General features: G+C 66.9%; 53 protein-coding genes and 6 pseudogenes (2 of these 59 only partly in view). 31 read left to right on the top strand and 28 right to left on the bottom strand.

All coding sequences use genetic code 11. The features are described from left to right. Positions 1-17: the 3' end of a hypothetical protein gene (locus ACIBO2_RS00740; protein ID WP_397294648.1), read on the top strand. The gene continues 565 nt to the left of window position 1, outside the view; only the last 17 of its 582 coding nucleotides appear in the window; the start codon falls outside the window, past its left edge; its stop codon occupies positions 15-17. Then, positions 17-946 (top strand): hypothetical protein, encoded by a 930-nt coding sequence (locus ACIBO2_RS00745; RefSeq protein ID WP_358548521.1) that lies wholly within the window; start codon positions 17-19, stop codon positions 944-946. The genes ACIBO2_RS00740 and ACIBO2_RS00745 overlap by 1 nt, the downstream gene beginning before the upstream one ends. Positions 947-954: 8 nt before the next feature. Here ACIBO2_RS00745 and ACIBO2_RS00750 read toward each other — a convergent pair whose 3' ends face one another. After that, positions 955-1386 carry a MarR family transcriptional regulator gene (locus tag ACIBO2_RS00750; protein ID WP_358548519.1) on the bottom strand — a complete coding sequence of 144 codons (432 nt, stop codon included), beginning with the start codon at positions 1384-1386 and terminating at the stop codon, positions 955-957. 90 nt (positions 1387-1476) lie between these two features. On the opposite strand from ACIBO2_RS00750, the gene ACIBO2_RS00755 reads away from it, so the two are divergent. Continuing rightward, complete coding sequence (locus ACIBO2_RS00755) at positions 1477-2679, top strand: MFS transporter (RefSeq protein WP_397294650.1); 1203 nt, start codon at positions 1477-1479, stop codon at positions 2677-2679. A gap of 13 nt (positions 2680-2692) precedes the next feature. Here ACIBO2_RS00755 and ACIBO2_RS00760 read toward each other — a convergent pair whose 3' ends face one another. The 6 genes from ACIBO2_RS00760 to ACIBO2_RS00785 form a co-directional block, all read right to left on the bottom strand. Next, a complete protein-coding gene (locus tag ACIBO2_RS00760) occupies positions 2693-2890 on the bottom strand; it encodes a hypothetical protein (RefSeq protein ID WP_357948808.1) in 198 nt (65 codons plus the stop codon). 44 nt (positions 2891-2934) lie between these two features. Further along, complete coding sequence (locus ACIBO2_RS00765) at positions 2935-3435, bottom strand: methylated-DNA--[protein]-cysteine S-methyltransferase (protein WP_358548515.1); 501 nt, start codon at positions 3433-3435, stop codon at positions 2935-2937. Continuing rightward, on the bottom strand, positions 3432-4886 hold the full coding sequence (locus ACIBO2_RS00770) for an AlkA N-terminal domain-containing protein (RefSeq protein WP_397294652.1): 1455 nt from the start codon (positions 4884-4886) through the stop codon (positions 3432-3434). The genes ACIBO2_RS00765 and ACIBO2_RS00770 overlap by 4 nt, the downstream gene beginning before the upstream one ends. Before the next feature lie 107 nt (positions 4887-4993). Then, positions 4994-5935, bottom strand: a complete 942-nt coding sequence (locus ACIBO2_RS00775; protein WP_358548511.1) for an NYN domain-containing protein — start codon at positions 5933-5935, stop codon at positions 4994-4996. A 104-nt stretch (positions 5936-6039) separates the two neighbouring features. Next, positions 6040-6240, bottom strand: coding sequence for an acyl-CoA carboxylase subunit epsilon (locus tag ACIBO2_RS00780; protein ID WP_358548508.1), 201 nt, complete (start codon positions 6238-6240; stop codon positions 6040-6042). Continuing rightward, positions 6237-7826, bottom strand: a complete 1590-nt coding sequence (locus ACIBO2_RS00785) for an acyl-CoA carboxylase subunit beta (RefSeq protein WP_397294655.1) — start codon at positions 7824-7826, stop codon at positions 6237-6239. Before ACIBO2_RS00785 ends, ACIBO2_RS00780 begins: the two co-directional genes overlap by 4 nt. Before the next feature lie 35 nt (positions 7827-7861). Between ACIBO2_RS00785 and ACIBO2_RS00790 the strand changes: the two genes are divergently transcribed. The 5 genes from ACIBO2_RS00790 (at position 7862) to ACIBO2_RS00810 (ending at position 14813) form a co-directional block, all read left to right on the top strand. Next, positions 7862-8635 (top strand): ABC transporter ATP-binding protein, encoded by a 774-nt coding sequence (locus ACIBO2_RS00790; protein WP_397294657.1) that lies wholly within the window; start codon positions 7862-7864, stop codon positions 8633-8635. Then, entirely contained in the window at positions 8632-10191 is a 1560-nt protein-coding gene (locus ACIBO2_RS00795; RefSeq protein ID WP_397294659.1) for a hypothetical protein, read from the top strand. Before ACIBO2_RS00790 ends, ACIBO2_RS00795 begins: the two co-directional genes overlap by 4 nt. 67 nt (positions 10192-10258) lie before the next feature. After that, positions 10259-12880 (top strand): phosphoenolpyruvate carboxylase, encoded by a 2622-nt coding sequence (locus ACIBO2_RS00800; protein WP_397294660.1) that lies wholly within the window; start codon positions 10259-10261, stop codon positions 12878-12880. A gap of 29 nt (positions 12881-12909) precedes the next feature. Then, positions 12910-14145: an AAA family ATPase gene (locus ACIBO2_RS00805; protein WP_358548496.1), complete on the top strand. Its 1236-nt coding sequence runs from the start codon at positions 12910-12912 to the stop codon at positions 14143-14145. Between the two features lie 116 nt (positions 14146-14261). After that, complete coding sequence (locus tag ACIBO2_RS00810) at positions 14262-14813, top strand: hypothetical protein (RefSeq protein ID WP_397294662.1); 552 nt, start codon at positions 14262-14264, stop codon at positions 14811-14813. A 50-nt stretch (positions 14814-14863) separates the two neighbouring features. On the opposite strand, the gene ACIBO2_RS00815 is transcribed toward ACIBO2_RS00810, so the two are convergent. Genes ACIBO2_RS00815 through ACIBO2_RS00825 form a run of 3 tightly spaced genes read right to left on the bottom strand, consistent with a single transcriptional unit; the run spans position 14864 to position 19054 of the window. After that, positions 14864-15943 (bottom strand): epoxide hydrolase family protein, encoded by a 1080-nt coding sequence (locus tag ACIBO2_RS00815; RefSeq protein ID WP_397294664.1) that lies wholly within the window; start codon positions 15941-15943, stop codon positions 14864-14866. Between the two features lie 58 nt (positions 15944-16001). Then, positions 16002-16853: a formate dehydrogenase accessory sulfurtransferase FdhD gene (gene fdhD / locus ACIBO2_RS00820; protein ID WP_358548488.1), complete on the bottom strand. Its 852-nt coding sequence runs from the start codon at positions 16851-16853 to the stop codon at positions 16002-16004. Then, the gene (locus tag ACIBO2_RS00825; protein WP_397294666.1) at positions 16850-19054 is read right to left on the bottom strand and encodes an FdhF/YdeP family oxidoreductase; all 2205 of its coding nucleotides are present in this window, start codon (positions 19052-19054) and stop codon (positions 16850-16852) included. The genes fdhD and ACIBO2_RS00825 overlap by 4 nt, the downstream gene beginning before the upstream one ends. 61 nt (positions 19055-19115) lie before the next feature. Here ACIBO2_RS00825 and ACIBO2_RS00830 point away from each other — a divergent pair, with 61 nt between their 5' ends. From ACIBO2_RS00830 to ACIBO2_RS00870, 9 genes are all read left to right on the top strand, one after another. Further along, positions 19116-19937 (top strand): biotin--[acetyl-CoA-carboxylase] ligase, encoded by an 822-nt coding sequence (locus ACIBO2_RS00830; RefSeq protein ID WP_358548482.1) that lies wholly within the window; start codon positions 19116-19118, stop codon positions 19935-19937. A 32-nt stretch (positions 19938-19969) separates the two neighbouring features. Next, entirely contained in the window at positions 19970-20482 is a 513-nt protein-coding gene (locus ACIBO2_RS00835) for a PH domain-containing protein (RefSeq protein WP_358548480.1), read from the top strand. 41 nt (positions 20483-20523) lie between these two features. After that, entirely contained in the window at positions 20524-21444 is a 921-nt protein-coding gene (locus tag ACIBO2_RS00840; protein ID WP_358548850.1) for an adenylate/guanylate cyclase domain-containing protein, read from the top strand. Positions 21445-21459: 15 nt separating this feature from the next. Then, the gene (locus ACIBO2_RS00845; protein ID WP_397294669.1) at positions 21460-22545 is read left to right on the top strand and encodes an S-(hydroxymethyl)mycothiol dehydrogenase; all 1086 of its coding nucleotides are present in this window, start codon (positions 21460-21462) and stop codon (positions 22543-22545) included. After that, positions 22546-23166 carry an MBL fold metallo-hydrolase gene (locus ACIBO2_RS00850; RefSeq protein WP_397294671.1) on the top strand — a complete coding sequence of 207 codons (621 nt, stop codon included), beginning with the start codon at positions 22546-22548 and terminating at the stop codon, positions 23164-23166. It abuts the gene before it with no gap. Between the two features lie 98 nt (positions 23167-23264). Then, positions 23265-23441 (top strand): (2Fe-2S)-binding protein, encoded by a 177-nt coding sequence (locus tag ACIBO2_RS00855; protein WP_357651140.1) that lies wholly within the window; start codon positions 23265-23267, stop codon positions 23439-23441. Positions 23442-23457: 16 nt separating this feature from the next. Continuing rightward, positions 23458-23943 (top strand): bacterioferritin, encoded by a 486-nt coding sequence (gene bfr / locus ACIBO2_RS00860; protein ID WP_358431745.1) that lies wholly within the window; start codon positions 23458-23460, stop codon positions 23941-23943. 317 nt (positions 23944-24260) lie between these two features. Continuing rightward, complete coding sequence (locus ACIBO2_RS00865) at positions 24261-24929, top strand: response regulator transcription factor (RefSeq protein WP_043620820.1); 669 nt, start codon at positions 24261-24263, stop codon at positions 24927-24929. 3 nt (positions 24930-24932) lie between these two features. Beyond that, positions 24933-26210 carry an ATP-binding protein gene (locus tag ACIBO2_RS00870; RefSeq protein ID WP_358431747.1) on the top strand — a complete coding sequence of 426 codons (1278 nt, stop codon included), beginning with the start codon at positions 24933-24935 and terminating at the stop codon, positions 26208-26210. On the opposite strand, the gene ACIBO2_RS00875 is transcribed toward ACIBO2_RS00870, so the two are convergent. Continuing rightward, complete coding sequence (locus tag ACIBO2_RS00875) at positions 26194-26667, bottom strand: GtrA family protein (protein WP_358548472.1); 474 nt, start codon at positions 26665-26667, stop codon at positions 26194-26196. The genes ACIBO2_RS00870 and ACIBO2_RS00875 overlap by 17 nt on opposite strands. A 250-nt stretch (positions 26668-26917) precedes the next feature. Here ACIBO2_RS00875 and ACIBO2_RS00880 point away from each other — a divergent pair, with 250 nt between their 5' ends. From ACIBO2_RS00880 to purE, 3 genes are read left to right on the top strand one after another with little or no spacing between them, the layout of a single operon-like run. Further along, complete coding sequence (locus ACIBO2_RS00880; protein ID WP_358548469.1) at positions 26918-27772, top strand: hypothetical protein; 855 nt, start codon at positions 26918-26920, stop codon at positions 27770-27772. Positions 27773-27796: 24 nt separating this feature from the next. After that, a complete protein-coding gene (locus ACIBO2_RS00885) occupies positions 27797-28945 on the top strand; it encodes a 5-(carboxyamino)imidazole ribonucleotide synthase (protein WP_358548466.1) in 1149 nt (382 codons plus the stop codon). A 28-nt stretch (positions 28946-28973) separates the two neighbouring features. Next, positions 28974-29471, top strand: coding sequence for a 5-(carboxyamino)imidazole ribonucleotide mutase (purE, locus tag ACIBO2_RS00890; protein ID WP_357948859.1), 498 nt, complete (start codon positions 28974-28976; stop codon positions 29469-29471). Positions 29472-29561: 90 nt separating this feature from the next. Here purE and ACIBO2_RS00895 read toward each other — a convergent pair whose 3' ends face one another. After that, complete coding sequence (locus ACIBO2_RS00895; RefSeq protein WP_358548464.1) at positions 29562-30875, bottom strand: UDP-glucose/GDP-mannose dehydrogenase family protein; 1314 nt, start codon at positions 30873-30875, stop codon at positions 29562-29564. 123 nt (positions 30876-30998) lie between these two features. On the opposite strand from ACIBO2_RS00895, the gene ACIBO2_RS00900 reads away from it, so the two are divergent. Then, complete coding sequence (locus tag ACIBO2_RS00900; RefSeq protein ID WP_397294674.1) at positions 30999-32162, top strand: acyl-CoA dehydrogenase family protein; 1164 nt, start codon at positions 30999-31001, stop codon at positions 32160-32162. Positions 32163-32236: 74 nt separating this feature from the next. On the opposite strand, the pseudogene ACIBO2_RS00905 reads toward ACIBO2_RS00900, so the two are convergent. Next, positions 32237-32437: pseudogene (locus tag ACIBO2_RS00905) on the bottom strand (hypothetical protein); the annotation flags it as partial. A 687-nt stretch (positions 32438-33124) separates the two neighbouring features. Between ACIBO2_RS00905 and ACIBO2_RS00910 the strand changes: the two are divergent. Continuing rightward, complete coding sequence (locus ACIBO2_RS00910; protein ID WP_397294676.1) at positions 33125-33268, top strand: hypothetical protein; 144 nt, start codon at positions 33125-33127, stop codon at positions 33266-33268. A 215-nt stretch (positions 33269-33483) separates the two neighbouring features. Here the strand turns inward: ACIBO2_RS00910 and ACIBO2_RS00915 are convergent, their stop codons facing one another. Continuing rightward, positions 33484-33750: a tyrosine-type recombinase/integrase gene (locus tag ACIBO2_RS00915; protein WP_397294678.1), complete on the bottom strand. Its 267-nt coding sequence runs from the start codon at positions 33748-33750 to the stop codon at positions 33484-33486. Positions 33751-33800: 50 nt separating this feature from the next. Further along, a protein-coding gene (locus tag ACIBO2_RS00920; RefSeq protein WP_397295692.1) for an IS3 family transposase occupies positions 33801-34926 on the bottom strand; the annotation gives its coding sequence in 2 pieces (ribosomal slippage) (positions 33801-34707 and positions 34706-34926; 1128 coding nt in all). A 657-nt stretch (positions 34927-35583) separates the two neighbouring features. Between ACIBO2_RS00920 and ACIBO2_RS00925 the strand changes: the two genes are divergently transcribed. Next, positions 35584-37140, top strand: a complete 1557-nt coding sequence (locus ACIBO2_RS00925) for a hypothetical protein (protein ID WP_397294680.1) — start codon at positions 35584-35586, stop codon at positions 37138-37140. Between the two features lie 11 nt (positions 37141-37151). Then, on the top strand, positions 37152-37586 hold the full coding sequence (locus tag ACIBO2_RS00930) for a hypothetical protein (RefSeq protein ID WP_397294682.1): 435 nt from the start codon (positions 37152-37154) through the stop codon (positions 37584-37586). A 24-nt stretch (positions 37587-37610) separates the two neighbouring features. Here ACIBO2_RS00930 and ACIBO2_RS00935 read toward each other — a convergent pair. The 3 genes and pseudogenes from ACIBO2_RS00935 to ACIBO2_RS00945 all read right to left on the bottom strand — a co-directional run. Next, positions 37611-37836, bottom strand: a pseudogene (locus ACIBO2_RS00935) (IS5/IS1182 family transposase); the annotation flags it as partial. Between the two features lie 527 nt (positions 37837-38363). Beyond that, entirely contained in the window at positions 38364-39344 is a 981-nt protein-coding gene (locus ACIBO2_RS00940) for a DUF4238 domain-containing protein (RefSeq protein WP_397294684.1), read from the bottom strand. A gap of 381 nt (positions 39345-39725) precedes the next feature. Continuing rightward, positions 39726-40100, bottom strand: a complete 375-nt coding sequence (locus tag ACIBO2_RS00945) for a hypothetical protein (protein ID WP_397294686.1) — start codon at positions 40098-40100, stop codon at positions 39726-39728. A gap of 131 nt (positions 40101-40231) precedes the next feature. Between ACIBO2_RS00945 and ACIBO2_RS00950 the strand changes: the two are divergent. After that, positions 40232-40312 (top strand): annotated as a pseudogene (locus ACIBO2_RS00950) (acyl-CoA dehydrogenase family protein); the annotation flags it as partial. Between the two features lie 186 nt (positions 40313-40498). On the opposite strand, the gene ACIBO2_RS00955 reads toward ACIBO2_RS00950, so the two are convergent. The 3 genes and pseudogenes from ACIBO2_RS00955 to ACIBO2_RS00965 all read right to left on the bottom strand — a co-directional run. Next, the gene (locus ACIBO2_RS00955) at positions 40499-41263 is read right to left on the bottom strand and encodes a hypothetical protein (RefSeq protein ID WP_397295729.1); all 765 of its coding nucleotides are present in this window, start codon (positions 41261-41263) and stop codon (positions 40499-40501) included. Positions 41264-41555: 292 nt separating this feature from the next. Continuing rightward, positions 41556-41765 (bottom strand): annotated as a pseudogene (locus ACIBO2_RS00960) (helix-turn-helix domain-containing protein); the annotation flags it as partial. Between the two features lie 515 nt (positions 41766-42280). After that, positions 42281-42484: pseudogene (locus tag ACIBO2_RS00965) on the bottom strand (integrase core domain-containing protein); the annotation flags it as partial. Positions 42485-42588: 104 nt separating this feature from the next. On the opposite strand from ACIBO2_RS00965, the gene ACIBO2_RS00970 reads away from it, so the two are divergent. The 3 genes from ACIBO2_RS00970 (at position 42589) to ACIBO2_RS00980 (ending at position 46904) form a co-directional block, all read left to right on the top strand. Continuing rightward, entirely contained in the window at positions 42589-43641 is a 1053-nt protein-coding gene (locus ACIBO2_RS00970) for a transposase (RefSeq protein ID WP_397294688.1), read from the top strand. A 384-nt stretch (positions 43642-44025) separates the two neighbouring features. Next, positions 44026-46269: a caspase family protein gene (locus tag ACIBO2_RS00975; RefSeq protein WP_397294690.1), complete on the top strand. Its 2244-nt coding sequence runs from the start codon at positions 44026-44028 to the stop codon at positions 46267-46269. 62 nt (positions 46270-46331) lie between these two features. Next, entirely contained in the window at positions 46332-46904 is a 573-nt protein-coding gene (locus ACIBO2_RS00980; RefSeq protein ID WP_397294692.1) for a restriction endonuclease, read from the top strand. A gap of 227 nt (positions 46905-47131) precedes the next feature. On the opposite strand, the pseudogene ACIBO2_RS00985 reads toward ACIBO2_RS00980, so the two are convergent. Then, a pseudogene (locus tag ACIBO2_RS00985) lies at positions 47132-48507 on the bottom strand (IS1380 family transposase). Between the two features lie 451 nt (positions 48508-48958). Between ACIBO2_RS00985 and ACIBO2_RS00990 the strand changes: the two are divergent. Next, entirely contained in the window at positions 48959-49825 is an 867-nt protein-coding gene (locus ACIBO2_RS00990; protein WP_397294694.1) for a permease-like cell division protein FtsX, read from the top strand. A 136-nt stretch (positions 49826-49961) separates the two neighbouring features. Here the strand turns inward: ACIBO2_RS00990 and ACIBO2_RS00995 are convergent, their stop codons facing one another. Further along, a complete protein-coding gene (locus tag ACIBO2_RS00995) occupies positions 49962-50825 on the bottom strand; it encodes a LysR family transcriptional regulator (protein ID WP_397294696.1) in 864 nt (287 codons plus the stop codon). Positions 50826-50937: 112 nt separating this feature from the next. Here ACIBO2_RS00995 and ACIBO2_RS01000 point away from each other — a divergent pair, with 112 nt between their 5' ends. Next, positions 50938-51831, top strand: coding sequence for an MBL fold metallo-hydrolase (locus ACIBO2_RS01000; protein WP_397294698.1), 894 nt, complete (start codon positions 50938-50940; stop codon positions 51829-51831). Here the strand turns inward: ACIBO2_RS01000 and ACIBO2_RS01005 are convergent. From ACIBO2_RS01005 to ACIBO2_RS01020, 4 genes are all read right to left on the bottom strand, one after another. Then, positions 51828-52718, bottom strand: coding sequence for a TIGR03620 family F420-dependent LLM class oxidoreductase (locus ACIBO2_RS01005; RefSeq protein ID WP_358550731.1), 891 nt, complete (start codon positions 52716-52718; stop codon positions 51828-51830). The two genes, ACIBO2_RS01000 and ACIBO2_RS01005, sit on opposite strands and share 4 nt — an antisense overlap. A gap of 122 nt (positions 52719-52840) precedes the next feature. Further along, the gene (locus ACIBO2_RS01010; protein ID WP_358550733.1) at positions 52841-53182 is read right to left on the bottom strand and encodes a metalloregulator ArsR/SmtB family transcription factor; all 342 of its coding nucleotides are present in this window, start codon (positions 53180-53182) and stop codon (positions 52841-52843) included. Between the two features lie 70 nt (positions 53183-53252). Continuing rightward, a complete protein-coding gene (locus ACIBO2_RS01015) occupies positions 53253-54212 on the bottom strand; it encodes a hypothetical protein (protein WP_397294700.1) in 960 nt (319 codons plus the stop codon). Then, the gene (locus ACIBO2_RS01020) at positions 54209-54775 is read right to left on the bottom strand and encodes an RNA polymerase sigma factor (protein WP_397294702.1); all 567 of its coding nucleotides are present in this window, start codon (positions 54773-54775) and stop codon (positions 54209-54211) included. The genes ACIBO2_RS01015 and ACIBO2_RS01020 overlap by 4 nt, the downstream gene beginning before the upstream one ends. A gap of 149 nt (positions 54776-54924) precedes the next feature. Between ACIBO2_RS01020 and ACIBO2_RS01025 the strand changes: the two genes are divergently transcribed. After that, the gene (locus tag ACIBO2_RS01025) at positions 54925-55548 is read left to right on the top strand and encodes an AAA family ATPase (RefSeq protein ID WP_397294704.1); all 624 of its coding nucleotides are present in this window, start codon (positions 54925-54927) and stop codon (positions 55546-55548) included. A 184-nt stretch (positions 55549-55732) separates the two neighbouring features. Here ACIBO2_RS01025 and ACIBO2_RS01030 read toward each other — a convergent pair whose 3' ends face one another. Beyond that, positions 55733-55813 carry the 3' end of a hypothetical protein gene (locus ACIBO2_RS01030; protein WP_358550741.1) on the bottom strand. It continues 387 nt past the right edge of the window, so only the last 81 of its 468 coding nucleotides appear in the window; its start codon lies beyond the right edge, outside the window — the gene reads right to left on this strand; the stop codon is at positions 55733-55735.

A 55813-nucleotide genomic window follows, 5' to 3' on the forward strand; every position in this document is an offset into this window, starting at 1 on the left:
AAGAAGGGTGCACCTGATGAACCCCCTGATCCCGGTGCTCATGGCAGGGTCGCTCCTGCTGGCCAACCCCACGCCCGCCCCCCAATCCACCACGGAGGTCAGGACGGGCCAGCACGGCACGACGGCGTTCGTCAACCTCAAGCACTCCGATGTCGTGTTCAGCGGCGATGTGGGCAAGGGCGGCAAGCGCGACGGCTACCGGGTCAAACGGCCCTGCTGGTACGAGCCGGGACTCGACGCCGACGAGATGCTCAAGTTCCAGACGGACTCGAAGACCCAGTTCGCCAGGGTGAAGGCCGACGAGGAGAGTTTCAATAAGTTCGTCCAGCAGTTCAAGGACAAGAAGGGGAAGCCGGGGCGCTGGTGGACGCCCGCCTACGACGCGTCCGACCCCGACGGCGCCACCTGCTGGGCCGGGCTCGAACTGTTCGTCTTCGTGCCGCCGAACGACACGCCGCCCTCCGGGATCACCTTTGAGCAATTGGCCGAGCTCGCGCGGGCGGCGATCACCGTGCCCGAGCCGACGGTCAAGCTGAGCCCGGACGCCAAGAGCTTCGTCAACCTGCCGACGTTCGTGTGGCTCGAAGGCATCGGCCAGCCTCGGCGTACGGCGACCGCGACGCTGCCCGGCGTCATGAGCGCGACCGTGGTCGCCACGCTCCAGGACATCAAGATCGACGCGGGCACCGGCAAGGACCGGGCCGAGGTGCGCGAGCAGTGCGGGGCCACCGGCAAGCCGTACGCCAAGGGGGCCCCGTTCACCTGCGGCGTGCAGTATCTGCGCTCGTCGATCGACCAGCCGCGCCAGGTCTACCAGTTGACCGTGACGACCGTGTGGCCGGTGACGGTTGCGGGCCAGGCGGCGCCGGTCCAGTTCGCGCCGATCGAGGTGGGGGCGACCCGCGACGTGCCGGTGGGTGAGGTACAGAGCAACGTCCGGCCGTAGAGGCTGCCTCAGGCGATGACGGCGGCGAGCGGGGCGAGCTCCGGCAGCTCCGCCGCCTCCGCCAGCACTTCCTTGAGCACGGTGTCGTGTGTGGGGCTCGCCTGGGCGAGCAGCTCGCGGCCGGCCGGGGTGACCTCGGTGTAGATGCCCCTGCGGTCGTCGTCGCACAGGTAGCGGGCCAGCAGCCCACGGTTCTCCAGCCGCGTCACCAGCCGGGTCGTGGCGCTCTGGCTCAGCACGACCGCGCGGGCGAGTTGCTGCATGCGCATGTGCCAGCCGTCCTGGCGGCCCAGCACGTCGAGCACGGTGTACTCGCTCACGCTCAGCTCGTGCTCCTTCTGCAGGGCCCGCTCCAGCCGATCCTCGATCCTGGCGTGCAGCGCGGCGAGCGTGCGCCAGCCCTGGGCGCGCGCCTCGACGGCGTCATCGGCTAGCGGCATGTGACACCTTCCCAGACAAGGTTGTATGGTCGGTTAGTCGGCGTGTGCAAATAATGTCTACGCTGACTAACGTCGTCTGAGGAGTATTCTATGCCACTCGCCCTGTTCGCCCTCGCGATCAGCGCCTTCGGCATCGGCACCACCGAGTTCATCATCAACGGGCTGCTGCCGGAGCTGGCCGCGGACTTCGCCGTCACGATCCCCGCCGCCGGCCTGCTCGTGTCCGGCTACGCCCTGGGCGTGGCCATCGGCGGGCCGCCACTGACCATGCTCGGCGGCCGGTTGTCCCGCAAGACCATGCTGCTGTCGCTGATGGTGCTGTTCATCGTGGGCAACCTGCTCTCCGCGCTCGCGCCTTCGTACGGTGTGCTCATGGTCGGCCGGTTCCTGTCGGCGTTCGCGCACGGCGCCTACTTCGGCGTCGGATCCGTGGTGGCCGCCGACCTGGTCGCTCCGCAGAAGCGGGCCAGCGCCATCGCGCTCATGTTCACCGGCCTGACCTTGGCGAACGTGCTCGGGGTGCCGCTCGGCACCTGGATCGGGCAGGCGTTCGGCTGGCGGGCGACGTTCTGGGTCGTGGTGGCCATCGGCGTCGCCGGGCTGATCGGCGTGCTCGCCCTGGTGCCCGCCCAGCCGCGGCCCGAGGGCGGCGGGATGCTGCGCGAGCTGGCGACCTTCCGCAAGGGCGGCGTATGGCTGGCGCTGGCCATGACCGTGTTCGGGTTCGCGCCGGTGTTCGCGGTGATCACCTTCATCTCGCCGATCATGACGAGTGTCGGCGGATTCTCCCCTGGCGCCGTGCCGGTCGTCATGGCCCTGTTCGGGGTGGGGCTCGTAGTCGGCAACCTGATCGGCGGCCGGCTCGCCGACCGCGCCGTCATGCCGAGCATCTACGGCTCGGTGGCCCTGCTCACGCTGCTGGGCGTGGTCCTGGCGCTGGTGGCGGGGAACCAGGTCGCGTTCATCGTGACGATCACCCTGTTCGGCGTGGCCGCCTTCGCGACCGTGCCGCCACTGCAGACCCGGGTCCTGGACGCCGCCGCGGGCGCCCCGACGCTGGCCTCAGCGGCCAACATCGGGGCCTTCAACCTGGGTAACGCGATCGGGTCGTTCGTGGCGGGGCTGACCATCGACGCGGGCTTCGGCTACACGGCTCCGGCCTGGACCGCCGCGCTGCTCGGGCTGACCGGGCTGGCGGTGGCGGGACTCGCGGGCGTGCAGGCCCGCCGCCAACTCGTCCCAGCCGCTGACGACGCCCCAAGCCACCTGACAGCAACGCCGCTGGGCCGCTGAGAGCGGCCCAGGCTCAGCTGAACAGCTCGTCCACGCTCAGCGCGGTCACGGCCCTGACGGTCCAGCGGTCGAGGAGGCTCTGATCCGTGCATGTGCGGATGCGGGCCCGAGCCTCCTCGGGCACCGAGATGTCGCGTGCGTCCAGAAATCCCAGGATCAACTGAGCCGGCGTCCGTTCCGGCTCGCCCCTGTATTCGTGTGCTCCGGCCATCCACCCAATCGTACAGAGCGCTGCCGCGCCATGACGGGGAGTTGCTAGAGCCGGCCGGACTCGTGGGCGAGCAGCCACTCCTTGACCGGTACGCCGTAGTAGTAGCCGCCATAGCCGCCCGAGCCGGGCAGCACCCGGTGGCAGGGGACGAAGGGGGCGATGAGGTTCTGGGAGCAGGCCGACCCGGCCGCGCGGGCCGCCGTCCTGGGCATGCCGGCGCGTTCGGCCAGCTCGGCGTACGTCACCGTGGTGCCCGGCTTGACCTCGCGGAGCGCCTGGTGGAGGCGCTTGCGGGTGGCCGTGCCCGGCTGCTCGACCGGGATGGCGTCCAGGGCCAGGAGGTCGCCGTCCAGATAGTCGCGTACGGCCTGCGCGGCGGCGCCGAGGTCGTCGACCACGTCCAGCCCTTCGGCCTGCAGCGCGGGCGACAGCCGGACGAACATGTCCGAGGGGTCGGCGGTGAAGCCGGCCGCGACCAGTACGCCGTCACGGCACAGCACGGACAGCGGGCCGATCGGGGTCGGCATGACTTGGGCGTCGATCATGATGAGCTCCAGAGATGCAGGGCGGCGTAGGCCCGCCAGGGCCGCCACCGTTCGATGTGGTCGTCGGGAATGCCCAGGCAGGCCATGCGCTTCTTGAGCACCAGGTCGCCGATGGGCCAGGCGTCGGGGTCGCGCAGCGCGCGCAGCGCGACATAGCTGGCGGTCCAGGGGCCGATGCCGGGAACGTCGAGCAGCTCGGCCACGGCCTCACCCGGATCCTGGCCGCCGTCGAGGTCGATCCGGCCCTCGGAGACGGCGATGGCCAGCTCCTTGAGCGTCGCGACGCGGCGGTTGGTGAGCCCCAGCCCCGTGAGGTCCGCCTCGAGCAGCTCCGCGGCGGTGGGGAACAGGTGGGTCAGGCCGGGGCGCTCGGTGAGCCGCCCGGCTCGCTCGACGATCCGGCCGAGCAGGGTGCGGGCGCCCGCGACGGAGATCTGCTGGCCCACGACGGCGCGTACGGCCAGCTCGAAGCCGTCGAACGTGCCCGGCACCCGCAGCCCGGGCCGGGACTCGATGAGCGGGCGCAGCGAGGTCTCGCCCAGCGCGGCCGCGATGGCGTCGGGGTCGGCGTCGAGGTCGAGCAGGCGGCGGCAGCGGGCCACTATGCGGGCCAGCTGCCGGGTGTCGTCCACGGCGACGTCGAGCGCGATGTGACCCGGCTCGGGGGTGAGCGTGATCGTCCCGCCGGGGACGGCCCGGCTGTAGGACGTCGGGCCGGCCACCTCCAGGCCGGGGATCGCGCGCGAGGTCAGGAAGGAGAGCACGCCCGCGATGTCGTACGGCTCCCGCCGGTGCAGGCGCAGCCGGAGCGTCGCGGGCCCGGCCACGACCTCGACCGCCGGCGGCGCGGAAACAGCGGAAACGGAGGGGCCTGAAGGGCCGCCCGCGGTCGCGCGCAGCTCGCTCGGCGTGAACCCGTACGTCTCCCGCATCGTGGCGTTGAACTGCCGCACACTCCCGAACCCGGCCGCGAACGCCACCTCGGTGACCGGCAGCCGCGTCTCGGTCAGCAGTTGCTTGGCCAGCAGCAGCCGCTTGGTCCTGGCCACCGCCAGCGGCCCCACGCCCAGCTCGGCCACGAACAGCCGGTGCAGGTGCCGCTCGGTGATGTGCAGCCGCGTGGCCAGACCCGCCACGCCGCGCTCGTCGGCGGCCCCGTCGTCGATCAGTCGCAGCGCCCGCCCGATGAGGTCACCGCGCAGGTCCCATCCCGGATCGCCGGGGGAGAGCTCCGGGCGGCAGCGCTTGCACGGGCGGAAGCCCGCCGCCTCCGCCGACGCGGCGTGCCGGTAGAACCGCACGTTGCGCGAGGCCGGCGTGCGAGCCGGACAGATCGGACGGCAGTAGATCCGCGTCGAGGTCACCGCCGTGTAGAAGCGCCCGTCGAATCGGGCGTCCCGGGCGGCTACCGCCCGGTAGCAGGAGTCGAAGTCGAGCTCAAGTGGTGACATGACACCGAGCGTATGTGTTCGCCCGGCCTGTCGACTGGCGGGAATCGGACCTGATCGTTAAATCGCTGGTCAGCAGGTCAAACCCGCCGACCAGCGGAAATCAGACGTCACTTGGACGAGACGCCCACGCCCAGGTCGAACTCCCGGTAGACACGCGCCCAGAACCCGTCGCGCAGCCACACCCGCGCCTCGGGGAACGGCCGCAACGAGTGGCCGAGCTCCTTCTCCGCCTCGATGAGCAGTTCGGTGTCGATGACCGTCGGCAGGATCGGCCCCGGCAACAGGTCGCGGATGTTGTCGCGGCCACGCGTGAGGATCCACTTCTGCGCCACGTGCTCGCCCACGTCCTCGACACGTGGCCGGCTGGGCCCGAGCTTGGCCACCTGGCCGGGCTTGACGTGCGGTTTGACGGGCGCACGGCCGGCGAACACCTGCGCGGGCGACGGAGCGGCCACCGGCGGGGCGACCGGAACGGGTTGCGGAGCACGACTGAAAAAGGGCCTCAGGAATTCAGCAGTGATCACTTCCACGGTGTCCGACTCCCAAACCAGCCGTTCGGCCTGGTTGGTGCCGTACGGCGGCTCGACGCCCCACAAGTGGATGCGCACCCCGTACGCCTGCGCCGCCTCCACCGCGGGGACCATGTCCTCGTCTCCGGCGAGCAAGATCGTGTCAGTCACCGCGTGATGCCGGGCCAGGGCCTCCAGATCGCTCCTGATCTGCGCGTCCACGCCCTTCTGCTGGCCACGGGCGTTCAGGTTGCCAAGCCGTACCTTGACCCAGGGCAACTGGGCGATTACCCGCTGATCGACGGTCGGCACACGGTCGCGAGCGGCGTCATACCAATAGATCCGCAGCAGTTCGCCAGATATACGTTCCAGCGCATGTTTCTGTAGACTCTGGATCAGCTCATCGGCGGCCACTCGATATTCTTTGCGCTCCTTGGCGCCCAGCAGCACTTCGCCTGCGGCAGCATAGAGATAACCGACGTCCACCAGGACGGCGTACTTCGCTGCCACAGCATGCGGCATGAGGTCTGGGATGGCCATGTGTCCTCCAGGCCGCGGTTAGTTGATCGGCTGACTATATACGCCTACTTTCTCTAGATAGTCCCAACTCCTCGAGAACTTGACACCCGATTCCCGGGATCTATCTAGGGCAGGGCGCTCATCCGCCAACCCGACTTCCCCGGTGGGGCTGCCTTACGCATCGCTCTCGCCGGGTTTCGCCATGTTTGACTTCGCGGTATGACCGCCGGCTCCGGCACGGCCTGCCGCGTCGCGAGAACGGTCACGAGGGCGGCGATCTCCTCCGGCGTGGCGTCCCCACGAACAATCCGCAGATAGGCGTTCATAGCGGGATGTTCCCATGCTTCTTCGGCGGCAGCGAGGCCCGCTTGTTCCGTAGTGCCCGCAGCGCCCTGACGACCTGAGCCCGGGTCTCGGCGGGTCGGATCACCGCGTCGACGTAGCCGCGCTCGGCCGCGATGTACGGGTTGGCCAGCGTGTCCTCATATTCGGTCACCAGCCTGGCCCGCTCGGCGTCGGCATCGTCGCCCGCCGCGCTGAGCTCGCGCCGGTAGAGGATGTTGACGGCGCCCTGCGCGCCCATGACCGCGATCTGCGCCGTGGGCCACGCCAGGTTGACGTCGGCGCCCAGGTGCTTGGACCCCATGACGTCGTACGCCCCACCGTACGCCTTGCGGGTGATGACCGTCACCAGTGGCACGGTCGCCTCGGCGTAGGCGTAGAGGAGCTTGGCGCCGCGGCGGATGATTCCGTTCCATTCCTGATCGGTCCCTGGGAGGAATCCCGGGACATCTACAAAAGTCAGGATCGGGATATTAAAAGCATCACATGTTCGAATAAAACGGGCTGCCTTCTCGGAGGCGTTGATATCCAGGCACCCGGCGAAATGCATGGGCTGGTTGGCCACCACGCCCACCGCCTGCCCGTCGACCCGGCCGTACCCGACCACCACGTTGGGCGCGAACAGCGCGTGGACCTCCAGGAACTCACCGTCGTCGAGCACGTGCTCGATGACCCGGTGCATGTCGTAGGGCTGGTTCGCCGAGTCAGGGATCAGCAGGTCGAGCTCGGGATCCGGCTCCAGGTCACCGGCGCCCTCGAACACCGGCGCCTCGTCCAGGTTGTTGGAGGGCAGGTAGGACAGTAGCGCCTTGACGTAGTCGAGCGCGTCGCTCTCGTCGGTGGCCTGGTAGTGGGCCACGCCTGACTTGGTGTTGTGCGTGTGCGCGCCGCCGAGCTCCTCGAACGTGACCTCCTCGCCGGTCACCGTCTTGATCACGTCGGGCCCGGTGATGAACATCTGCGACGTCTGGTCGACCATCACCACGAAGTCGGTCAGCGCGGGGGAGTAGACGTGCCCGCCGGCCGCGGCGCCCATGATGAGCGAGATCTGCGGGATCACGCCCGAGGCATGCACGTTGCGCTTGAAGATCTCGGCGTAGAGGCCGAGCGCGACCACGCCCTCCTGGATGCGGGCGCCGCCGCCCTCGTTGATGCCGATGATCGGGCAGCCGGTCTTCAGCGCCAGGTCGAGCACCTTGACGATCTTCTCGCCGTAGACCTCGCCGAGCGAGCCGCCGAACACGGTCACGTCCTGCGAGAACACGCACACCTGGCGCCCGTCGATCGTGCCATGGCCGGTGATCACGCCGTCCCCGTACGGTCGCCTGCTCTCCAGCCCGAACATCGTGGACCGGTGCCTGGCGAACTCGTCGAACTCCACGAACGAGTCCTCGTCGAGCAGCGCCAGCACCCGCTCCCGCGCGGTCATCTTGCCCTTGTCGCGCTGCTTGGCCACGGCCGCCGCCGAGCCGGCGTGGACCGCCTCGTCCAGCCGGCGCTCGAGGTCGGCGATTTTCCCGGCGGTGAGGTGAATGTCCGGCGGGTCCGGTACGGCCTCGGCAGCAGTCATGCGCGCAACATTAACCCGGCTCCTACAGTGGATCCATGACGGAGGCGGTTCACACGCACGGCCTGTTCAAGCGATACGGCCCGCAGATCGCGGTGGCCGGCATCGACCTCGTGGTCCCGGCGGGCAGCTTCGCCGGGCTCGTCGGCCCCAACGGCGCCGGCAAGACGACTTCCCTGAGCATGATCACCGGACTGCTCCGCCCCGACGGCGGCCAGGCCGAGATCGACGGCTTCAACGTGTGGCGCGATCCCGTCGAGGTCAAAGCCCGCATCGGCGTGCTGCCCGAGGGGCTGCGGCTGTTCGAACGCCTGTCGGGGCGCGAATTACTCCTCTACAACGGCAGGCTGCGCGGCATCGCCAAGGCCGACGTCGAGCAGCGCGCCGAGGAACTACTGCGGGTGATGGACCTGGCCGACGCCGCCGACAAGCTCGTCGTCGACTACTCCACCGGCATGCGCAAGAAGATCGGCCTGGCGGCGGCGCTGCTGCACAACCCCTCTGTGCTCTTCCTCGACGAGCCGTTCGAGGGCGTCGATCCGGTCAGCGCCAACACGCTCACCGAGGTGCTCGGGCGCTTCACCGCCTCGGGCTCGACCGTCATCTTCTCCAGCCACGTGATGGACCTCGTCGAGCGGCTCTGCGACTGGGTGTCGGTGATGAGCGCTGGGCACATCGTGGCCCAGGGCCCGCTGGAGAAGGTACGCGCCGGACGCAGCCTCAACCAGGCGTTCCTGGAGCTGGTCGGCGGTCCGCGCGACAACGGCGACGCGGGCCTGAACTGGCTCGGCCGGGGGAAGGAACCCGCGTGAGCACCGTCGCGCTCTTCGCCCAGCTCAAGCTCCGGCTGCTGGCCGGCAACCTCCGCGGCGACATACAACGCAAGCTCGGCTTCATTTTCACCCTCATCATGTCCGTGTTCGTGAGCGTCATCGGCTTCCTGCTCATGAGCCTGCTCCGGCTGGCGCCGCACGACGTCGCGGCGTCGATCGTCGTCGTGGTGTTCTCGGTCATGCTCATCGGCTGGATGGTCGTGCCGCTGCTGGCGTTCGGCCTGGACGACACGCTCGACCCGGCGCGGCTGTCGCTGTTCCCGCTGCCCACCCACCGGCTCGCGGTCGGCATGTTCACCGCCTCCGCCACCGGCGTCTGGCCGCTGGCCACCCTGATCGTCACGGCGGGCGCCCTGGTGGGGCTCGCCACCGGCGTGGGCGGCGTCCTGCTCGGGATCGTCGCTGTGCTCCTGCAGTTCGCGCTCTGCCTGGTCGCCTCCCGGCTGGTCACCACGGCGCTGTCCAGCGCCCTGCGCACCAGGCGCGGCCGGGACGTGCTGGCCGTGGCCGCGATCTTCGTCGTGCTGCTCGCGCAGCTGCCGAACCTGCTGCTCAACAGCAACATCGGCGACCCGGCGGGGATGCTGCGCCAAGTCGCGGCCCTGCTCAGGTGGACGCCCTCGGGCATGGCCGCGCACGCGATGGCCGACGGCGGCCTGACCGGCCTGGCCGAGCTCGTCGTCGTGGCCCTCGTGGTCGTGGTGGTCGGCTGGCTGTGGATCAAGGCGCTGAGCCGGGCCCTGGTCACACCCGACTCCTCCACCCGCGCGGCCTCCGTACGCAGGGGGAGCGGCCTGGTCGACCGGTTGGTGCCGAGCGGGCCGCTGGCCGCCGTGGTCACCAAGGAGCTCAAGTACATCATGCGCGAGCCCCGCTACCGGGTCGGCTGGTTCTCCTCCGTCCTGGTGGCCGTCGTGCTGGGCTTCTCGGTCACCCGCTCCGGAGACGCCGGAGCGTCGACGCCGATCCTGCTCACCGCGTCGGCCGGGATGATGATCGCCCTGCAGTCGGCCAACTCGTTCGGCATCGACGGCCGCTCGCTCTGGATGAACGCCGTGACCATCGGCTCGGAACGCGGCCTCAGCACCGATCTGGCCGGCCGCCACCTGGCCGGCGCGCTGGTCGCGACGCCGCTGCTCACGCTGATCGCCGTCGCCGCCGGGCTGTTCGCCGGCCACCCGGAGGGGATCGTGCCGGCGATGCTCATCGGCCTGGGCGCGCTCGGGACCGGGTTCGGCGTCGGCTCCGTGACCAGCGTCGTCATCCCGTACACCATGCCTGAGCGGATGAACGCCTTCAGCGGAGCCGCGCCCGGTCAGGGCGGCCAGGCGTTCGTCTCCGGCCTGGGCGCGCTGCTGGGCATCTCCCTCCTGTCGTTGCCGTTCGTGGTGCCGCTGCTCTTCGGGCTGCTCTGGGTGTCGGTGCTCGCGCCGTTCTACGGGCTGCTGGCCGAGGTGCTGGGCCGGCGGCTTGGCGCGAAGATCGGCTTCCCCCGCCTTCCCGAGCTGCTCGCCGCCGTGTCCCGGCCCACCTGAGCATTGGTCTAGTCCAATACGTGAGACCGCCTTACCGACATTCCTCGCTTGTGGATACCTTTGAAGCATGATTGACCAGGGGATTGAGCGTCGCAGTGCCGCGGTCACCGAGATGCCCGATGAGCTGCGCAAGGACGTGCGATTGCTCGGCAAGCTGCTCGGGCAGGTGATCGCCGAGCAGGGCGGCGAGGATCTGCTGGCCGACGTCGAACGCCTGCGCAAGGCCGTGATCGCCGCCCGCAGGGGCGAGGTCACCGGCGACGAGATCACGGCCATGGTCGCGCAGTGGGAGATCGACCGGGCCGTGCAGATCGCCCGCGCGTTCACCTGTTACTTCCATCTGGCCAACCTGGCCGAGGAGCACTACCGCATCCGCATCCTGCGCGAACGTGACACCGAGGGCCGGGTGGAGCGGGAGTCGCTGGCTCAGGCCGTACACGAGCTGGGCCCCGAGCGCGTCGCCGAGCTGGTCGAGGGGCTGGAGCTGCACCCGGTCCTGACCGCGCACCCGACGGAGGCGCGCCGGCGCGCGGTCGTCACCGCGATCCAGCGGGTCAGCGGCCAGCTCAGCGAGTACAACGCCGCCGGGCGCGGCGCCTCCGAGCGCGCCGAGAGCCGCCGCCGGCTGCTGGAGGAGATCGACCTGCTGTGGCGTACGGCCCAGCTGCGCTCCACCAAGCTCGACCCGCTCGACGAGGTACGCACCGCCATGGCCGCCTTCGACGAGACGCTGTTCCGCATGGTGCCGCAGGTCTACCGCTCGCTCGACGCGGCACTCGGCGAGGGCACCGGCACCCGCCCGCCGCTGGCCAGGCCCTTCATCCGCTACGGCAGCTGGATCGGCGGCGACCGCGACGGCAACCCCAACGTGACCGCCAAGGTCACCCGCGAGACCGTCCAGATCCAGTCCGACCACGTGCTGACCGCCCTCGAGACGGCCTGCACGCGCATCGCCCGCACGCTCACCTCGGCCGAGCAGTTCGCGCCGCCGTCGCCGGAGCTCAGGGCGGCGCTGGCCGCGGCCGTCGACGCCCATCCCGAGGTGGTCTCGGAGATGGCCACCCGCTCGCCGCGCGAGCCGCACCGGCAGTGGCTGATGTTCGTGGCCGCCCGCATCGCCGCCACCCTCCGCCGCGACCTCGACCTCGCCTACCGCGCCCCGGCCGAGCTGCTCGCCGACCTGCGCCTGGCCCAGGACTCGCTCTCCGGCCACGCCGCGCGTCAGGCGTACGGGGAGCTGCAGCAGCTCATCTGGCAGGTCGAGACGTTCGGCTTCCACCTGGCCGAGCTGGAGGTACGCCAGCACTCCCAGGTGCACGCGGCCGCGCTGGAGGAGATCAGGGCGGGCGGCGAGCTGTCGGAGCGCACCGAGGAGGTGCTGGCCACGATCCGGGTGATCGCCTGGATCCAGGAGCGGTTCGGCGTCACGGCCTGCTCCCGCTACGTCGTCTCCTTCACCCGCTCCGCCGACGACATCGCCGCCGTCTACGAGCTGGCCGAGCACGCGCTCGGCAAGCGCGCGCCGGTGCTCGACGTGGTGCCGCTGTTCGAGTCGGGCCAGGACCTGGCCAACTCCCCGGACGTGCTGTCCGGCATGCTGGAGCTGCCGCCGATGCGCGAGCGGCTGGCCGCCAACGGCCGGCGCATGGAGATCATGCTCGGCTACTCCGACTCGGCCAAGGAGCTCGGCCCGGCCGCCGCGACACTGCGCCTGTACGAGGCGCAGGAGCAGCTGACCGCCTGGGCGCTGGAGCACGACGTCAAGCTGCGCATGTTCCACGGCCGCGGCGGCGCGCTCGGCCGTGGCGGCGGCCCCGCCAACCGCGCGGTGCTCGCGCAAGCACCCGGCTCGGTCGCCGGTCGCTTCAAGGTCACCGAGCAGGGCGAGGTCATCTTCGCCCGCTACGGCCACATCGCCATCGCCCGCCGCCACCTGGAACAGGTCACCAACGCGGTGCTGATGGCCTCCTCACCCACGGTCGGCTCCCGCACCGCCGCCGCGGCCGACCGCTTCCGCTCGCTCGCCGAGCAGGTGGCCACGGCCTCGGAGCAGGCATACCGTGCGCTCACCGAAGCCCCCGGCTTCCCGGAGTGGTTCGCCCTGGTCAGCCCGCTGGAGGAGATCGGCTCCCTGCGCCTCGGCTCCCGCCCCGCCCGCCGCGGCCTCGGCGCCCCCCGCTCACTCGACGACCTGCGCGCCATCCCCTGGGTCTTCGCCTGGGCCCAGACCCGGGTCAACCTGCCCGGCTGGTACGGCCTGGGCACCGGCCTGGCCGCGGTCGCCTCACTCGACGAGCTGAAGGCGGCCTACGCCGAGTGGCCGCTGTTCAACGCGCTGCTCGACAACGCGGAGATGTCGCTGGCCAAGACCGACAGATCGATCGCCGAACGCTACCTGGCTCTCGGCGGCCGCGGGGACTTCGCCCGCCAGGTCATGGAGGAGTATGACCGGACCCGCAGCCTGGTGCTGCAGGTCACCGGCCACACCCGCCTCCTGGAGAACCGCAAGGTCCTCTCCCGCGCCGTCCAGCTCCGCGACCCGTACGTGGACGCGCTGTCCCACCTGCAGCTACGCGCGCTGACGGCCATGCGCACCGGCACCTTGTCGGACCACGAACGCGAACGCCTGTCGACGCTGCTCCTGCTGTCGGTCAACGGGGTGGCGGCGGGCCTGCAGAACACCGGCTGAGTCGCCGCCCAGATGAGAAGATGACCAGCATGGCGGAGCAGCGGCTTACCGAGCTACGGGTGGAGAACTTTCGCAGTCTGCGACAGATCACCATGCCTCTCGGGCCCGTCAACGTGCTGGTCGGGCCGAATGGCGCGGGTAAGACGAATGTGCTGAAGGTCTTCGACTTTCTGGCCGACATCGTCAGGACCGACCTGGAGCCTGTGCTGGCCGCCCGCGGTGGCTTCGATGAGTTGGTGTTCAGGGGCGGCGCCGAGCGGCCTGATCATCTTCTCATCGGGATCAAAGGAGCATGGTCTTCCTCTTTGGCAGGGGCTCCCGACGAATACGTATTGAAGATCACAAATGCTCCTCTCGCCAGGGAGGAGGTTTTCCGGTCTGCCGACGTGCAGCATCGCTTGCGGACCATCACTGTGGAAGGGACGAGGGCGAAGGCTCAGCTACAGACCCTCGGCCAAGGCGGTTTCGAGAGTCGTTCCGAATGGCCGTCGCTCGAGGTCGGCACCGCTGACCGGAAGTCGGACGAGGTCGGTATTCAGCCCCTGAGCAGCGGACTTTCGACACTCCCGCGACTGGCGGAGAAGAAGTTCAGCATGGCGCCCACCCTTGTGGCGGACATGCTGCGGGCCTTCAGGGTCTTCGACGTTGACGTCTCCAAAGCGAGCATGCCATCGCGGGTGCATCGTGGCGGGCAAGAACCGATCGCCGACAACGCCGCCAATCTCGCGGCGTTCCTCCTCGCCCTCCGAAACTCGGATGAGGACGCGTGGAGTCGGCTCCAGGCCGATGCCGTGGAGGCGCTTCCCCAAGTCGAATCCCTCGATTTCGAGTATCCGTCCGGGGGGGCTCACTCGGTCGTGGTCGTACTCAGGGAGCGCGGTCTGCGCGAACCCACCCCCCTGCTCGACGCCTCCTACGGAACCATCCGCCTGCTCGGCCTCCTAGCCATGCTCTACGACCCCGCTCCACCCGCGCTGACCTGCGTGGAGGAGATCGACCACGGACTTCACCCGCAGGCACTCGAACTGCTGGTGGAACGGGTCCGGGAGGCGAGCGAGAAGACCCAGTTCATCATCGCCACTCACTCTCCCGCTCTCGCCGACCGGCTCAAGCCCGAGGAGATCGTCATCTGCGAGCGTGGTGACGACGGTTCCTCTCTGATTCCGGCCATCTCCACGGTCAAGGTCGAGGAGATCGTCCGGGCCAGCGAAGGACTCCCGCTTGGCGAGCTGTGGTTTTCCGGTGTGCTGGGCGGCGATCTGTGAGCCGACGGGGAGGCACCCGTGTCCGGCCCACGAAGAAGCCTGTCGTGGTCGTAGCGGGAGAGGACAGGAACGACCGCCTCGCCCTTCGTGTGCTCTTGGAGGAGTTCTGTCCGCAGATGGCGGGTCGGATCGTGGAAATCAATGACAAGGTGCGGTTGCACCAGGCCGGTGACGCGAACCTAGCCGCCCGCGCGGAGACCCTGGCGAGCAAGGTGCGGGCGCGGGCTGTACGGGATGACACCAGCGTGGCATGCGTGTTCGTCCACGAGGACCTTGACGACACCGATAGCGACGCCTATCCGATCATCCGTGAACGCGTCCAGAAGGCTCTCGAATCCGCCCTCGGCAACGTCCACTACGCCCTCGCGGTGTCGGAGATCGAAGCCTGGCTGTTGCTCTTCCCCGATGCGTTGTCGGCCATCGCCGCGTCCTGGTCTCTCCCCGCCAAGCACAAGGGCAAGGACACAGGGCGATTCCCAGACCCCAAGAAGATTTTGATGAACGAGGTCAGTGGAGTCGGCCGCCGCTACCGCGAGTCCGATGCTCCCGAGATCCTCGATCGGGCGGCGAAGCTCGGCGTGCTGGGCAGGCCGGTGGGCCGTAACCGATCGTTCGACCAGATACGCGTGGACGCGGCGCGATGCTGCGCAGAACACATACGTAAGTGAGCGGCCCGGTCGAAGGAGCATGACCGGGCCGCTTCTTGCTTGCCGAAAGCTCAGCCAAGGCCATCGAAGAAGGCTTTGATGTCGGCGGTGACGGCTTCTGTGGCGGTGTGGGCCGTGTAGTGGCCGTGGGCCGGGGCTTCGAGGGTCTTCCAGGAGACGATGCCGGTGTGGTCGCGCTCGGCGAACGCGCGGATGGACTTGAAGTCGCCCTCCGCCATGGCCAGCGCCGTCGGCACCGTGGTGGGTTCCTTCGGCGTCTCGGCGCGGGCGTTCTCCCAGTACAGGCGCAGGGCCGAGCCGGCGGTGCCGGTGAACCAGTGGATCGCCGCGTTGGTCAGCACGAAGTCGTCGTCCAGGTCCTCGTCGAAGAGCTGGGCGAGCCAGCCGAGCAGCCCGGCGGGTGAGTCGGTGATGGCGTGGGCGAGCGTCTGCGGCTGCTGCGACTGCAGGACGTTGAAGGCGCCCTTCTCCTTCCAGAACCAGTCGAGTACGGCCAGCCCGGCCTGGTCCTCCTCGCTCAGGTTCGCGAACTCGGCCGGGTCGCCGGAGGGGAAGGAGAACAGCTGCGTCACATGGACGCCGACGACGCTGTTGGGGGCGAGCCGGCCGAGTTCGGGGGAGATCATCGAGCCCGCGTCGTTGCCCACCGCGCCATAGCGGTCGTAGCCCAGGCGGGACATCAGCTCGGCCCAGGCCCGGGCGATGCGCTGGTTGTTCCAGCCGAGCTCGGTGGTCGGGCCGGAGAAGCCGTAGCCGGGGAGTGAGGGCACGACGAGGTGGAAGTGCCGCGACAGCGGTTCGATGGCGTCGAGGTATTCGACGATCGAGCCCGGCCAGCCGTGGGTCAGGATCAGGGGAAAGGCGTCGGCCGAAGACGAGCGGACGTGGATGAAGTGGATGTTCTGCCCGTCGATCTCCGTGGTGAACTGCGGGTAGGCGTTGAGCCTGGCCTCCTGGGCCCGCCAGTCGAAGCCGTCGAGCCAGTGGCCGACCAGGCGGCGGACCCGCCCCACGCCCACGCCCTGGTCGGCGTCCGCGATCTCGTCGGTGAAGCGGGTCATGGCGAGTCGGGTCCGCAGGTCGTCGAGGTCGGCCTGCGGGATCTCGACGCGGAAGGGGTGAACGCTCATCGTGGGGCTCCTTGTCGGAACGGGTTGTTCTGTTCCAACAATAGCAGAACGGAACGCTTCATTCCACTAATACGCGCTCCTGACCCGCGTACACGTTGCACCGCTGCCCGCGCAGGAACCCGACGAGCGTCATGCCGAACTCCCTGGCCAGGTCAACGGCCAGCGACGAGGGGGCCGACACCGCGCACACCGCCGGTACGCCAGCGGCCAGGGCCTTCTGCATGATCTCGTAGCTGGCCCGGCCGCTGACCATCAGCACGTGCTCGGTCAGGGGGAGCCGCTGGCCGAGCGATGCCCAGCCGACCAGTTTGTCCACCGCGTTGTGCCGGCCCACGTCCTCCCTGAGCGCCACCAGCGTCCCGTCGGGCCGGAACAGCCCGGCCGCGTGCAGGCCGCCCGTCTTACCGAAGACGCCCTGGCCCGCCCGTAGCGCGTCCGGCAGGCCGTACAGGACCTCGGGGGTGAGGACGAGATCGCCGCGGGGAAGCGGCGAGCAGCGGTCGTGCAGGTCGTCGAGGCTGGCCGAGCCGCACACGCCGCAGGCGCTGGAGGTGAGGAAGTGGCGGTCCAGTGTGGGCAGGTCGGGGATCGGGCCGTGCAGGCGTACGGTGACCGTGTTGTAGCGGGCCTCCGGCGGGAGGTCCTCGTCGGTGCAGTACGCGATGGCCGCGATGCCGCCGGGCTTGACCAGGCCCTCCCCGTGCAGGAACCCGGCGGCCAGCTCGAAGTCGTGGCCGGGGGTGCGCATGGTGATGGCGACGGTCTTGCGCGTCCCGTCCAGTGCGCTGAGGCGGATCTCCAGCGGCTCCTCGGTGGCGAGGTCGTCGCGCCGGTCGCGGACCGTGGAGCCGGACAGCTCGCGGACGCGGATGCGGGTGGTGGGACCCACGCGGGTCAGCCGGTCGGTCATAGTCGCCGCACGGTGACGAGCGCGTTGTAGTCGGGGATCCTGGCCTGGGGCGAGCGCCTGGTCTCGTCGAGGAGTACGTTGCCCTCCGGCCAGTGGATCTGCAGGTTGCCCGGCATCAGTGGCGCGCGGAGGACTTTGCCCCCGTACGTACGCTCGCCCGAACGCAGCTCGACCGGAGTGCCGTCGGGCAGGCCGAGGCGGTCGGCGTCATAGGGGCTCATCAGCACGGCCTCGCGCATCGCGCCGTTGAAGCCGTCGAGGCGCTCGTGGACCATGCTGTTGAACTGCTTGCCGCGCCGCGTGGCCACCATGAACGTGCCGTCGGGGCGCTCCAGCGCGGGCGGCTCGACGGCGGAGAACACGCCGCGCCCGTCAGGGGTGTTGAAGCGGCCGTCGGCGAACAGGTGGCGCCCGCCGTACTGGACGTTGTCCCCGAACGCCTTGAGGTCGGAAATGCCCTGGTAGAACGGCACGGCCTGCTCGATCTCCTCGCGGATCCGCGAGGTCCCGGTGAAACGGACTTTTGCCGAAATTTCGGGGTTTGTGTGGGCGGCCAGTTCGCCGAAGATCTTCCACTCCGGCCACGCCTCGCCGATCCGCGGCCCCTCGATCTCGGGCGAGAAGATGATCCGGCGCTCGGTGGAGGTCTCGGTCACCCCGCCGGTCATCTCGTAGCGGGTCTGGGCGGGCAGCAGCAGCACGTCGCCCTCGGACGGCACCAGCATCTGCGAGGACAGCACGATGTCGATGTGCACCCGGAGCTTGAGCCGGGACAGCGCCTCCCGGCAGTAGCTGGGATCGGGCAGCACCTCCAGGAAGTTGCCGCCCGAGGAGATGAGCGCGTCGAGGTCGCCCGAGTGGGCCGCGTCGATCATGTCGGTCGCGGTCAGACCCGGCGCCGTCGGCACCTCAAATCCCCAAATATCGGTAAATCTTGCGGCGTTTTCTGGGGTGATCGGCAGGCCACCCGGCAGGCCGGTGGCGTACGCGCCCATCTCGGCCCCGCCCTGCACCCCGCTGTGCCCGCGGATCGGCATCAGCCCGCAGTTGTCGCGCCCCAGGAACCCGCGCGCCAAGGCCAGGTTCACGATCGAGCGGACGTTGTCCTCGCCGAAGGCGTGCTGCGTGATGCCCATCGACCAGACCAGCACCGCCGACTTCGCCTCGCCGAGCAGCCGGGCCAGCCGGAGCATCTCGTCGCGGGTCGCCCCGGACAGCGCCTCCAGGGCCTCCCAGGACTGCTCCGCCAGCGCCTGGCGTACCTCCTCGAAGCCGGAGGTCCGCTGGTCGACGAACGCCTTGTCCACCCAGTCGTTCTCGATCAGGTGCTTGAGCACGCCGTTGAGGAAGCCGATGTCGCCGCCCACGTTCACGCCGAAGAACTCGTCAGTGATCTTCGTCCCGAACACCGCCGACTCGGCGTTCGACGGCACCCAGTAGCGGTCCATGCCGGGTTCGCGGTAGGCGTTGACCATGGCCACGCGGGTGCCGGCCTTCTTGGCGTGATAGAGGTACTTCATCGCCACGGGCTGGTTGTTGGACGGGTTCGACCCGATGAAGACGATCAGGTCGGAGCCGATCCAGTCGGTGTAGGAGCAGGTGGTGGCCGCCGCGCCGATCGTCTGCTTGAGCGCGACGGTCGAGGGGGAGTGGCAGATGCGCGCCGCGTTGTCCACGCTGTTGGTGCCCAGCGCGCGGACCGCCTTCTGCGCCACGTAGTAGTTCTCGTTCGGCATGCCGCGGCTGGTCAGATAGGCGCCGAAGCGCGCGTCCCGCAGCCCGCCGGCGGCCACGCCCAGCGCCTCGTCCCACGAGATCCGCCGGAAGCCCGGCTCTCCCGCCCGCCGGAGCATGGGGTACGGAAGCCGCCCCAGCTCCCGCAACTCGGCGCTCTTCTTACCGGCCAGCCCGGAGACGTCGCCCAGCAGCGAGACGTCCAGCGCCGGCATCGTGTTCAGCGGCAGCAGCCGCAGCCGGATGTTGCACAGGTGGATCTCGTCCATGGTCCAGTCGCGCATGCCCCGCGTGCCCAGCGCGCACCCGTCACACGTGCCCTGCTGGAGAATCCGCCAGGCGTAACGCCTGTTGCCCTTGACCGATCGAAACGCCTTCAGCAGTTCCAGATAGTTGTTCGGCTTGCGCAACCCGAGGCCGAACGGTCGCCACGAGGCCCAGTTACGTGGATCCAGACGTCTGCTCATCTCCCCATCTTCACCCGCGTGGGGCGTCAGAGGACAGCCGACCTTGGGCGAAGATGGAGGAATGCCGGACTCGCGCTACTCCGACCTCGACCGCCCGCCCCTGTCCGAGGTGGCGCTCAACCACGCCCTCGTACGCCCCGGCAGCCTGTGGACCGGCGTGAGCGTCGTCGAGAGCACCGGCTCGACCAACGCCGACCTCGCCGAGACCGCTAGACAGGGTGTCGAGGAGGGCCGGATCCTGGTCGCCGAGTCGCAGGTGGCCGGCCGGGGTCGGCTGGGCCGCACCTGGATCGCGCCGCCGCGCTCAGGACTGACCGTCTCCGTCCTGCTGCGCCCACGGGTGCCCATCGCCGCGCAGGGGTGGCTGGCGCTGCTGTTCGGCGTGGCGGCGGCCTCGGCCGTGCGCCGGCTGGCCGAGGTGGACGTACGGCTCAAGTGGCCGAACGACCTGCTGATCGGCGAGCGCAAGCTGGCCGGGATCCTGGCCGAGCGGGCGGAGGACGCCGTGGTCATCGGAATGGGCCTGAACGTCTCGCTCAAGCCCGAGGAGCTCCCCGTGGAGACGGCCACCTCGCTGGCCATCGAGCAGGCCGCGTGCGTGGACCGGGATCCGCTGCTCAGGGCCGTGCTCAGGGAGGTCGAGAGGCACTACCGCGACTGGTCCGAGGCGGGCGGAGACGCCGACGCGTGCGGCCTGCGCGCCGCCTACCAGGCGTCGAGCGCCACCATCGGGCGGGAGGTACGCATCGAGCTGCCCGGCGACCAGGTGCTGACCGGCCAGGCGACCGGCATCGACCAGGCCGGACACCTCCAGGTGACCGCCAGCGGCCAGCGGCACACATTGAGCGCGGGCGACGTCGTCCACGTTCGCGCGTCCTCGTAGCCCCGGCGGCGCGGAGGTGACACCATTTGCCCATGACCCTCCCCGACCACCACTTGACGCAGGGTGAGCGACGCATCAGGTCGTTCCACCCGCACTGGAAGCGGCTCGTGGTGCCCTTCATCGCGCTCGTGCTGATCGTCGCCGCCTCGGGCGTGGCGATCTTCCTCATTCCCGGCAGCTTCGAGTACGCCAACTACGCCAGGATCGCCGTCGGCGTCGTCGCCGTGCTGCTGCTGACGGTCTGGTCGTTCGTGCCGTACCTGCAGTGGAAGAACACCGGCTACGTGCTCACCACCCACCGCTTCACGATCAGCATGGGCGTGCTCAACAAGTCGACGGACGAGATCCCGATGGCCAAGGTCAACACGGTCAGCTCCGACCAGACCTTCTTCGAGCGCATCCTGGGCTGCGGCACGCTCACCGTCGAGTCGGCGGGCGATCGGGGGCAGATCGCGCTGCGCGACATCCCCCACATCCAGGACGTCAGGACCGACCTGTTCCGCCTCCTGGAGGACGCCTCCGACGGAGATATCGACGGCCATTGAACAGGCCCACCGCTGAGGAGATCGACCGGCTGCTGGTCGGCATGCCCGCCCGTCACACCAAGGCGGAGGTGTCGGCCGAGGCCGGCGTGTCACCGGCGCTGGCCGAGCGCATCTGGCGGGCGCTGGGCTTCGCCTCCCTCGCCGACGACGCGGTGGCCTTCTCCGACGGTGACGTCGACGCGCTGCGGCGGGTGAGCGGGATGCTCGCCAACGGCCTGCTCGACGAGCCGACCGTCATCCGGATGGCCCGCGCGCTCGGCCAGACCACCGCCAGGCTGGCCCAGTGGCAGGCCGAGATCATGATTGGCGCGATGCTGCCGCCCGGCGAGCGGCCCTCCGACGACGACCTCGGCCGGGTGCTCGACACGGCCCGGCAGCTCCTGCCCGACTTCGAGCAGGTGCTGATCCACGTCTGGCGGGCGCAGCTGGCCGCCGCGGGCACCCGGCTGCTATCTGTCGCCGACCTCGATGAGGAGAACATCCCCGCCCGCGTGTCGATCGCCGTGGGCTTCGCCGACCTCGTCTCCTTCACCCGGCGCTCCCGCGAACTCGACGAGCGGGAGCTGGCCGCGCTGGTCGAGGGGTTCGAGGCGCGGGCCTCCGACGTGGTGGCCGCGCACGGCGGCCGGCTGGTCAAGACGCTCGGCGACGAGGTCCTGTTCACCGCCCACACCCCGGCCGACGCGGCGGCGATCGCGCTCGATCTGGTGGAGCCGGGCGACTTGCGCATCGGCCTGGCCTACGGGCCGGTCCTGCCCATGATGGGCGACGTCTTCGGCACGACGGTAAATCTTGCCGCCCGGCTCACCGCCATCGCCCGGCCGGGCACCATCGTCGTGGACGCCGAATTGGCCGAGGGTCTCGACGGCGACACGGGCTTCGAGCTCCGCAGGATCCGGCGCAGGCCGGCGCGGGGGATCGGGATGGTGCAGCCCTACGCCTTGCGGAGATCATCCCCTTGACACAAGATGGCTGCCATGCCGTACGAAGTGCAGGGAGTCATCGCCCGAGGTAAGGGCCAGGAAGTATCGGTCGAGACGGTGCTGGTGCCCGACCCCGGACCAGGGGAGGCGGTGGTGACCGTCAAGGCCTGTGGGGTCTGCCATACCGACCTGCACTACCGGGAGGGCGGCATCAACGACGACTTCCCGTTCCTGCTCGGGCACGAGGCCGCGGGCGTGGTCGAGGCGGTGGGCGAGGGTGTCACCGGGGTCGCGCCCGGCGACTTCGTGATCCTCAACTGGCGGGCCGTGTGCGGCCAGTGCCGGGCCTGCCTGCGCGGGCGCCCGTGGTACTGCTTCAACACCCACAACGCCGCCCAGAAGATGGCACTGGCCGACGGCACCGAGCTCTCGCCCGCGCTGGGCATCGGCGCGTTCCTGGGCAAGACGCTGGTCGCCGCGGGGCAGTGCACCAAGGTCTCCGCCGACGCGCCCGCCGAGGTGGCCGGGCTGCTCGGCTGCGGCGTCATGGCCGGGCTCGGGGCCGCGCTCAACACGGGCAACGTCTCCAGGGGCGACACGGTCGCCGTCATCGGCTGCGGCGGCGTGGGCGACGCCGCGGTCCTGGGCGCGTCGCTCGCCGGCGCCGCGAAGATCATCGCGGTCGACGTGGACGACAGCAAGCTCGAATGGGCGCGCGGCTTCGGCGCCACCGACACGGTCAACTCGCGGGCGAACGACCCGGTTGAGGCGATTCGCGACCTCACCGGCGGCTTCGGCGCCGACGTGGTCATCGAGGCCGTCGGCCGCCCCGAGACGTACAAGCAGGCGTTCTACGCCCGCGACCTGGCCGGCACCGTCGTGCTCGTCGGCGTGCCGACGCCCGAGATGGCGCTGGAGTTGCCGCTGCTGGATGTGTTCGGGCGCGGCGGCTCGCTCAAGTCCTCGTGGTACGGCGACTGCCTGCCCTCGCGCGACTTCCCCATGCTGATCGACCTGTTCCTGCAGGGGCGGCTCCCGCTCGACAAGTTCGTGTCGGAGACCATCGCGCTGGACGAGGTCGAGGAGGCCTTCGCCAAGATGCATCGCGGCGAGGTGCTGCGCTCGGTGGTGGTCCTCTAGATGATCGACAGGGTCATCACCTCGGGGACGTTCTCGCTCGACGGCGGCACGTGGGACGTCGACAACAACGTCTGGCTGGTCGGCGACGCCCGCGAGGTGGTCGTCATCGACGCGGCGCACGACGCGCGCGCCATCGCCGACCGCGTCGGCGAGCGTACGGTCAAGGCCGTCCTCTGCACGCACGCGCACAACGACCACATCAACGCCGCGAAGGAGCTCGCCGAGCTGACCGGGGCGCCGATCCGGCTGCACCCCGCCGACCAGGTCCTCTGGGACCAGGTGTACGGCCAGGAGGTGCCGTACGAGCCCCTGGCCGACGGCGAGAAGGTCGAGGTCGGCGGGATCGCGCTGGAGGTGCTCCACACCCCCGGCCACGCGCCGGGCGCGGTCTGCCTGTACGCCCCCGACCTCGGCGTCCTGTTCAGCGGCGACACGCTGTTCAAGGGCGGGCCCGGGGCGACCGGCCGGTCCTACTCGTCGTTCGACACCATCGTCGACTCGATCGCCCGGCGGCTGCTGGGGCTGCCCGGCGAGACGGTCGTGCACACCGGCCACGGTGACTCGACGTCGATCGGGGCCGAGGCGCCGCACCTGGAGGAGTGGATCGCCCGGGGTCACTGATCTGTGTCGTACCTAACATAGGCAAGCCTTACCGAAGTGGGTTACCTTAGGTGTGCCTAACCTCTGGTGTCCCTTCGTCGTGAGAGGCTTTTCCCCGCATGTACGTCTGTGTCTGTCGTGCCGTGACCGAGAACGAGGTCCACGACTGCATTGCCGCGGGCGCGAGGAGTGCCAAGCAGATCCGCGACACCACGGGCGCCGGGGGCGACTGTGCGACTTGTGTCAGGAAGATATGTGCGATCCTGAAGCGGTCTGAGGAACTCGCAACCGCATAGCACGAGGAGCCCGTTCATGCAGGGCGACATCCAGATCATCGAGCTGCTCAACGAGCAGCTCACTGCGGAATTGACCGCGATCAACCAGTACTTCCTGCACGCCAAAATGCAGGAGAACTGGGGCTACACCAAGCTCGCCGAGCACACCCGAGCCGAATCCATCGATGAGATGCGCCACGCCGAGCGTCTCACCGATCGCATCCTTTTCCTTGAGGGACTGCCCAACTACCAGCGTCTCGGCACGCTGCACATCGGCCAGACGGTCGAGGAGCAGCTGCGGGCCGACCTGGAGGTGGAGCTGTCGGTCGTGGCCCGGCTGCGGCCGGGCATCCAGCTCATGCGGGAGAAGGGCGACGCGACCTCCGCGCGGATCTTCGAGGACATCCTCGCGGACGAGGAGCTCCACATCGACTACCTGGAGACCGAGCTGTCTCTGATCAGGGCGCTGGGCGAGCAGCTCTACCTCGCCCGCTACGCCGAGCCGCCCTCCAGCGACGACTGAGTCTCCATCGCTTTGAGTCTCCATCGCTTTGAGTCTCCATCGCTGGAGTCTCCATCGCTTGAGTCTCCATCGAGCCCGTCCCACGCGCCCGCCGGTACTCCCGGCGGGCGCGCGCGTTTTCGCGACACGCCGGGCGGCACAGAAGGTTTTGCGATTCTGCAAGATCGGGAATCGCCTTTGTCTCCGACGAGTGCGGTAATTTAAGCGGGACTAACTGACATTTATCTGTGTTTGCCCAGGTCAATGGATAGGTCAACGACGAGTCAAACCGCGCGCTGTGACCGGGAAACGATCGCCTAAGGTCCTACGATCGCTTTATGACCTGCGTACTTCTCGCCGAGGATGACACCTCGATTTCCGAGCCGCTCGCGCGTGCGCTGCGCCGCGAGGGCTATCAGGTTGAGGTGAGCCCCGACGGCCCGCAGGCCCTGGAAAGGGCCCTGTCGGGTGGCATCGACCTCATCGTTCTTGACCTCGGCCTGCCAGAGATGGACGGGCTGGAGGTCGCGCGCCGGATCCGCGCCGAAGGGCACGGCACCCCGGTCCTGATACTCACCGCCCGCGTCGACGAGGTCGACACCGTCGTCGGCCTCGACGCCGGCGCCGACGACTACGTCACCAAGCCGTTCCGGCTCGCCGAGCTGCTCGCCAGAGTGCGCGCGCTGCTGCGCCGGGGCACCTCGGAGACGCCGGTGGTGCAGGGCGTCCGCATCGACGCCGACTCCCGCCGAGCCTGGATGGGAGAGAAGGAGCTGCATCTTACGACCAAGGAATTCGACCTGCTGCGCGTGCTCGTCCGCGACGCGGGCAAGGTCGTCACCCGTGAGCAGATCATGCGGGAGGTGTGGGACACCAACTGGTGGGGCTCCACCAAGACCCTGGACATGCACATTTCCTGGCTGCGTCGCAAGCTGGGCGACGACGCGGCCAAGCCTCGCTACATCACCACCGTCCGAGGAGTCGGCTTCCGCTTCGAACGCGAGTAGGAGATGCGCCGACGCCTGCTCACATCCACCCTGCTCGTCGCGGTCATCGCGGTCCTGCTGCTGGGGGTCCCCCTGGGCATCGTGGTCAGCCGTCTGATCGTCGACGAGGCGGCCCAGGAGCTCAGGGCGGAGGCGACGCGCCTGGTGGGGGAGGTCGAGTACGCCCGCATCCAGGACACACCTCTCGATCCTCAGCAACTCAAACAGAAGTACCCCGACCGCTACATCCAGATCTACGAGCGCGCCACCCAGCCCAAGGCGACCATCGTCGGCACCCCACCGCCGCCCGGCCACGAGATGACCGCGGACGCCCAGTCCGAGAACGGGATCTATGTCCGGGTGAGCCGCGACCGGGACCAGGTGGAGCAGGATGTTCGAGCACGCCTGCTCCTGATCGTGGCCCTGGCCGTCGCGGCTCTGGCGGTGGCGGTGGGCCTGGCCATCGTGCAGTCACGCCGTTTGACGCTGCCCTTGCAGGACCTGGCGAAGATCGCCGACCGGCTCGGGTCCGGGGACGCCCGGCCCAGCAAACATCGCTACGGCATACCCGAGCTCGACCGGGTGGCCCAGGTGCTCGACCGCAGCGCCACCCGCATCTCCGACCTGCTCACCAGAGAACGCGAGTTCGCCACCGACGCCTCCCACCAGCTCCGCACCCCATTGACCGGCCTCACCATGCGCCTGGAGGAGATCGTCGCCGCCTGCGAGGAGCCGGAGGTGGTCCGTGAGGAGGGGGAGGCGGCCATCGTGCAGGCCGAGCGGCTCACCGCCGTGATCGACGAGCTGCTGGCCGCCGCCCGCCGCCAGCGGCACGCCCAGGCCAAGCCCGTCGGCATCGACGAGGTCCTGGTCCAGCAGGTCACCGAGTGGGAGCCGGTCTTCCGCGGCGAGGGCCGCTCGCTGCTGCTCGAAGGCTCACGCGGGCTCAGGGCACTGGCCACCACCGGCGGGTTCGGCCAGGTCATCGCCTCACTGCTGGAGAACTCCCTGCGCCACGGCGGCGGCACCGTCACCGTCACCACGACCAGTGGCGACAACTACGTGGTGACCGAGGTCTCCGACGAGGGCCCCGGCATCGCCGACGACATCGCCCCCAAGGTCTTCGAGCGCAACGTCAGCGGGGCCGGGGGCACCGGCCTGGGGCTTACCCTGGCCCGCGCGCTGGCCGCCGCCGACGGCGGTCGTCTGGAGCTCGTACGGCGCCGGCCGGCGACGTTCGCCATCTTCCTGCGCCACGCAGAGGAGAACGACAGGACCCGCGTGGTCAGCGGTCCTGCTTGACCCCGGGCAACTCCGTGGGGATGGGCTCGGTGGCCTCCAGGAACACCCACTTCTTGTACGACCAGTAGCGGAACAGCGTGCCGAGGCCGACGCCGACGAAGTTGGCGATGTTGAGGCTGAGCAGGTCGTGCAGGTGCAGGGTGTACTTGGTGAACCCGATGGTCAGCAGCCCGAACAGCAGCGCGATGCCGTTGAGCAGGAAGAACAGGAAGTATTCGCGGCCCAGGCCGCTCTGCTCGCGATGCCGGAAGGTCCAGAAGCGGTTGCCCAGGTAGGCGAACGTCGCCGAGATGACCGTGGCCGCCACCTTGGAGGTCAGCGGACCCATGCCGAACGCCAGGAACACGTTGTACAGGCCGGTGTCGACCACGAACGCGATGGCACCGATGGTCCCGAACTTCGTCAGCTCATGCAGGAGAGACGAGAACCGCTGGTAGAGCCCCTTGGCGAAGTTCACGTCTGCTACTCGGCCCTTCCCGGTCGTGGCGCAAATCAGGTCATGACCACTTCAGCGTACCGGCCGTCAGGCTGGTGGTGGGCCACGGCGGATGACATCCCACCCCTATCAACACGCTTACAAATATCGCCTTATGCCCGACAATTACGAATCTGTAGCGTTACGCTGCGGTGGCAGATCGCCGGTACGTACCGGCGATGGGCTCAGACGGACCGCCGTCGCAGACGGCCACGACCCTCGGGGTTCACCTGTGCCGCTTCGACTGCTCGTCCTGCTCGTCGGCCTGACCGTCATGGCGGCCGGTTGCGGCACCACAGGCGTCGCCACGGTGGCGCCCCCCGAGGATCCGACCTCCGCTCCGGCGGCCGCCCACAGCGTCGACACGGCGACGGCCGAACAGGCGTTCCAGCTGCTCGGCCAGCTCGACCAGGCATGGAAGCGGCGGGACTGCGCCGCCGTCGCCGAGCTGACCACATGGGTGGAGAGGACGCTGGGCGGTCGTGCCTGTGAGGGCACCCGGAACGGCCGCCCGGCTCTCTACAGCGAGCCCAGCTTCTTCCTGCCCGGCGAGGGTGACTGGTTCGCCGCCCTGGCGAGCAAGCCGTCGCCGGCGTACTTCGTGTTCCTGCGTGAGGGCGGACGCTGGCGGCTCGGCGCGGGACCCATCCCCGCGCGCGGGGCGGCTCCGGAGACGCCGACCACCATCACCCCCGACGCGGGGCTGATCAGCCAGGCCCGCGTGGTCGCGCAGCGTCACCTCACCTACCTCACCGACCCGGCCGGGGTGGCGGGCGTGCGCTTCCCGGCAGGGGATCCCGTACGCGGCCTGCGAGACGAGCTGGCCGCGCTTCCCGGGCGGGTACGGCCGGACCGGCTCGACATCGACGTCGAGCTGCCCGAACAGCCCACGATGGCGCTCCCCCTGTCGGCCGACACCATGCTCGCCTTCGACGCGCTGCGCGTCGTCTACCGGCAGCGCCCGAAGGCGGGCTCGTCAGCCCTGGCCCACCCGCTGAAGAAGGACGCCGAGATCATCGTCCTGGCCGGCGTCATCAAGGCGGCGGAGGGCCTGACCACGGTCGGTGTGCGGCGCGGCCCCGCCTGAGCAGGTTGGGTAAGCTCAGCTGGCGTGAGTGCAAACAGTCCAATCGGGCCGGTCGTCGGCATGGTCGGCGCCGGCCAGCTGGCCAGGATGACGCAGCAGTCCGCCATCGCGCTGGGCGTCGAATTGCGGGTGCTGGCCAACACCTCTGACGAGAGCGCCGCCAGGGTCGTCGTCGATACGCGGCTCGGCGACTACCGCGAGCTGGCCGACCTGCGCGAGTTCGCCACGGGCTGTCACGCGATCACGTTCGACCACGAGCACGTGCCGACCGAGCACATCAGGGCGCTGGCCGCCGAGGGCCACGCGGTGCGGCCCGGGGCCGACGCGCTGGTGCACGCCCAGGACAAGGCCGTGATGCGCGAGCGGCTGACCTCGTTCGGCGCGCCCTGCCCGGCCTGGGCCCGCGTGTCGAGCGTCGAAGATGTCTCCGCCTTCGCCGCCGAGCACGGATGGCCGGTCGTGCTGAAGGCGATCAGGGGCGGCTACGACGGGCGCGGGGTGTGGGTCTGCCGGACTCCCGCCGAGGTCGCGGAGGCCCTGAGCAGTGGTGTGCCGATGATTGCCGAGGCGTTCGTGCCGTTCGAGCGGGAGCTGGCCGTACTCGTCGCCCGCTCGCCCCACGGACAGGGCGTCAGCTACCCGGTCGTGGAGACCGTGCAGCAGGACGGTATCTGCGTCGAGGTGCTCGCGCCCGCCCCCGGCCTCGACCCGGAGGAGGCCGCGGAGGCCCAGCGGATCGCGCTGCAGATCGCGCACGAGCTGGGCGTGACCGGGCTGCTGGCCGTGGAGATGTTCCAGACGGCCGACGGGCTGCAGGTCAACGAGCTGGCCATGCGGCCGCACAACAGCGGCCACTGGACGATCGACGGCTCCCGCACTTCGCAGTTCGAGCAGCACCTGCGGGCCGTGCTCGACCTGCCGCTCGGCTCGCCGTCGATGAGCGCGCCCGTCGTCGTCATGGCCAACCTGCTCGGCGGCGACGACCCCGACCTGTTCAAGCGGTACGAGCACGTGATGGCTCACGATCCCGGCATCAAACTGCACTTCTACGGCAAAGAGGTCCGGCCCGGCCGCAAGATCGGCCATGTGACCGCTGTCGGCGATGACCTTGAGACCGTACGCGCTCGTGCCAGGCACGCCGCCGTCTACCTGACCACTGGGGAGTACACGTGAGATCTCTGTGGGCAAGGAGGGCGGCGTGATGATCGGCATTGTGATGGGCAGTGACTCCGACTGGCCGGTGATGAAGGCCGCGGCTGAGGCGGTGGCGGAGTTCGGCGTACCGTTCGAGGCCGACGTGGTCTCCGCGCACCGGATGCCGACCGAGATGATCGAGTACGGCCGTCAGGCCGCGGCGCGGGGTGTCAAGGTGATCATCGCCGGCGCGGGGGGCGCGGCCCACCTGCCGGGGATGCTGGCCTCGGTGACGCCGCTGCCGGTGATCGGGGTGCCGGTGCCGCTGAAGTACCTGGACGGGATGGACTCGCTGCTGTCGATCGTGCAGATGCCGGCCGGGGTGCCGGTCGCCACTGTGGCCGTGGGTGGGGCGCGTAACGCGGGGCTGCTGGCCGTACGCATCTTGGGGGTGTCGGACCCTGAGCTGCGGGAACGCATGGAGGAGTTCCAGGGCGAGCTGAAGGAACAGGCCCACGCCAAGGGCGAACGCCTGCGCGCCGAAGCGGCTCGCCTGGGCGGCTAGCATCTCGCTGGCCGGCCGTTGGGCGGCTGCCTTTCGGCCGGCGAGCATGGTCCTGGTGCTTTGCGGTGCTTTGCGGTGCTTTGCGGTGCTTTAGGGGCGGCCCAGGGCGCGATAGTGCCAGCCGGCAGAGCGCCAGGTTTCGGTGTTCAGGGCGTTGCGGCCGTCGACGATGCGGCGGGTCGCGACCACCTGGCCGAGCTCCTCCGGGTCCAGGTCGACGAATTCCGGCCACTCCGTGAGCAGGAGCACCACATGTGCCCCTTGGACGGCCTCCAGAGCCGATTCGCCGTAGTGCAGCTCAGGGTGTGCCTTTCGGGCGTTGTCCAGGGCGATCGGGTCGTACACGGTCACCTGGCCGCCCTGCTGGCCGATCGTGACGGCCACGTCGAGCGCGGGGGAGTCGCGGATGTCGTCGGAGTTCGGCTTGAAGGCGGCGCCGAGCACGCCGACCGTACATCCGTGGAAGGAACCGCCCGCCAACTCGCGCGCCAGGTCGACCATGCGGGCGCGGCGGCGCATGTTGATCGCGTCGACCTCGCGCAGGAACGTCAGCGCCTGGTCCGCCCCCAGCTCGCCCGCCCGCGCCATGAACGCGCGGATGTCCTTGGGCAGGCAGCCGCCGCCGAACCCGAGCCCGGCGTTGAGGAATCGGCCACCGATGCGGTCGTCGTACGACAGCGCCTCGGACAGCTGCGTGACGTCGGCGTGGGCGGCCTCGCAGACCTCGGCCATCGCGTTGATGAAGGAGATCTTGGTGGCGAGGAACGCGTTGGCGGCCGTCTTGACCAGCTCGGACGTCGCGAAGTCGGTGACCACCATCGGGATCTCCCCGAGCGGTTGGTAGACGTCGCGCAGCACCTTCTCCGCCCGCTCGGAACGCACACCGATCACGATGCGGTCGGGTTTGAGCGTGTCCTCCACGGCATAGCCCTCACGCAGGAACTCGGGGTTCCAGGCGAGCTCGACCTCGGACCCGGCCGGGGCGAGCCGGGCCAGCTTGTCGGCTAGCCGCTCCGCGGTGCCCACCGGCACCGTCGACTTGCCCACCACCAGGCACTCACGGTCGAGGTGCGGGGCCAGCGACTCGATGGCGCTGTCCATGTAGGAGACGTCGGCGGCGTACTCGCCGCGCTTCTGCGGTGTGCCCACACAGACGAAGTGCACGTCACCGAACGCCGCCGCCTCCTCGTAGGAGGTGGTGAAGCGCAGGCGGCCGGAGTCGAGTCCACGTCGGAGAACGGGTTCGAGCCCCGGTTCGTGGATCGGGAGCTCACCGCTGTTGAGCCGGCGAACCTTGTCGGCGTCTATATCAAGGCCCAGGACGTCGAATCCGAGATCCGCCATGCAGGACGCATGCGTGATGCCCAGGTATCCGGTCCCGATCACCGTGAGGCGATATGGCACGAGGAGCTCCTTTCGAGTGCCAGGCATGTTACCGGCCCGCGCTACCTCGTTCTGTGCCACCTGGGCATTTCCGCAAACTGTACCGCCTAGTAGCAAGATGGTCGGACGTCCTAGTATTTCGCCATGGACTTCCCTTTGTACGCGCCCGCCGAAGAGCACGACATGCTCCGGGAGACGATTCGAGCCCTCGCCGACGAGAAGATCGCCCCGCGCGCCGCGGAGACGGACGAGACCGAGGAGTTCCCCTGGGACGTCTACAAGGCGCTCGTGGCGGCTGACCTGCACGCCGTTCACGTCCCGGAAGAATACGGGGGCGCCGGGGCGGACGCGCTGGCCACGGTGATCGTGATCGAGGAGGTGGCCCGCGCCTGCGCGTCGTCCTCGCTCATCCCGGCGGTGAACAAACTCGGCACGGTGCCCCTGCTGCTGTCGGCCTCGGCCGACCTCAAGGCCCGTTACCTGGCGCCGGTGGCCCGTGGGGACGCGATGTTCTCGTACGCGCTCTCGGAGGGGGAGGCCGGCTCGGACGCCGCGGCCATGCGCACCCGGGCGGTGCTGGACGGCGACCACTATGTGGTCAACGGCACAAAAATGTGGATCACGAACGCGGGCGTCTCGGAGTACTACACGCTGATGGCGGTCACGGACCCGACGGCCGGCCCTCGCGGCATTTCCGCATTTATCGTGGAAAAATCCGACGAAGGCGTCTCCTTCGGGCCAAAGGAGAAGAAGCTGGGGATCAAGGGCTCGCCCACCCGCCAGGTCATCCTGGAGAACGTCCGCATCCCCGCCTCCCGCATGATCGGCGACCCCGGCACCGGCTTCAAGACCGCCCTGGCGACCCTCGACCACACCCGCATCACCATCGCCGCCCAAGCCCTGGGAATCGCGCAGGGGGCACTGGACTATGCCATCGGGTACGTCAAGGAACGCAAGCAGTTCGGCCGGCCGATCGCGGACTTCCAGGGACTGCAGTTCATGGTCGCGGACATGGCGATGAAACTGGAGGCGGCTCGGCAGCTGACGTACCACGCGGCGGCCAAGTCCGAACTGGCCATGCACGGCCAGCCCCAGAAGGACCTCACGTTCCTGTCGAGCGCCGCGAAGTGCGCGGCGTCGGACGCGGCAATGGAGATCACCACTGATGCGGTGCAGTTGCTGGGCGGGTACGGGTACACGCGCGACTACCCGGTGGAACGGATGATGCGCGACGCCAAGATCACCCAAATCTACGAGGGCACCAACCAGATCCAGCGCATGGTCATGGCCCGGCAGCTCCTCAAGTAGCTCTGACATGCGGAAACCCCGCCTGCCGATCGGCGAGGGCGGGGTTCGCTGTCTCGTGGTCGTGAGCTTAACGATCACTGTTCCGTGCCGGTTCCGTGAGAGACGCTGCGCGGACGGAACAGACGGTCATCGATCGTTCTGCGGGCCCGATCGTGCGAGCCGGGCATCATGTGGGCGTACACACGGAGGGTGAAGTCGGGATCGGCGTGCCCGAGGTACTCGGCGAGTTCCTTGACTGAGACACCGCCGGCCAGCATGACGCTCGCGTGGTAGTGCCGAAGCTGATGTAGCCCCTCCTAGCGAGAGGTGGCGTAGTAGTTGCGCTGGCAAGCCTTCTTGTTCGGTATCGGGATCACGCCTGCGGCCATGAGGGCGGGCTTGGATACGGTTTCGCTGTAGTTCTGGCCTTGATGAAGCTGCTGCTCCGCTACACAACGAGCGCGGGCAGGAACGTACGAAGCCCAACCACCAGCGCTTAGGGCTGTAGGCACAAGGCGAGAGCCCAGGCCCAGATAAGCCCTCAAGCGTGGAAGCGGTGCGGGGGCGATCGCGGAGAGCGCCATATTGGGCCATGCGTCGCAGACCCAGGACCGCCCGGATTGAACGCTCTGAGGCTCACCTTTTGGCTACAGTGCGGAGACCTGGATCTCGCCGAGTTTTGCGATGATCGCGCGCTTATCCGACCTCGTCAAGATAAGGATTATCCGGCTTCTGAGCTGTGCGGCTGGGCGCTCCAGCGAGCGCTAAATGACTGTACGAAATCGCTAAGTACATGTAAACTACGCGATCTTTGCGCGCCGTGCGAGGTCTCCCGAGCGGGATCGGCGTGCCCTAAGGTCGTGAGTGTCCCGCCCGCCCAGGGGGCCGCACTGGACATGTGACCACCCCTGGGGCGGACGGCTTGCAAGCTCCCCGAAAATCGGAGGCCGCTAATGGCTACACTACCCGCCCCCGCTAGCCCTGTGTGGAACGTCTCGATCCTCGCCCTGCTCGCGTTCGTGTTGACGCTGGCTGGGGCGACGGCGTCGGACGTGACTCAGATCATCACGGCCATTGTCGCGGTGTCCATCATGCGCTCAAATAGCGGTCAGTCCGCGATCACCTGACACACAGCATCGTCGCATGCCCGATTTGGGCCTGATCGATCGGGCACGTGACGAATTACAAGAGGTGCGAAGCTAAACACGGCTTTGACGCTCGGATCTTTGCGCCGAAGTGGGCAAGGCTGTGCCGGTCGCTCACTTCGGCGCTCACCGTAGCTGGCTGGGCAATCAGCTCATGAATGCCTCCTAGTGGTCCAGTGCGACCCCAACGACAAAGGCTATGAGCGACAATCTGCTGCCCTTTCCGCAAGGCGGTCGTCGATAGCTTTGCGGGCCCGCTGGTGGGAGCCCGGCATCATATGGGCGTACACGCGGAGGGTGAAGCCTGGGTCGGCGTGGCCGAGGTATTCAGCGAGTTCCTTGACCGAGACGCCGCCAGCCAGCATGACGCTCGCGTAGTAGTGCCGAAGTTGGTGCAGCCCCTCCTTGCGAGAGGTGGTGTAGCGGCTTCGCTGGCGCGTGTCCTTGTCCGGTGCCGGGATCACGCTGGCAGTGAGGGGCCCCAAAGATTCCGGACAGCGTCTGGCGGTCTGGCCTACGCTGCGTACCGCAGTGTCAGGTACTGGTCCTCGACTTCTTGTGGAGTCCGATAGCCGAGTCCTGAGTGCAGGCGCTTACGATTATAGAACCCTTCGATGTAGCGGACAACCTGACGGCGCGCTTTGTCGCGGGTGGTGAACGTGAACCTGCTCAGCCATTCATTTTTCAGCGCGGAGAAGAATGACTCGGCCATCGCGTTGTCCCAGCACACGCCCGTCCGGCCAACGGATTGCCGCATCCCCATCTTCGCGAGTTTCCTGGCGAACGCCTCCGAGGTGTAGTTCGAACCGCGATCTGAATGGAAAATGGCGTGTTCCGCGATAGGGATATTGACGGCTGCCACGTCCATCGCCGCTTCGATCAGCGGCGTCTTGAAATGATCGGCCATCGCCCATCCGACCACCTTCTTGGTACAGCAGTCGATGACCGTCGCCAGGTAGAGAAATCCCTCCCACGTCGGGATGTAGGTAATGTCCCCGACGAACTTGGTCCCCGGCGCCTCAGCGGTGAAGTCCCGCTCCACCAGGTCCGGGATCCGATGATGTTCGTCGGCGTCGGTGGTGACCGGCCGCCATGGTGCCGGCTGGCAGGCGACCAGACCCAGCTCGCGCATCAACAGCCGGACCGTCTCCACGCTCACCTCCTCACCCTGGCGCAGCAGCTCCGCATGGACACGCCGATAGCCATACGTCTCATGATTATCCTCGAAAACGACGCCGATTCTCGCCTTCAACCGTTCACGCCGTTCCGCGGTCGCCGACATCGGACGGCTCCGCCATTCATAGAAGCCCGACCGCGACACGTGCAGCCACCGGCACATGTCAATAATCGTGTAGTTGGCCTTCTCCGCGTCGATCAGCTCGTACTTGGCCGTCACCGATTCTCGGCCGCGAAGAAGGCAGCGCTTTTTTCAGGAAAGCGACTTCCTCGCGAAGCTTGCGATTCTCCCGCTCCAGCTCGAGCTCCCGCTCGGTTTTCTCCCCGGCCTTTCTCGCGGAAACAGCCGGGACGTCGCCTCCGTGCTCCCGCCGCCACGCATTCACCCAGTTATGCAGGGTGGTGTCGTGGATGTCCAACTCCCGGGCGACATGCGACACCGGACGATCCCCGTCCAGCACCATGCGGACGGCCTCGTCCTTGAACGCTTGGGAGTAAGGGCCCTTACGCCGTGCCAGCTGCAACTTCCTTCCGGTCACCCCAACCCTAGCTGGGGAGCTGTCCGGGAGATCTAGGGCACCTCAGACCGAGCCGATGAGGTCAAAGCATGCCTCCGGCGGGAGCACTCCGGCACCGAGGTGATCGCAACACGGCCCTGGACGTTGACGGGTGGCTGGGGGCTGATCACCTCGCACACCATCGACTCAGGCAAGCCCAGCAGACCGGCTCCTCCGTATCAAGCCCGGCTTTGACCGCAGAGCAACACATGATCGAGAAACGGCGACCGGCGAACGTACACGCGAAGCCAAGCTTGACACTCCGTCCCCGGCCCGCTGCCGCTACGCGGTGAGTCGACGGCGTACGAGGTGATCAGGAGAGGGTGTGCGGTTCTGCGGTGGGCTACGACTCCTACTTCAGCGTGCGGTGCACGCAGGCCATAGTGATCGCCGCCGGGATCGTAGAGCACACGAAGGTCCGCACCGCCCAGTGAACTGCCCGCCGTTAGCCGCGTCTCAGCCCGTCGCGCGGTCGTAGTGCCGCAGGAACGGCTCTGGCAATCCAGCTCACGGAACGGCCGCAGAGGGGTTGGGCCGAGCGGTGTGGACCAAGAGTCACGGACAATGACCTGGGACGTCACCGCGATGGCCCGTCAGTGGGCTGGGGACGCCGCCAACTACGGCATGGTTCTCATGTCGCCGAACGAGAACAATAGCGCGAACTATCGCGTTTACCCTTCTTCCGAGAACCCCGACGGGCTGGACGTGCCCATGCTCTCGGCGACTTTCTCTCCGCTTGAGGGCCCGGTCACAGTCCAGCCAGCCGGATCCGGCGGTGTGGAGGTCTTCACGGCACCCGCCAACTGGAAGTCGAACACCTTACAGATGGCCGAGGCGCAGGCGCATGCTCTGAGCGTGGCCCAGGACCGCGTGGACGCCAACCCCGCCGCGCTCGGGGCGCCCAGCTTGGACATGGTGAGCGGGCAGGTCACCGTTCCCGCGGCCACTGCGGATGGGCGTGACATCGGCAGAGCGCCGCTGAGCGGCACCGCCTACCTCGCGAACGGCGCGACGGACTGGAGCGTCGCGGGAGAATACGTCGGCGAAGTGGGTGAAGACGACGGGGACGGGCCTGCGAACCTGAGCGAGCCATTCACCTTCTCACCAACTACCCCCGACGTCGCCAATAGCGCCGCCAGGTTGACCGAGATCGTGGACGAGGTCCTTGGTTTGACCACCGAACAGATGCCCAGTGCGGACCTTCTCGTCAGCGCCTTCATCTGGCCCGAACGAAATCTGGTGGTCCTCCAGGCCCCCTCTGTCACCCCGGAGCTCCGGCAAGCCTTGGCGGCGAGGTACGGGCTCAACGCGGTCGCCATCTGGCTTCAGCCGAGTGCACGGCAGCCGGCTGCGGACGTACTGACGAGAAGCGGCCCCAGGGCGGTTTCGGCGATGGCCGGTGACAGCCGGGATAACGACACCGACGGCTACATCAACGGCGGCAGCAGGTACTTCGGCTCGCCCGGCGGTGAGTGCACCACAGGATGGGCTTGGGGCAAGGCCGCGGACATGCTGCTGCTGGTCGGAGGTCACTGCATGCCGATGAACGGCGGACGCGTCGCGCGCCGGGTGGACGGGAACATCCTGGGCGCGCTCAGCGTGTACCCGGAAGAAGACAGCAACTGGGACACTCGAGTCGGCACGGTCAAGCTGCCCGGCCAGTCCACCTACTATGGCGATGTGGCTCGCCTCCACGTCGACTACCGTTCCACCGCATCCATCTTCGTGGGCCCGGCCGGGTCATCGGACAAGCGCTCAGTGGCAGGACGCTGGTCTCGCAGAGCCCAAGACGGCGACCTTTACTGCGTCGGCGGCGTCAACAGCGGCCAGACCTGCAACTGGAAGGTGGCCGGGATCGGCTGGAAAATCAAGAACGGGACTAAGACCACGCGGTGGGTCCAGCGCGGCACGCGAGCGAACCGGTGCACCAAACGCGGAGACTCCGGGGCACCTGTCTACACGATTCGTTCGAGCGACGGCTACGTCGTGGCCAAGGGCATTCACCACGGCTCGCTGAAGAACGAGGACGGCACGGACATGACTGAAAACTGTGAGGCATACTTCACGGATATCCATGATGTCGGTCTCGCATTCGGTGATCGCATCATGAAGCGCAACTAGGAAATATACCCATGTCCGTCACCTGGTCCAGAAAACCCGCCGTTGTGCTCGCGCTGGCCCTCGTCGTCGTGGGCGCTGTGCTGGTCCTGAACGTCCGAGTGAACACGTCGGGACACAGGCCCGTCGACGCTCTGCGGGTGTCAGCCGACGGCCGGACGCTGACCGCACAAGTGATCGTCGGCCCGCCACAAGACGACGGCACGTTCTGCGAACAGGTGACGGACACCGCGGTCCGGGAATCCGCCAGGGACGTCGCCATCGGGATCGAGATGCGCGACGATTGCCGGCCCTGGCTCTACTGGAGTGGCCGGGAAGTGGCTCTGGACATCGGGTTCCGCAGGGAGGTGCGGGTCGAACTGCGCACGCCGCTCGGCGGACGGCCGGTGGTCGACGTCGCGACCGGCTCCCAGGTGCCGATTCAGGACGTCCCACCCGCACGGCGCTGAGGCCGGCGCCCGGGCGGGCATACGCGGCAGACTGTTCCGATCGGTGATGAGGTGGATCTTCGACCCCTTTCTTGCCGGCGAACTCCCCCTTCGGCCGCCCGCACGCTGACGGAGTCAATCGCGCACCGTGACCAGTCCACCTCGCCGCGGGCGCCGAGCTCATCCAGCAGGATCCGATGCAGCTTGGCCCACACTCCGCAGCGCTCCACTCGGTGAAGCCGCGGTGCGCGGTCTGCCAGGAGGCGCCGAAGATTGACTCGTGCCTGCAGTGCAGCGCGCTGAGTGACCGGCTCAGTGAAGCCGAGGTACACGGTCGTCTTCGCAGGTTCCATCAGATCTTGCTAACAGCGTTGCAAACACCGTCCCTGGACACCCGTGTACGTCCTTGGAAGCCGATCAAGCTGAGAGAGCCCCTGAGCAGGCACTCGTGACAGCCGTGGATGCACGTGGACAATCTCGCAGTCCCTTGTAAACAGGTGGTCGTCAGACCGTCGATCAGAAGGCAATGGGGAGTTCACAGGCGTAGCGAGGTGTTGAGAAACGGCAGGTGGAAGCGCAGGCCTGCGTGACAACGGCGGCGAACGCCGCCGAACACTCATGGACCACGGCGGACCATCCCAGCAGGCAACGCACACGAAGCACCAGGTCGATCAGGTCGTGGCGTCGCCATACAAACGGGGGCTCTACACGCCATAGGCGTGGGGCAGGGCGAAAACGGCGCGATGTGAGGAAGCGGCATGCAACGGCCTGCTGGCGCACCTGGCACACGAGGGACGTTCACGATGATCTGAGTTGGCAGGCCATCCTGACGAATCTCTCTGTGTCCTGGTCTGGTTTGAAGAACACGTGCCGATAGGCGGCGAGGACCTGCAGCTGGTTGAGCCGTTCGACAACAGGTTTCTCCACTTCGGCTGTCAGCTGCTGAGGGCCGAGAGCCATCAGGTGTCGAGGGCCGAGCGGCAGGACAACGCTGTGCGCATCTCTTATTGCCATGTTGTAGGCAGGAGCGTTGGGATTGTTCGGGTCGAACCTGACGGGGATTGCCGGGTTGTCTCCGATGATGAATTGTCCTGTCCTGGCGGTGAGTAGTTCGGGCTGCCATGTAGCGATCAGGTCTCGGACCTTGTTGAACATTTCCTCGATGTTCTGCCTGAAGAGCTGTCCGCCCGCGAAGCCTTTCGCGGGAAGAGACTCTTCCAAGATTGGATCCAGGAAGGCCGGCAGTGCCACATCCGGCAGATGCAAGCCAGTCTGGCGTAGTGCTTCTGCGCGCACCAGTTCCTTGCGTCGCCCGAGCATGTTGTCGCGCAAATTCTGATAGACGCGATGGAACGATTCTTGGTGGATCTTCTTGTAGCGAAACGATCGAACGAAGTGAACGCTGATCAAGTCTCGAAGAATTGACGCATTTGCCGCCTCGGCGAACGGATTGCCCCTGTCGATGGCCCTAAAGACTTGTGGTGCACGTTGTTCGGTACGCGCCCAAAGGTTTTCGATGGAAACCGAATCCACCGGGACGAAGTCCTCGTCATAGGCACATGCCTTCGGAGGCTTGAGCTTGTGCGTGCCCTCCGGCCGCTCGAGGTTGAACTTCGTGAGTCGCCTTCCGCTGCCCCTTACACCCGGGACCGTGAAGCGCTTCAACAGCACCTGTGAGACGACATGCTGATCCCTGATATGACTGAGGGCCGCGCCATCCCCAGTGGGGCCAGACGCGGATCCTGCCTGCGACGAGGAGGGAGCGGTGTGCACGTTCACCAAGTCTGCCTGTACGGACCACAGCAAGCACCCGATATAGCCGCACGTACAGCAACCCCGCCTCACGCGATCACACCCAACCGGCCCGTATCTACCAGCCGAGCAGGACGAAGAGCGGCCGACGATGCGCCTACCCTTCCCTATGGATCAGATGGGCACCACCGTGGCTAAGGCCGTGACGATCGCGGATTTCGGTACCCGTCGTACGGGCTGGGGCGATCGGGTGACCATGGCTGAGGTGACAGCAGCGCTGACAGCAACGTCCCCACACACCGACGCATGCGCGCCGCCATCCACATGCGCCTGATCACGGTCTCCATCATTCGAACAGGGCGGTTGTCCCGCCTGAAAGGCAGACGGTCGTGCTGGTCGCCGAGGAAGCTATCTCCGCGTGAAGGGGACGCCGTACGCAGGCGGCTGGCCGCTCATCGACTCGGTCAGGTCCTCATCAGTGAGTGCAAGCTCGAAGGCGTTGCCTGCTTGCCGTAGATCCCAGCCTTGACCGAGCGCCATACGTATGGCCGCCGCCACCAGGGCCGGCCGTATGGCGATCGTCCGCTCTCCCAGCCATGCGTCCGGCCGTGAACAGGGAAGCGACACCAGAAGAGCGCGACCCGACGCGTCGGCGAGTTCCACCGCGAAGGTCATCGGGCCCCAGCTGTTTCCTTGGCAGTAGGTAGGCTTACGACGGACGCGCCAGCGGAGTACCGTGCCGTCGACGATGATGAGCCGCGAGCCCTTCCTCGGGATCGCCATCAGGCCACCTCCTGCTCTGTTCCGTCGCTGTTCCGTGGGATGGCCGAGAACAGCGAGAAACGATGAGAGCCAGCCGCAACAGTAACCCCTGGTCAGGCTCCCGATCGACAGATTTTCGCAGGTGGGCATGGAGGGGATCGGAGATCACCCAAATCTACGAGGGCACCAACCAGATCCAGCGCATGGTGATGGCCAGGCAGCTCCTCAAATAGCCCTACAAGCATCGTCTTCGCGGGGCTCAGGCCGTGACATTGGGGGGTGCGACCCCCCAAGCCCCCGGCTTTACAGGCGTGGTCCTCGTCGGGGGCGCTTCGCGCCTGGGGCTCGGGCTGTGACATTGGGGGGCGCGGCCCCCCAAACCCCCAGCCAAAAACCCGCTTCGCCGATTCGTTAGACGATTACGCCCCCACCCGCTCAGCCAATTCACGCAGTTCAGTTGAAGCCTGATCTTGCATCGACAACAGGTCGGAGGTGAGCTGGCGGACGATCCGATGGTTACGTACCTGTTCAGGCGTGATGCTCTCAGCTTCGAGGAGTTGCGTCACCGCCTCATCAACCTGACGACGCTGCGCATGCGCCCGTGCCAGGTCTATGGCCAGGCGCGCCCGCCGCTCTGCCGACAGCGTCGAGGTATCCACTGCGGCCCCGACGCGCAGCGCGTGACCGGCGTCGCCCACTTCCACTGCCACGGCCACCTCATGCAGCGCGACGTTGGCCGGTCCGAACTCGGTGTTGTAGTCGTTGCGCCCTTCGCCAACCCGCGCCGCCATCTCGCGGGCTCGTGACAGGTGCTCGTAGGTCATATCGGCCTGATTGATCCGCGAGGCCGCCACCGCCCGCTGCAAGGTCAGCCCGCCCCACAGCGACATCGCCTCCACGCTGCCCTGATCGGTCGGGAACCACAGCGCCTCAGCAGCCGTGCGCGCCGTCTCCTCCACCTGGTCGAAGTGACGCGCCCCCAGGAACACGAACCCCAGCGGGAACGCCCCCGCCGCCATCAGCAACGGGCTGCCCGCCCGCTCGGCCGCGCCGATGGCCCGATCCGCCGCGATCCACGCCGCATCCGGCTCGCCCAGCTTGGCCAGCGATGCCGAGCATGCCTGATAGGTCACCGCCAGCAGTTCGAACAACTCGGCCTGGCGTTCGGCAGGCGCGGATCGCACCGCGCCCTCCCAAGGTGGGCACCAGACCGCGCAGCAACTCGGTCAGTTCGATATAGCGGCTCTGATGCGTCAGCTCCCACGCGTGATCTACCTGCGGCTTGAGCTGATCGGTGGCCGGCACGGGCGTGGCGTGCAACGTGGCCTGCAAAGAGTGGGCGCCGGACAACACCAGCCGCCCCCCGGCCGTTCCCAGTACCTCCTCATTGGTGGCGGCGACCACGGGCGCTTCGGCGGCCAGCTCCGAGAGCGGCACATCGAGCGTCTCGGCGGCCTTCTCCAGCACCGACATGCGATCGACCTTGCGCACGCCCCGCTCCACTTGCGAGATCCACGCCACCGACCGATCCACCAAACGAGCCAACTCGGCCTGCGACAGGCCGCGCCGCTTACGCTCCTGGGCGATACGCCGTCCCAGCGCCCGCTGCCGGCCAGGTGGGCGCCGATGCACAAGGGCGCGGCCGGCCAGGCTGATGGTGCCGATCGAGTTGACCTGCCGATCCACCTCGACGACGCTCGCCGCGATCGGAGGACCGGAGATGGGCTCGGTCGGTGCCGGGCGGGCGGGCTCGGCTCGAGGCGAGTAGCGCGGCCAGGTCCTTGACGGTCAGCCGGGAGGCCACGCTCTTGAGCCGACCGCCGCTGGTGGTGAACACGCGCAGCCGTTGAGTGCTGATCCACAAGGTGATCGGCATGCCCGCCCGGTCGGGGCCGAGCCACAGCTGCTGGCCCCCGATCGACAGATTGCCCGAGGCGGGCACGATCCGATCGACCTCGATTGCCTGGCGCGACAGTGGATCGATCGTGGTCCTCAGGATGGGCTCGGGCCGTCCGGGCTGATCGGCGGCAGGGACCGGGGGATCGGGCGGGCGTCGGAGCAGGAAGGGCCGCAGGAACGGCTTCAGGAGCGGGAGCGGTCACCATGGACAGGCTGGCCGGCAGGCGCAGCGGCAGACCCCGCTCGGCCCGGCACTGGCCATCGCCGCGCTCGACCAAGAAGCGGTCGGCGGGAAAGGCCATGTCCAGCGCCTGGTGCGGACGGGCAGTGTTGTCATGCTCGGCGAACGCGTCCACCTCACTTTGAGCGGCCTCGATCGAGGCGAACGGCAGCGCCTCGGCCAGCAGTTCCCGGCGCACGCTCTGATGGAACCGTTCGATCTTCCCGGTGGTGGTCGGAGTACGCGGCGGGGTGTGACGCAGCTTGATGCCGTTCTCCCGGCAGATCCGTCGAACAGCACCTCGCCCGCCTTCGGCCCGCCGAACCGGCCGGTGAACTGCTTACCGTTGTCGGTCAGCACCTCCAGCGGCACCCCATAGGAGCGCTGCTAGTGCTGGCCGACCGGGCGTTCGACGCTGATGCGTTTCTGCAGCAGGTCGCCGCCACGGGTGCTGCTCTGCTGGTGCGTATCCGGACCGGCCGGCGGCCGCCGGTGCTGGCCCCGCTGCCTGACGGGTCGTTCCTGTCGGTGCTGGCCGGTCTCCAGGTTCGCATCATCGACGCCGAAGTGATCGTGACGTTGGCAGACGGCCGCCGCGTGCAGGGCCGCTATCGGCTGGTCACCACCCTGACCGACCACCGCACCGACCCCGCCGAACAGTTGATCCGGCTCTACCACGAGCGCTGGGAGATCGAATCGGCCTACCTGGCCCTGCGGCACACCCTGCTCACCGGCACCGTCCTGCGCTCGGGCGACCCAACCGGCGTCGAACAGGAGATGTGGGCCGCCCTCACCCTCTACCAGGTGCTGCGCCGCGCCATGACCGACGCGGTAGAGACCAGCCCGGGTACCGACCCCGACCGGGCGTGCTTCACCACCGCCCTGGACATTGCCCGCGAGCAGGTCATCACCGCTCACGCCATTCTGCCCGGCACCGCTGACATCGACGTCCTGGGAACCATCGGCCGGGCGGTCATGGCCAGCCTGCTGCCCCCACGCCGCCGGCGGCTGGGCATCCGCAAGGCCAAATCCCCGATCTCCCGGTATCACACCCACCGCAGCGACGACCGGCCACCCGGCAGCGTCGCCATCACCGGACTGCAGTTCATCATCCACCAAGGCCGCACCACGCCACCGCCCTCGACCCCAACCTCACCCAGGGCATGGGCCCTGGACCGCCATCTGGCCGACACCACCCGACCCGCACCCCGCACCGCGAAAACCGCCACACCCCGGCGCACCGGACGCAAAGAACGGGTCCTCGCCCTGTTCAACGCCGAACCGGACCGCTCTTGGCACTCACGAGAAGTCGGGCAGCTGATCGACGCTCCTGATCTGCACAGCTTCGGCGTTTCAGATGAGCCAATGGGCACGTCAAGGCATCATCCGCAAGGTCGGCCGCGGCACCTACACGCTGCCTTGACACGACAGCACCCCCATTAACTACGCGGCCTTGCATCAAGCCCGCACCGCCGTTGGCGGCACGGGCGCAGGGCCCCCACGGTCTGCGCTGCGGCTCTTCGGTCGGTCGCAGCCTGCGAGGCCCGCGCAGAATCGCGCACCCAAGCCGATCACTGCTAGCTCGAGGCACGTTCTTGACCCCTATCTACCTAAATTGTACCGACTATAATATCTGTTCAAGGGGTGCCGAATCATCACGGCCGTCTTAAACTTCGCGATCGCACACGAAAAGGCATAGAAGGCGCATTCGTCTCAAACTCCACATGCCGAACCGCGCGAAGGGTCGAATACGCGGCATATCAGTGTTGACTAGAGGCTTTTGGTCTAAGCTGCCGCACGGCAGGGATCGACGGCAAGGAGCGCTTGTTGAGCAGAAAGATAGCTTTGGTGGCTGGCGTCGGCTCATACGAGGGACGATGGGAACAGCTAGATAGCTGTGCGCATGACGCTGACCAAATTGCAGCAGTTCTATCTGAGCCGGAATACGACTTCGATGTAACCACGATTGTGGACCAACAGGTCACAAGACAGGCGATATTACGCTGGCTTGTTGATGCGAAGACCTCGGGGGCAGACCTGATCCTCTTTTACTTCGCTGGCCATGGGGCAGTCAACGACCTCGGAACTTTTCTTGTCACGTTCGACAATGAAGAGTTCGACGAAGGGATTTCACTGGTCACGCTGATGCAGTTGCTTCAGCCAGCTCCCGGATCAAGTACCAGCACTGTTGTCATCCTGGATTGCTGCCATGCAGGGGAGGCAGCTAGCACGCCAGTAGCTGGAAGGTCAACGCGACGAGTAGCTAATACAGACATTAATAACGTTCTAAGACAATCAGATCCCTCCGCTGTAGTCATCGCGGCATGCGCGTCTGATCAACGTGCATGGGAAACCGCGAACCTCGGGCATGGTATTTTCACATTCCACCTTCTCGAAGCACTTCTGGGTTATGCAGCCGACCACACCGGGGACGTCACCGTCCACAGCTTGTATGAAGTTGTCTCCCGCGAGATGGCCAGCCTTGACACTTGGTATCAAGATCCTGTCTTCGGAGGGCGGGTTACAGGTCGGGTAATACTCGGTAGCAGACTAACACCAGTATTGTCGCCACCACGTCCCGAGCAAGAATATGAGCGGATAGAGCTGGAAGCTCAAGTACATCTCGAAGAATATAACAGGCTCCGCAGTGCCACTATCGATGCATGGCGTGCCTCCGGCTACGCTGACGCATGCAGAAGGCTTGAATCAATTAGCGATTGGTTCGCCCGCAAAGAGCAGATACAAGGGCTTTCGCAGAGGGAAGGATTTAGGAGCGCAAAGAATACCCTAATCCGCTATCAAACCGAACTAGGTCTAGTTGAACCGGGCATCCGGACCCCTTGGGGTGTGCTCGAGAAGGAAATTGGCGGCGGCGGATTCGGTAAAGTCTGGCTTATAGCCGACGGAAAAAGCGGGCGGCAGGCGTACAAGCTGTATCACGTGAACGAACTGTCGGACCGTGAGAAAGTAAAGAGATTCAAAAACGGCTATGACGCCATGCGTATGCTGAATCATGACCGTATCGTCAAAGTTCATGATTACAGTACCTGTCCGCCAGGGTTCGTAATGGACTACGTCGAGGGCGACAACTTGCGTGATCTCGCACCGGGTACCTTTATGGACCCCGTCTCTATCCTATGCATCTTGCAGGCATCCGCAGATGCTATTGCCGATGCGCATAAGCATCTAGTCATTCATCGCGATATAAAGCCCGAGAATATCGTCTGTTCCCTCCGAGAAGATGGTATTTATGAGCCGTTCCTGACCGACTTCGATCTCGCATGGTTCAGTACGCAAACGCAGAAAGCAACCAAAACAGCAATGGGTGTAGTCTATTACGCTGCGCCGGAGCAGTATGTAGCTTTCAATCCCAAAGCAGCACGCAGCAGAACGCCTTCACTTGATGTCTATTCTTTCGGTCAATTGCTGTACTTCTGCTTCATGAATGCCGATCCTGAGCCTTTGAACATTGACACGAATGTCGAGAAGCTTCATAGGCGACTCCTCAGCTCGTGCACGGCAAAGGCTACCCGGCTCATCGTCGACCTCTATAGAGGTTGTGTTCAGTTCGCTCCAGAGGATCGCATCAGCGACTTCAAGACTATCCTTGCCTACTTAAGCGAAGTAATACAGGAGCTCACTTACACGGACAATGATAAAAAGCTTGAGCCCGACGAATACGTAAATGAAGTAGCGTTTCAAATCACAGGTAGAGTTCCAGAGGGGCATTTCGGCTCATTCTTTAACGCAACTGGCAATTGGGAGATAACCCCGGAGTGGAGGGATGCACCAAGATTGCGTTCCGGAGTAGGGCGGATCCTGTCTCTCCATTTCCTACCATCGACCCGTATGGCGATGGAGAACATGTCGAATGAGAGAATGCGACTGATTCTAAATCGCAGGATTGATGCGTCGTTGGCTCCCTTTAGAGATCAGGCGACCCGACATCCTGGGAGACAAGGCGCATTCACCTTCTTTCTTGAATGGCGCCCTAAGAATATGAGTCGAACTGACGCGCTGCGGCTGTGTGAGGCAATTAGGAGTGCTATCGATACCCTCCAGTCGCCATAGGCAATATTCTCCAGCTACACGGAGCGAGGCATGTTCAATAGAAGTGGTTTCGAGGATATTTCGTGGACTTGAGTTCTGATCTCACAACGCCCGGCGAGTTCGAGGAATTCGTTCAACGAACCTTTCAGACGATGATCCCCGCCGTCGAGGATCTAAGAGTCACTCTGCACGAAGTCATACGGGGCGTGGATGGAACTTATGATTTCGACGTTACGGTGCGGTATCAACTCTTCGGTCTTTCCTTCTTGGTCCTCGCAGAAGCAAAGCGTCATCTTAATCCAATCAAGCGTGAGCTTGTGCAGATACTTCATCAAAAACAGCAAAGCGTCGGTGCGCATAAAGCAATTATGTTTTCGACCGCGCCTTATCAAACTGGCGCCGTAATCTTTGCCCAGACTCACGGAATTGCTCTGGTTTTGGCATCCAAGACGTCTCTCACTTTCAAATCCAGATCTCGACATGATCCTTTATTTTCATATCGCCCACAGTCCTCACGTGTAGATGCATGCTTATGGGATGGGTATATCCTTGATGGCGCCGAACCGAATTATGCCCCCAGTAGGGCATATGTTTCACAATTGGACGAGCTGCAACTTTCCGAGAAACTGCTCGGGCTCTCTCGTGATCGGAGCTGAACCTAAGCTGCAGGAGAGTGAAGATGTATAATAAATGTATGACCTGACAGCAATGTGACCCACATAGTTCGAACACATCACATTGTCCTATGGTTCGGCTCTCCATTGGTCCTCTGTGCGACGAGATCGAGGCAGCTCTCGTCGCGCGAAAGCGACCGCGCCGGGTGTGCGGGGTTCCATTGGCCCGCTGGCGTCCTTTCTCGTTCGTCGGGGCGATTGGCCTCTGGTCACGTCGGGGTCTGGAGCGCTTGTTGTCGGTCGAGAGCGGCGATGATGTCTTGAGCCCAGGGCCATCGTGCGGCGATGCGTAGTCGCAGTCGTCGCCCGCCGCGGATCAGCCGGCCAGCCACCGCGAACAGGCGCAGGCGAAGGTGTTTGGGTTAGTAGCGGCGCGCGGTGGTGTCGTGCAGGGCGGCATCTGCATCCAGGCCAGGAGTTCGCAGGCCAACGCGACGAGTTCGCACCAGATCTGGTTTTGGGTGAAGTCGTGGAGTGGCAGGTTGGTCAGGCCGGTGTCTTTGGCGCAGCGGATGCGATCCTCACAGCGTGCCCGTCGGCGGTGGCGTAGCTCCAAGTCAGCGAGCTGCCCACGGCGGGTGTTGGTCACGAAGCAGGTAAAGCGGTGTCCGTCGAGGTCAGTGAAGCGCAGCTGGGCGCCGGGGTGCGGGCCCTCCTTGCTGGCGATAACGCGCATCCCCTTGGGCCGGGAGGTCATGTCGAGGAGGCCAGTGAGCTCGGCTACCCAGGCACCGGGCCGGCGCTGGCCATCGGCGTCATAGGTGGGCGTCCAGGCGGTCTTCGGCAAGCGCAAGATCGCGTGCTGGATGTCGTCGGTGAGGGTGAACCCGATCGAGTAGGCGAGCTGGCGGCCTGGTCGGCTCAGCCAGGTGAGGAACTCGTGGGGGCCGCCGCCGGAGTCGGTGCGGATCAGCACTTGACGACGACGGTGCCGGGGCAGTTGAGCCAGGGCGATGTGGGCGGCGGCGATGTGGGCGGCTGCCGGTGTTGGAGCCGGCGTTTCCCGGCCGCAGCGCGATGGCCAGTGGCTCGCCGGAGCCGCCTTCTCCGTGGTCGGCGAAGACTGTCATCGAGTGGAAGCCGAAGGTTTTCTTCCAGGTCAGAGCTGCCTGTAGCTTGTCGGAGTGGGCTATGAGGATGGTGGCGTCGATGTCGAGGGGGATCAGTTCGCCGTCGGCTCCGGGTGCGGCGGGTCCGGCCAGAGTCCAGGCGCGTGCTCGTGCGGTGGCGCGGGCAGCGCGAATAGCTTTCAATGCCCGTGTTGAGTCGATGGCCAGTCGGTGATCAGGCGGGAGACGGTCGGGTCGGAGGCGACGGGGCCCAAGAGTTCGGGCTGAGCGCGCAGCAGCGCGATGTCGGCCAGGCAGTCACCGCCCAGGGCGAGGCTGATGGCGAGGTCTGCGATGACCTTGCCCGGGTTGTGAATGGCGCGGGCGGGTCGCCACCGCTCCAGCTCGTGCGAGAGTGCTCGGTCCAGGCCGGTGATGGCCAGCGTTCGGGTGAGGAGCAGGTCGCCTGCGTGGGATAGGAGACCGTCAGCATCGGCGGACACACTGATCTTGCGGTGGGACGCGATAGTCTGCACGTGAAAAGTGCCTCTTGATCTTGTGCGGACAGGACCTTCGACAAGCCCTATTCTCCCAGCTCAAAGGCACCTTTCTTATGTAAATGATCAAGCCTGGCAAAATTCACCGCGAAAGCCCGAGGCTAGGTCGGCCCGAGGCGGTTAGGCCGTCGTGGGCGAGTGGTGAGAGCGCGGGTGGCAGTCATGGTCGTCCGGTGGTGAACCGGGGTGGTGAATGGCATGCCATCGGATGGCTCGGTGATGCAGTCGGGGGGTGACACGGGGCATGTTTGGCACGATCATGCGACCCGTGCGAACTCAACACCGTGCTCTAGCAGGTCGGCCACCAATGGATCGATGCGATTATGCAGTGTCGGGAACTGCCGGCAGCGAACGTCCATCCGCGGATCGCGATCGAGGCGATGATGCGGGCCTTCGTTTCCGAGCCTCTGATCGTCAAACGAGGAGTGCAGTGAAGCGCTGGTTATGGCGCCTGACGGTCTCGGCCGTCGTGGCGCTTTCAGGAATGACCGGGCCGGTCGTGGTCGCCGAGGCGGAGCCGACCCCGGAGATCAAGGTCAGCGACGACCGGGAGATCGCTGTCTTTCTATGTACGCCGCCCGCGTACGGGTGTCACAAGCGGTACGCCACGGCGAAGCAAAGGCGGGACGTCGAGACGTTCCTGAAGAACACGCCTGAGGTGACCGAGGTGCGCTTCGTGAGCCGGGCCGCGGCGTACGCGAGCTTCCGCCAGGAGTTCGCCGGCCGGAAGAAGGTGCTGGCGAGTGTGCGGGCCAAAGACATGCCGGAGTCGTTCCGTGTGCGGGTGTCGGGAGTGGCCGACCGAACCCGGATCACGCTCTTGGCGTACCGGCGGCCAGGGGTAGGGCTCGCCGTCGACCAGGCAAAGAATCACTTCGATGCTCCGTTGGTGCCGGAAATCTCCGTATTTCTATGCGCGAAGGGCTCGCCGATGCCTGCCTGCCTGCATGGCCGGGGCAAGGCGAACAAGTCGGCGGTAACGGTCAAAGAGAGGAAGGCGATCGTCGCCGCCATCGAGCGGGTTCCCGGGCTCGAATCGTACGTGTTCGAAGACCAGAGGACGGCGTACCGGAACTTCGTCAAGACATACGCGGACAACGAGGAGCTCATCTCGGTCACCAAGATGTCGGGACATGCCGGAGTCCTACCGGCTGTCGATGCGGCCCAAGGCCGACGTGGACTCACCGAGCCGTCGGCTGGCACGGATACCGGGGGTGAGCCAGGCGTACGACTTGGGGTGCCTGTTCCGGAGGGAGCGACTGTGGTCGGAATATGGGCTCCAGAAACTCGGGTATAAGAGTTGCGGCTAAGAGCGGCGGAACAAGCCCCTGAGCGGCGTCCATAGTGGCCGGCCGCCCGTCGCGGGAAAAGTACATCCGGTTAGCTGCGGCTCGGTGGCTGCTCCCGTCAAGAACCACAGCCACTGTCGCTAACTAGCTGGCACGGCGGTAGACAGCGGCGGCGATTTGCCGGAATGAGCGGATGAGCGGGCTGGTGTCGGTGCTGTTCCAAGCGACCACCAAACGGCTGGGCGGCATGTCGAGCAGCGGAACCGCGACGAGACCCTCCGGAAGGGCGTGGGCGAGCGTGGTCAGCCCAACCGTGCCGTTCCACAGAACCGCCTGAAGACACTCGTGGACGGTTCGCACCACCGGACCGTCCTGGCCCAGGCCCATGGGATGGCTCCAGAACGCCCGCCAGACGGGGTCGATACCTTTGGGTAGCTGGAACCAGCGGCGGTCGGCGAGGTCGTCCAGGCGCAGGCGGTCACGGCCGGCCAGCGGGTCGTCGGCGCGTAGGACCACTCCGACCGGGTCGGCGCGCAGGACATGGGTAGTGATTCCGGTTTCGTCGAACGGTGCCCGGGTCAGGGCGACATCGACGAGGCCGGAACGCAGTCCGGTGGTCGGATCGGTGAAGTCGGCTTCGCGGATGCGGACGTTCAAGCCTGGATGGCGCTGGCGAAAGGCGGCGGCGAGTTGGGTGCCGGCCTGTTCGGCGCTGTCGGCGAGGGTGCCGATCGTCATGGTGGCCGTGCCCGCCGCGGCGGCGACCCTGGTGCGGGCCTGATCGGCCTGCTCCAGCAGGGTGCGCGCCTCGTCGTAGAGTGCTGTTCCGGCGGGCGTGAGCGAGACTCCGGTGGGTGATCGGTGCAGCAGTACGGCGCCGAGGTCGGTCTCCAGTTGCTTGATGGCCCGGCTCAGTGGCGGCTGTGTCATGTGCAGGCGTACGGCGGCGCGGCCGAAGTGGAGCTCTTCGGCGACGGCCACGAAGTAGCGCAGCGTGCGTAGGTCCATCAGCGGCGACGATACCCGTACGGCATCGGGCGTGCGGAATCGGTGTTGGACGCCTCCAAGCGTCTCGCGATGGAGTGGGGAGACCGAAATCTGCCGCTTCCGAGGAGTCCGTATGGCCGAGTTTGTGTTGCCCGACCCCGTTGTCCAGCTCACGGACGTACAGGAGCTCGCCCGTGATCTGGTGGTGATTCCGAATCGGCGGGTGCCGCTGGTGCCGAACATCGGTCTCATCGGCGGCACGCGTTCGGTCCTTGTCGTCGATACCGGTATGGGTACGGCGAACGCCGAAACCGTGCTGAAGTTCGCGGCCGACTTCGCCAACGGGCGCAGGCTTTACCTGACCACGACGCATTTTCATCCCGAGCACGCGTTCGGCGCTCAGGTGTTCGCGGGGGAGGCGACGTTCCTGATCAACCAGGCGCAGGCCGAGGACCTGAAGGTGAAGGGGCCTGGCTATATCGAGATGTTCAAGGGGCTTGGGGAGTCGGTCGCGCGTCGGCTTGAGGGGGTCCGATTGGCGACTCCCGATGTCGTCTACGACCATGAGCATGACCTGGATCTTGGCGGTCGGGTGGTCGAGTTGCGGGCCACCGGCCGGGCTCACAGTAAAGGCGATCAGGTGATCACGGTCCCGGACGCGGGGGTGATGTTCACCGGCGATCTGGTGGAGGCTGGGCAGTTCGCCATTTTTCCCTGGTTCCCGCCGCATGACACCGATGTGTCGGGCACCCGCTGGCTGGCGGTGATGGATCGGCTGGCCGCCGAAAGCCCGCGGGTGGTGGTGCCCGGCCATGGCGACGTGGGCGGTCCTCAGCTCCTGGCCGACGTACGGGACTATCTGCAGCTGCTGCGTGACGAGACCTGGGTACGCCGCGACTCGGCCATGAGCGAGGAGACGATCGCCGAAGAGGTGGCGGCCCTGATGATCGCGCGGCATCCGGAGTGGGACGGCCCGGAGTGGATCGAGAAGGGGGTCGGCTGCCTGTGCTCGGAGCACACCGCTTAGGCGGCGCGCTTGGGCAGCAGCGCGTCGGCTAGTCGCCGCCACTGCGGCATGGCAGATTGACCGGGTTCGATGCCGAGAACCTGGATGCCGATGTGGTCGGCGCCGGCGTCCAGGTGGTGGTGCAGCTTGCCGACGATCGTGTCGAGGTCGCCCCAGTACACGAGGTCGTCGACGAGCCGGTCGCTGCCACGGCCGCCGTCGATGTCGGCTTCGGTGTAGCCCAGGCGGAGGAACTTGGCGATGTTGTACTTCGTCGTGAAGTACACGTGCAGATGCTCGCGGGCGATCGCCCGCGCCTTGTCCGGGTCGCTTTCCAGGAGCACCGCCTGCTCGACGCCGAGGAACGGGCTGCCGCCCAGCACCTCCCGCGCCTGCGCCGTGTGCCGCACCGTCACGTGGTAGGTGTGAGCGCCTTCGGACCGATCACGGGCCATTTCCAGCATCTTCGGGCCGTACGCCGCCAGCAGGCGTCGCATTGGCGCCCGCGGCGCGGGATTGGCGCTCGTTGTCGCGTCCATTTCGTCCAGATATTCGGTCATCGCCTGCAGCGGCTTGGTCCCGGGCCGCTCGCCCCCGAAGCCGAGGCCGAGCAGGTGGCGATCCGGGTAGGCGTCGGCCAGGAGCAACGCCGCGCCCCGGGTCCATCGCGGCTCGCGGGACCAGATCCGCGCGATGCCGTTGACGACGTTGATGCGTTCGGTGCACGACAGCAGGAATCCGGCGTGCGTCATCGCCTCACGTCCGTCCCGCTCCGGGATCCAGAACGCCGGCCAGCCGAGCTCTTCGAGCTCCTGGATGGACTCTCGCATCATGCTCGCGGGCTGGTCCTCGAAGTCGAACGTCCAGACCCCGAAGCGCCCCAGATCCATCCCATCGATCGCGCCCATGTCTCCTCCTGCTTATCCGACGGTACGTGACCGCCTCAACCATGACCAGGAACGCAGCGAAGTATCGCATATTGTCGATATGAGGCAAAACGTAGCAGCGCAGGGAGCGTTTGGTGAGGTCGTCAGAGCGAGCGTCCGAGCACGTCGACGAGTCGGGCGATGCGCTCCTCGTCGCGCCGGTAGTGCGTCCACTTCCCGACGCGAGTGGCGCGGACCAGCCCGGCACGCTGCAACGATGCCATGTAGGCGGAGACGGTCGACTGCGCGAGCCCGGTCTTGGCCTGGATGTGGCTCACGCACACGCCGACCTCGTGCGGATCCGCGATCGCCTGCTCCATCGGGAAATGGTGCTCGGGATCGCGCAACCACTGGAGCACCTGGAGCCGTACAGGGTTGGCGAGCGCCTTGAACACGTCAACCAGCTGCGCGGAGGCGTCTTGTGAGGGTTCGGCGTGTGTCGTCATAGGTCGTCGAGCCGATTATAGGGTCAAACCACGAGAAAGTGCCGGGCGCGGTCCTCGCCCGGCCACTACGTCAATCGGTGGGGATGACGGCGTCTCGGGGGCCTCCGTACACGGGATTCTTGTCGTAGCGTTTGTCCGTGACGAGCAGGCGAATCACGCCCTTGGCGTTCTCCTCCGCCTCCCAGACGATCCAGTCGTCGCCGACAGGTTTGGTCTGCGTACGCTCCTCGCCGTAACCCCCGGGGTTCCCGGGCGGGATGGAAATGATCAGGAAGATGACCTTCTTGCCGCGCCGCTTCAGCTCCGGCAGTACCTCGCCGACGGTCTTCTCATCCACGCGGAATCCCTCGAGCGACCGCCCCTTGTCAGTCGCGATAACGAATTCCGGCTTGTGCCTCTTCGGCATGGGGGCGGGCACGGGTTCGCAGGGCGCCACCGGGCCCTCCATGAGATAGGTGGAGGTGTGGCTGCTTTCCCCGTTCGCTTTGGCGCTGATTGTCCAGACGAAGGTCTGGCCAGGTCTGAACAGCTTGGTGTTGATCCGCATCTGCCAGCCTTTGGTTTCGCCGGAAATGTTCTTCGGGGGGCTGTACAGACCTTGGGGAATGTCCAGGACGTGCTTGCCGCGCGGTTCGCGGCACATCTGCCCGTACGGAACCTGGTCGACGATGGCGGGAACACCGAGAGCCTGCAGCCGCTTCCGCAGGCCCGCGGCATCATGGAAGTCACGGATCTGGATGGTCACCATCCCGTCGGCGGTCTTGGTCACGGCGTAGGACGTCGGCACGCCGGAACCGTTTGCCAGCATGACCGGGCCCACCACCACACCTGCGGCAAGCGCGACCACGGCCACCAGCCCCAGGGCCAGCTTGCGGGGCTTTCTCATTTTGCCCGGCAGCGCGCTGGGCTCTTCCGACGTGATGGCGGCCAGCAGCGCCCGCGCCCCCGCGCCGGACGGGCTGCCCCCCTGCCCACCGGGCTCGATCCTGGCCAGTGGCTTCATCGCGTCGATCTCGTCGATGTTCTTCACAGCGGCCTCTCCGCCGGAACGAACCGGCTCTCTGACGTGAAGTGGACACCCGCCTCGGCGAGCGCCCGGGAGAAGCGCTTTCGGGCGCGATGGAGCCTGATGCGTACGGCATTGCGCGACAACCCGAGTGCAGTCGCGATCTCCTCGCGATCCAGGCTCTCCCAGGCGACCAGCGACAGCATCTCCCGGTCATCGTCGGACATGCTCTGGAGGACCTGACCGATCGCGGCGAGCTCGACCCCGCTGTCCGGGGACTCACCGTAGAGATCGGCCATCTCGGCATCGAGCTCGACGCTGCGCGCCCGCCGGCGGTTGTCACCTCGGTAGTGGTTGGCCAGCACCTTGCGCGCCACCCCGTACAGCCAGAGCGTGGCCTCCTCCCCTTCCGGTAACTCGTCCACCCGGCGCCAGGCGACCGTGAAGGTCTCCGCCACCACGTCGGCCGCGTCCTGCGGCGACTCACAGCGGCGAACGGCGTATGCCGTGATCTGGCCATAGGCGCGGTTATAGATGGCCTCGAACCTGGCCAGCCGCTCGTCATCCACGGGCGGTTCCCATCGCAAGTCTCCTTATCAACTCACTTGACGGACAACCATGCCTATGTACGCGACTGGCCCATCATTTCCAGACATGAGGAAAAAGGCGGTTGCGCCTGTCAGGGCCATCGACAAAACGGGTGGATCATCGGCGTACTGCCGTCCTACCGTGAGCCATGGAACCTCACCTGCACAGGCTTGGTCCCGCCCCCCAACGAGTTGGGAGACTGGTCTTCCTCAACGGAACCCCGAGCGCCGGGAAGACGACCGTGGCGAAGGCCCTGCGACAGGAACTGGCCGAGCCGTTCTTTCACCTGTCGCTGGACGAGCTGCGTGGTGGCTACCCGCGCCGATGCTGGCAACAGGACCACGGAGGCGTGCTCTTCCGCCGAGTGCTCGATGGCTACCTGCACATGCTGCGAAATTTCACGATGCTCGGCCATGACGTGATCTCGGAGGCGGTGATCACACCGCAGATGCTGGATCACTACCTCGCCCTGTTTGAGGGGATTCCGGTGCTGTTCGTGGGGATTCGATGTCCCCTGGAGGAGGTGGAACGGCGTGAGCGGGGACGAACCGACAGGAACTCGGTGCCGCCACTCGATGAGCCGGTCCATGCGCACGGCTGCTATGACGTGGAGGTGGATACCTCCGTCCAGGGGTCGGCGGAAGTGGCCAAGCTGATCGTTGCCGCGCTGGCGGACCCTCCGGTGGTCTCGGCCTTCGGTCGGCTTCGACGGTCGACGGTGAGGAAACCGAAGGGGCGCGCGAAGTCGACGTCAACTCTCTTGGCTCGGTAAGGAGGCCGGGGTGCTATGCCTGCTGCGACAGCGCCGATCCCGGTCGCCGCGGCGGCTTCGAAGCCGTGTGCTTGGAAGGTGGCGTTCTGGCGGGCCTGGGCGATGGCAAGTGGTTCAGCGCTGATCCCCGGGAAGTGCCCCCGGGCGGGGCCGGTCACTGTGGCCAGGCCGAACACGTCCTCGGCTACTGATCAGAAGGTTGCTCGTCGGTTCGGCTCCAGATCTGCGTGCATCGGGGGAGGTCTTCGATGCCGCCGCCTTCCGG

The sequence above is a fragment of the Nonomuraea sp. NPDC050022 genome, from assembly GCF_044460705.1.
GTDB lineage: Bacteria > Actinomycetota > Actinomycetes > Streptosporangiales > Streptosporangiaceae > Nonomuraea.

Coding starts and splice junctions, on each gene's coding strand:
- ACIBO2_RS00770 (WP_397294652.1), bottom strand. CDS start 4,886: ATGTCACCACTTGAGCTCGACTTCGACTCCTGCTACCGGGCGGTAGCC.
- ACIBO2_RS00930 (WP_397294682.1), top strand. CDS start 37,152: ATGTCCGTCACCTGGTCCAGAAAACCCGCCGTTGTGCTCGCGCTGGCC.
- ACIBO2_RS00865 (WP_043620820.1), top strand. CDS start 24,261: ATGACCTGCGTACTTCTCGCCGAGGATGACACCTCGATTTCCGAGCCG.
- ACIBO2_RS00750 (WP_358548519.1), bottom strand. CDS start 1,386: ATGCCGCTAGCCGATGACGCCGTCGAGGCGCGCGCCCAGGGCTGGCGC.
- ACIBO2_RS01010 (WP_358550733.1), bottom strand. CDS start 53,182: ATGACGACACACGCCGAACCCTCACAAGACGCCTCCGCGCAGCTGGTT.
- ACIBO2_RS00835 (WP_358548480.1), top strand. CDS start 19,970: ATGACCCTCCCCGACCACCACTTGACGCAGGGTGAGCGACGCATCAGG.
- ACIBO2_RS00780 (WP_358548508.1), bottom strand. CDS start 6,240: ATGAACGCCTATCTGCGGATTGTTCGTGGGGACGCCACGCCGGAGGAG.
- ACIBO2_RS00755 (WP_397294650.1), top strand. CDS start 1,477: ATGCCACTCGCCCTGTTCGCCCTCGCGATCAGCGCCTTCGGCATCGGC.
- bfr (WP_358431745.1), top strand. CDS start 23,458: ATGCAGGGCGACATCCAGATCATCGAGCTGCTCAACGAGCAGCTCACT.
- ACIBO2_RS01005 (WP_358550731.1), bottom strand. CDS start 52,718: ATGGGCGCGATCGATGGGATGGATCTGGGGCGCTTCGGGGTCTGGACG.
- ACIBO2_RS00815 (WP_397294664.1), bottom strand. CDS start 15,943: ATGAGCGTTCACCCCTTCCGCGTCGAGATCCCGCAGGCCGACCTCGAC.
- ACIBO2_RS00760 (WP_357948808.1), bottom strand. CDS start 2,890: ATGGCCGGAGCACACGAATACAGGGGCGAGCCGGAACGGACGCCGGCT.
- ACIBO2_RS00855 (WP_357651140.1), top strand. CDS start 23,265: ATGTACGTCTGTGTCTGTCGTGCCGTGACCGAGAACGAGGTCCACGAC.
- purE (WP_357948859.1), top strand. CDS start 28,974: ATGATCGGCATTGTGATGGGCAGTGACTCCGACTGGCCGGTGATGAAG.
- ACIBO2_RS00840 (WP_358548850.1), top strand. CDS start 20,524: ATGCCCGCCCGTCACACCAAGGCGGAGGTGTCGGCCGAGGCCGGCGTG.
- ACIBO2_RS00830 (WP_358548482.1), top strand. CDS start 19,116: ATGCCGGACTCGCGCTACTCCGACCTCGACCGCCCGCCCCTGTCCGAG.
- ACIBO2_RS00800 (WP_397294660.1), top strand. CDS start 10,259: ATGATTGACCAGGGGATTGAGCGTCGCAGTGCCGCGGTCACCGAGATG.
- ACIBO2_RS00825 (WP_397294666.1), bottom strand. CDS start 19,054: ATGAGCAGACGTCTGGATCCACGTAACTGGGCCTCGTGGCGACCGTTC.
- ACIBO2_RS00995 (WP_397294696.1), bottom strand. CDS start 50,825: ATGGACCTACGCACGCTGCGCTACTTCGTGGCCGTCGCCGAAGAGCTC.
- ACIBO2_RS00850 (WP_397294671.1), top strand. CDS start 22,546: ATGATCGACAGGGTCATCACCTCGGGGACGTTCTCGCTCGACGGCGGC.
- ACIBO2_RS00775 (WP_358548511.1), bottom strand. CDS start 5,935: ATGGCCATCCCAGACCTCATGCCGCATGCTGTGGCAGCGAAGTACGCC.
- ACIBO2_RS00945 (WP_397294686.1), bottom strand. CDS start 40,100: ATGGCGATCCCGAGGAAGGGCTCGCGGCTCATCATCGTCGACGGCACG.
- ACIBO2_RS00925 (WP_397294680.1), top strand. CDS start 35,584: ATGACCTGGGACGTCACCGCGATGGCCCGTCAGTGGGCTGGGGACGCC.
- ACIBO2_RS00900 (WP_397294674.1), top strand. CDS start 30,999: ATGGACTTCCCTTTGTACGCGCCCGCCGAAGAGCACGACATGCTCCGG.
- ACIBO2_RS01000 (WP_397294698.1), top strand. CDS start 50,938: ATGGCCGAGTTTGTGTTGCCCGACCCCGTTGTCCAGCTCACGGACGTA.
- ACIBO2_RS00870 (WP_358431747.1), top strand. CDS start 24,933: ATGCGCCGACGCCTGCTCACATCCACCCTGCTCGTCGCGGTCATCGCG.
- ACIBO2_RS00845 (WP_397294669.1), top strand. CDS start 21,460: ATGCCGTACGAAGTGCAGGGAGTCATCGCCCGAGGTAAGGGCCAGGAA.
- ACIBO2_RS00790 (WP_397294657.1), top strand. CDS start 7,862: ATGACGGAGGCGGTTCACACGCACGGCCTGTTCAAGCGATACGGCCCG.
- ACIBO2_RS00805 (WP_358548496.1), top strand. CDS start 12,910: ATGGCGGAGCAGCGGCTTACCGAGCTACGGGTGGAGAACTTTCGCAGT.
- fdhD (WP_358548488.1), bottom strand. CDS start 16,853: ATGACCGACCGGCTGACCCGCGTGGGTCCCACCACCCGCATCCGCGTC.
- ACIBO2_RS00785 (WP_397294655.1), bottom strand. CDS start 7,826: ATGACTGCTGCCGAGGCCGTACCGGACCCGCCGGACATTCACCTCACC.
- ACIBO2_RS00810 (WP_397294662.1), top strand. CDS start 14,262: ATGGCGGGTCGGATCGTGGAAATCAATGACAAGGTGCGGTTGCACCAG.
- ACIBO2_RS00765 (WP_358548515.1), bottom strand. CDS start 3,435: ATGATCGACGCCCAAGTCATGCCGACCCCGATCGGCCCGCTGTCCGTG.
- ACIBO2_RS01025 (WP_397294704.1), top strand. CDS start 54,925: ATGGAACCTCACCTGCACAGGCTTGGTCCCGCCCCCCAACGAGTTGGG.
- ACIBO2_RS00745 (WP_358548521.1), top strand. CDS start 17: ATGAACCCCCTGATCCCGGTGCTCATGGCAGGGTCGCTCCTGCTGGCC.